The following is a 57,359-nucleotide window of genomic DNA, read 5'->3' as shown; positions in this document are numbered from 1 at the left end:
TTTCTCCAACGATGCCAAGCGCCAGGTGGTCAGCACCATGGCCATCCCCGAGGGCTGGGAGGGCATGGACATCGGTCCCGACACCATCAAGGTGTTCTGCGATGCCGTGAAGGGCGCGGGCACCGTGGTGTGGAACGGACCCATGGGCGTGTTTGAGTTCGACAACTTCGCCGCCGGCACCCGCGCCATGGCCCAGGCCCTGGCCGACAGCGGCGCTATCACCATCGTGGGCGGCGGCGACAGCGCCGCAGCGGTGGAGCAGATGGGCTTCGCCGATAAGATCACCCACATCAGCACCGGCGGCGGCGCGTCTCTGGAGTTCCTGGAGGGGCTGGAGCTGCCCGGCGTGGCCTGCCTGCTGGACAAGTAAAGCCCCTTGACGGGGGAGGCGCTCCCCCTTTACATGGATCGTATCAAAGCAAAATTTGTATCGATAGAATAGTTTAAAGAAGACAGAGGAGTAAACAAGTTATGAATCGCAGATACCGTAAGACCATTATCGCCGGCAACTGGAAGATGAACAAGACCGCCAGCGAGACGAAAAAATTCGCCGAGGAGCTGAAGGCTCTGCTGCCCAAGGCCAAGTGGTGCGACGTAGTGGTGTGTGTCCCCGCTGTGAACATCTCCACCGCCATCAAGGCCTTCAAGGACGCACGGGTGTCCGTGGGCGCACAGAACGTGTTCTTTGAGAAGTCCGGCGCCTACACTGGTGAGGTCTCCGCCGACATGCTGAAGGATCTGGGCGTGAAGTACGTCATCATCGGCCACTCCGAGCGCCGCCAGTACTTCGGCGAGACGGATCTTATCGTCAACAAGAAGGTGCTGGCCGCTCTGGAGGCCGGTCTGCATCCCATCATCTGCGTGGGTGAGACGCTGGAGCAGCGGGAGCTGGGCATCACCATGGAGCTCATCGCCCTGCAGGTGAAGTCCGCGCTGGCCGGCGTACCCGCCGAGAAGCTGCGCAAGTGCGTCATCGCCTATGAGCCCGTGTGGGCCATCGGTACCGGCAAGACCGCCACCGCTGAGCAGGCCGCCGAGGTCTGCACCTTTATCCGCACCACCGTGCGTCACCTGTACGGCGCCCGCATCGCCCGTTCCATCACCATCCAGTACGGCGGCTCCATGAAGCCCGCCAACGCCGCGGAGCTGCTGGGCCAGCCCGATATCGACGGCGGGCTCATCGGCGGCGCCGCTCTGAACGCAGCGGACTTCGTGGAGATCATCAACGCCGCCAATCAGGACTAAAGAACAAAAGGAGGCAGGCATGAACAAAACTCCGACGACCCTTATCATCATGGACGGCTTCGGCATCGCGCCGCCGGCGGACGACAACGCCGTCACCCTGGCCAAGACGCCGGTGCTGGACCGGCTGTTCCAGGAATACGCCCACACCACCCTGTCCGCCAGCGGATTGGACGTGGGTCTGCCCGCAGGGCAGATGGGCAACAGCGAGGTGGGCCACACCAACATCGGCGGCGGCCGCGTGGTGTTTCAGGATCTGCCCCGCATCAGCCGCGCCATTGAGGATGGCAGCTTCTTCCGGAACGAGGCCTACAACAAGGCCATGGACGACTGCCTGAAAAACGGTACCGCCCTGCATCTGTACGGTCTGCTGTCCAACGGCGGCGTACACTCCCATATCGACCACCTGTACGCGCTGATGCGGATGGCCAAGGACAAGGGCCTCCAGCGCGTGTATCTCCACTGCTTCCTGGACGGGCGCGATGTGTCCCCCACCAGCGGCAAGGGCTTCGTCCAGGCGCTGGCGGACAAGTGCGCGGAGCTGGGCGTGGGCAAGATCGCCACGGTCATGGGCCGCTACTACGCCATGGACCGTGACAAGCGCTGGGAGCGGGTGCAGATGGCCTACGACGCCATGGTGTACGGCGAGGGAAACCACAACCCCGATCCCGTGGACGCCGTGGCACAGAGCTACGCCGCCAACGTCACCGATGAGTTCATGGAGCCGGTGGTGTGCGACAGCGAGGGCACCATCAGCGACAACGACAGCGTCATCTTCTTCAACTACCGCCCCGACCGCGCCCGTGAGATCACCCGCGCCATCGTGGACCCTGACTTCGACGGGTTCCAGCGGGAATTCTTCCCCACCACCTACGTGTGCAACACGGAGTACGACGCCACCATGCCCAACGTGCTGGTGGCGTGGCCCCGCATCGCCGTGAAGAACGGGCTGGGTGAGTATCTCAGCAGTCTGGGGCTGACCCAGCTGCGCATCGCCGAGACCGAGAAGTACGCCCATGTGACGTTCTTTTTCAACGGCGGCGTGGAGAAGCAGTACCCCGGCGAGGACCGTGTGCTGGTGGCCTCTCCCAAGGTAGCCACCTACGATCTCCAGCCGGAGATGAGCGCTGTGGAGGTGTGCGACAAGTGCGTGGAGCGCATCGAGTCCGGTGCGTATGACGTCATCATCCTGAACTTCGCCAACTGTGACATGGTAGGCCACACCGGTGTACTGGAGGCCGCCGTCAAGGCGGTGGAGACCGTGGACACCTGCGTGGGCCGCGTGGTGGAGGCCACCCTGAAGATGGGCGGCATCGCCATGGTCACGGCTGACCACGGCAACGCCGAGGACATGAAGCAGCCCGACGGCAGCCCCATGACCTCCCACACCACCAATCTGGTGCCCTTCATCCTCTGCGGCGCCGGTACGGAGCTGCGCACCGGCCGTCTGGCCGACATCGCCCCCACCATTCTGGATGTAATGGGGCTGGCCTGCCCGCCGGAGATGGACGGCAAGACGCTGATCGTCAAGTAACCAACATCGTCATGTACGGCAGGTCCCGAAGCCATGCTTCGGGACCTGTTTATAAGGAGACATATCCATGAACATTACAGTCATCGGCTGCGGGCGGTGGGGCTCCCTCATCACGTGGTATCTGGATCACATCGGCCACCGCGTCACCCTGTATGGCCGCGCGGCATCGCCCCGCATGCAGGCGTTTCTCACCACGCGGCAGAACGACCTGCTGACGCTGCCGGAGTCCGTGGCGCTGTCCACGGCGCTGGACGCGGCGCTGGAGAGCGCGGAGACGGTCATCATCTCCATTGGCTCCCAGAGCCTGCGGAGCCTGCTGGGGCAGTCGGAATTGCAGGCACTGAGGAGCCGCACGGTGGTCTTATGCATGAAGGGTCTGGAGATGGGGACCGGCGCTCGGCTCAGTCAGATCGCGGCGGAGCTGCTGCACCCGTCCAACACCGTGGCCGTGTGGCTGGGGCCGGGCCACGTGCAGGAGTTCTACCGCGGCATCCCCAACTGCATGGTCATCGACAGCGAAAACGAGGACGTGAAGCGCCGTCTGGTGCAGGCGTTTTCCAGCGACCTCATCCGCTTTTATTACGGCGGGGATATGATCGGCAATGAGGTGGGCGCCGCCGCCAAGAACGTGGTGGGTATCGCCGCCGGTTTTCTGGATGGCTTCGAGATGTCCAGTCTCAAGGGCGCTCTCATGAGCCGCGGCACCCGCGAGGTGGCCCGTCTCATCAAGGCCATGGGCGGCAGCGAGCTGTCGGCCTACGGTCTGTGCCACCTGGGGGACTACGAGGCCACGGTGTTCTCGCCGTACAGCCACAACCGGCAGTTCGGTGAGTCCTTCGTCCGCGGGCAGGATTACCACCAGCTGGCGGAGGGGTATTACACCGTGAAGGCCCTGATGCTGCTGGGACAGCGATACGGTGTGGAGCTGCCCATCTGCAAGGCGGTGCATGACATCCTCTATGAGCAAGCGGTGCCCAGAGACGTGCTGGCCGGTCTGCTGCGGCGGGGCCTGACGGAGGAATTCTACGACTGACACAGCCGCGCCGGAAAAAAAGTGCATAAAAAAGTCTCTGTCTGGTCACAATGCAGGCAGAGACTTTTTTATCACGGCGGGCCGCAGGCCGGAAACAGGCGGCGGTGGGTGCGTCCCACCCGAAAGGCGCGTATGAGCAGATTCGACAACTCCAAGATCAAGGCCATGTTCGGCGGCAAGGGCTTTTACATAGCCCTTGCTCTGTGCCTGCTGGCCGCCGGAACGATTGGCTATATCACCCTGTTTTCCGCCGACTCCCCCGCAAAGGAGCCGGACCCCGTCATCGAGATCAAGCCCACTCCCGTCACCCCCGTGCCTGCGGCGCCCACCAAGCCGGTGATCCAGTCGGAGCCCGTTGAGGTACCGGTGCAGGAGACGGAGACGGTCATCGAGGAACCGGTGGAGCTGCTGCCGGAGGTCATCTCCCCGCTGGACGGCACCACCGTGACGGTATTCAGCATGACGGAGCTGCTGTATGACCAGACCATGGCGGACTGGCGCACCCACAACGGCATCGATGTGCAGGCCGAGGAGGGCGCGGCCGTCAAGACCGCGGCGGACGGCACGGTGCTGTCCGTCACCAGCGATGAGCTGATGGGTACCACCGTGGTCATCCAGCACAGCGGCGGCTACACCACCCAGTACAGCAGTCTGCAATCGGACGTGCCGGTGGCGGAGGGGCAGTCCGTCCGCGCCGGTGACATCATCGGCCGCGTGGGCTCCACCAGCGCGGCGGAAAGTGAGATGGGCCCCCACCTCCACTTCTCCGTCAGTCAGGACGGCAGCGTCATCGACCCCCACGCCTATATCGAGGACTGAGGAAAAAGCCATCCCCCTGCGGTGCAGGGGGATGGCTTTTTCAGCTTATCGGATCAGGACTTCTCCGCCCGCGATCCCTGGACATGGCGGTAGATGAGGCGGAACACCGTGGATACCAGCAGGATGCCCACCGCCAGAGAACCGGCGATGCCCACCGTCTCCAGTCCCTTGGCCACGGCGTCCATACGATTGCCCTCCAGTCCCAGGCTCATGGTGTAGTACACGCCGGCGCCGGGCAGCAGGGGCAGTATGGCGATGACCAGATAGGGCATGGCAGGGCACTTGCGGACCCGGGCCATCACCTCGGCATACGCCGCCGCGAACAGGGATGCGAACAGGTTGGCGACATACACATCGCAGCCCAGCGCGCCGCCCAGCAGGTACAGCATCCACGTCACCACGCCGCCGATGATGCACAAGACGCTGCCGCGGCCGTGGACGTTGAACAGGATGCAGAAGCCCAGACAGCCCACGAACACGGCCACAGCCTGTGCCAGCGGCTGCCACGTCACCGTGGCGGAGCCGGTGACACCGTAGACCCCTGATGTCAGGTGCCACGCGGCAGCGGTGCCCAACGCGATGGCCAGCGCCGTGAACACCACCTGCACCAGCCGGAAGATGCCGGAGTTGGTGTCGCCGTAGATGATGTCCCGCATGGCGTTGGTGATGGGCAGGCCCGGGACCAGCATCATCAGCGTGCCGATGATGGCGGCGTCCGGGCTGTCCATCAGCCCCAGTCCCGCGGCGATATAGGCCGGAAGCGCCATGCAGCAGGCGGCCAGCAGGGTACTGAAAAACGGGTTGGCCTCCTGCTTGTCCATAAAGCGGGTAACAAGGCCGATGATAAGGCCCATGAGTCCCGCCCACAGGCAGTCCAGCAGCGTGCCGCCGAACACCAGACAGAAGCCCAGGCCCACCAGAACGCCGCCCAGATAGATCACGCCGGTGCGGTAGGTGCGGCAGGCGGCCAGCGTCTCGTGAAGCCATGTCATGGCCTCGTCCACCTCCGGACGCTCCGTGCAGATGCGGCGGCTCAGGGCGTTGAGCTTCTCCATGGTCTCCAGATCGTTGCCGTGGAAGTCGATACGTTTCATGAGCATCAGGGGCTTGCCGTTGGCCGCCTCCAGACTGACCGAGATGCTGTTGGGGATGGCGAACACCTCACACTCCACACCATAGGCCCGCAGGATGCGGTGGACGGTGTCCTCCACGCGGAACGTCTCCGCGCCGGACATGGCCAGATGATACCCCATGGTGACCGCCAGATCGGTCAGCAGATAATAGTCCATACAAACAGATCTCCTGTATCAGTTTGCCGGATGCGGCCTTCGCTGCATCCGGCAAACTGACAGTATAGGCGCTTCGCAGGCAAATGTCAACCGTTCATTTGGGTCACGGTCCCCAAAAACAGCGGCAGGTTGGCGTGGGTGTCCACGATCATGTACACGAAGGGGCGATCCAGCACCACGCGATGCACCTCCGGCGGCTCAGCGGAGGCGGTGTCAGCCACCACCGCCGTGACGGCGGCGGCCTTGGTGCCGTTCTCGTCCAGGGACAGGTACGTCTTGTGCAGCACGGCGCTGACGTACAGCTGGTCATTGGGCGCGCTGCCCATGGCCCGCAGGTCGGCGTGGGAGGCGTCGAAGGCGTCGGTGACGCCCATGGCCTTCAGCGCGTCGCTCAGCTCCAGCGAGGAGGACGCCGTGAAGCGGGGGATGGCGGCCTCCACCGTACCGTAACGGTGTTCGTTGAGCAGGGCGTGGAGCTTACCGCCGGTGAGTCCGGCCACATAGTCCGCTATGGGGACACCCTCACCGGGCAGCAGCCCCACAAAGGCGTAGCGGCCGCCGTCGTAGTACTTCATGAAGCCGGTGGTGTTGTCGTCGGACAGGTAAACGCTCTCCTTGGACCACAGCAGGTCCGCCGTCTGTCGTGTGCCGTCGGCGGCGGTGAAGGCGGCGCCCGTCTCAATGTCGGACTTCTCGTAGGGCTCCCGCCACTTGGCGTCGAAGCAGACGGCGTTCACCAGATACAGCATGGTGCGGTCCGTGGGCGGCTGATCCAGCAGGCTGGAGATCATGCCGTCGGTCTTGTTGTCCACCCAGCGGTTCAGGTCCGTCACCAGAGAGTCGTCGAAGGCGGAGCGGTAGGCCTCCGCGCCGTAGTAGTTGGCACAGGTATCCAGAAAAGCATCGTCCACGCGGAAGATATCCCGCAGCCACAGGGAGTTGGACAGCGACAGCTTACACTTTTTGGTGTTCTCCGGCAGGCTCATGCGGTAGGTGTAGAGGTAATCGTTGAGGGCAGTCAGGTCCATGCCCATGGCCTGCTCCAGCTGGGTCAGGGTGTCGCCGGAGGCGCCGTTGGCGGTCATGCCCAGGGCGTACAGCACCGATACCGGCGAGAGCAGCACGCCCTCCGACTCGGCCGTCTGCCGCAGCAGGGCGGCGGCAAAGTCCATGACGGCGGTGCTGTCGCCCGTCAGGTCGGTGTGGGTATCGATGGTGCGGGCGGTGATGCCCTCCGTCAGGCTTTGGGCCTTCAGCTTGCCGCCGCAGCCGAACAGCGGCAGCGCCATACAAACGGCCAGCGCCAGCGCGGCCATACGCTTTCCCATGGGATCAGCTCCTTTCCATGTTCTCTATCCCTTAGACGGGGCGGAGTGGAAAAAGGTTTCCCTCCGCACAAAATAAATGCACCGGCAGGGACAACTGCCGGTGCGGTTCTGTCATTTTTGCAGCTTTTTCAGGGCGCTGCGGGCGGCGGACTGCTCCGCCTCTTTCTTGCTGCGGCCCTCGCCGGCGCCGATGGGCTCGCCGTTCAGCGTGACACGGAAGGCGAACAGGCGGGCGTGGTCGGGACCGGCGGAGCCGGTCATCTCGTAGCGCAGAGTCTGGTCGGGCTTGCGCTGTACCAGCTCCTGCAGCTCCGTCTTATAGTCGCGGCGGCGCTCCTCCACCTGCTCCTCCTGCTCCTTGTCCAGCAGGACGCGGTGGATCAGGTCGCGGGCGGCGTCTACCCCACCGTCCAGATAGACGGCGGCGAACACGGACTCCGTGGCGTCTGCCAGAATGGACGGGCGCTGACGTCCGCCGCCCAGCTCCTCACCGTGGCCCAGCTTCAGGTACTGGCCCAGCTCCAGATACTGGGCCACCTCGTGCAGGCTCTCCTCGCACACCAGTGCGGCGCGGATGCGGGTCAGATCGCCCTCCGGCAGGTCGGGGTGCTTGGCGTACAGGTACTCCGCCGTCACGAAGCCCAGCACCGCATCGCCCAGAAACTCCAGACGCTCGTTGCTGGTGATGCCGCCGGCGCGGTGCTCGTTGGCGTAGGAGCTGTGGTACAGGGCGTTTTCCAGCAGCGCGGGGCGGCGGAAGGTATAGCCCAGCTTTGTCTCCAATGCCTGCATAGGCAACTCTCCTTTCCAAAAAGACGACCCCGCACAGGCGGGGTCGGGTCTCGTCTTTTCTATGTCAGATCAACCGAGCTTTCCGTTGATATAGCGGACGCAGTCGCCGACGGTCTTGAGAGACGTCAGGTCCTCCTCATCGATCTCGCCGATGTCGAATTCTTCCTCCATGGCCATGACCAACTCGACCAGGTCCACGGAATCGGCACCCAGATCGTCCACGAAAGAACTCTCCATGCTGATCTCATCGGCGTCAATGGCAAACTGCTCGGCGATGAGGTCCTGCATCGTTTTGAAGATCTCCTCCATTGTCACGGGGTATTCCTCCTTCTTTTTTTCTTCGAATAGAATACGGCAATCCTCTGGGACTGTCAATACCCTTTTTTCCTTTTTTATTCGGACATCAGCTGCATCTTGTCTATGTTCTTCTGAATATCCTCCACAATGCCGCTGCGGGCCACCTGAATGGCCTGTCCGACGGCGTTCTCGATGGCCTCGGCATTGGACGCGCCGTGGGCCTTGATGACGGGCTTTGAGATGCCGATGAAGGCGGTGCCGCCCACCTTGTTGGGGTCCAGCCTGTCCTTGAAGGCGTTGAGCCCGGGCATCACCAGCAGCGCCGCCAGCTTTGTCAGCAGGTTCTTCTTGAACATGGTCTTCAGCGCGGAGCCGGCGAAGGAGCCCACTCCCTCGATGCTCTTGAGCATGATGTTGCCGGAGAAGCCGTCGGTGACGATGACGTCGCAGCCGCCCTTGATGGCCTCCTTGGCCTCGATGTTGCCGATGAAGTGCAGGTCGCCCCGCTTGCCGGCCTGACGCAGCAGGGCCAGCGTCTGCTTCTGGAGGTCGGTGCCCTTGCTGTCCTCGGTTCCGATGTTGAGAAGCGCCACCCGGGGCCTGTCCACGCCCAGCACCCGCTGGGCATAGAAATTGCCCAGAAAGGCGAACTGCACCAGATACTCCGGCGTACACTCGGCGTTGGCGCCGCAGTCGATGAGGACGGCGCTGCCGGTGGCGGTGGGGATCACGGGGGCCATGGCGGCGCGGCGGATGCCGTGGATGCGCTTGGTGATGAGGGTGGCGCCGGTGAGCAGCGCGCCGGTGGAGCCGGCGGACACCATGGCGTCGCCGCCGCCGTTTTTCAACAGCGTCAGGCCTACGCCCATGGACGTGTCCTTTTTCCGGCGGAATACGGTGGCCGGGTCGTCGCACATCTCCACCGTCTCCGTTGTGGGGATAACGGCCGTGCCGTCCGGCAAAGCCGTCAGGCCGCAGGCCTTGACAGCGTCCAGAATGGCGGCCTCGTCGCCGGTGAACACGATGTCCGCGCCGAAGCGCTTCTGCGCCTGCAGCGCGCCCTTGACGATCTCCAGCGGGGCGTTGTCGCCGCCCATGGCGTCTACAATGATCTTCATGTGTACAGTACCTCCTGCTCGATGGTCTGGCTCAGGATGTCCAGAGAGCGCCGACTCAGCTCCGCGTTCTTGTTGCGCTTGCCCTTGACGCGGTGGTCCAGCGGCGGGATGATGCCGAAGTTGATGTTCATGGGCTGGAAGTCACCCACGGAACCGTTGCTGACGTAGAGTCCCAGCGCGCCGATGGCCGTCTCCGCGGGGAAGTCGACAGGGGTCTGTCCGTTGAGACGGCGGGCCAGCTCCACACCTGCCAGAAAACCGCTGGCACAGGATTCCACATAGCCCTCCACGCCGGTCATCTGCCCGGCAAAGACGATGCGGGGGTCGGACTTCAGCCGGTAGTAGCGGTCCAGCAGGCGGGGGGAATCCAGATAGGTGTTGCGGTGCATCACGCCGTAGCGCAGGAACTGGGCGTCGCGGAGCGCGGGGATCATGGTGAACACCCGCCGCTGCTCCGGCCATTTCAGGTGGGTCTGGAAGCCCACCAGATTGTAGATGCTGCCATCGGCGTTGTCACGGCGGAGCTGCACCACGGCGTAGGGCTCCTTCCCGGTCCTGGGGTCGATGAGCCCCCGGGGCTTCAGGGGGCCGAAGCGCAGGGTGTCCTCGCCCCGCCGCGCCATGACCTCCACGGGCATACAGCCCTCGAACACGTTCTTATCCTCGAAGCCGTGGACCTCCGCCTCCTGAGCGGTGGTCAGAGCCTGCCAGAAGGCCAGATACTCCTCCCTTGTCATGGGGCAGTTGATGTAGTCCGGCGTGCCCTTGTCGTAGCGGCTGGCGAAATACGCGCTGTTCATGTCCACGCTGTCGAAGGACACCAGCGGCGCGGCGGCGTCGAAAAAGTTCAGGGTATTGCTGCCGCCCAGTCTGGCGGCGATGGCATCCGCCAGCGGGTCGGAGGTCAGGGGGCCGGAGGCGATGACCACGTCCCCCTCCGGGATGGACGTGACCTCGCCGGGGATCATGGTGATATTGGGATGGCTCAGCACGGCCTCGGTGACTTTGCGGGCGAAGCCCTCGCGGTCCACCGCCAGCGCACCGCCGGCAGGCACCGCCGTGGCGTCGGCGCAGCGCATGATGAGGCTGTGCAGCCGCCGCAGCTCCTCCTTCAGGAGGCCCACGGCGTTTTCCAGCCCTGCGCCGCGCAGGGAGTTGGAGCAGCACAGCTCCGCGAAATAATCGGTGACATGGGCAGGGGTCCTTTTCTCCGGCTTCATCTCCCGCAGCGTCACAGCCACGCCCCGCTGGGCCAGCTGCCACGCGCACTCGGAGCCGGCCAGTCCCGCGCCGATGACGGTCACATGGTTCATGTTTTACTCCGTTTTCTCCGCAGCCTTCTTTGTGGTCTTTTTGGCGGCGGTGGTCTTAGCCGCCGTTTTTTTTGCGGCGGGCTTCTTCGCGGCAGGCTTTTTGGCCGCCGCAGTCTTGGTGGTCCTGGTGGTCTTGGCCGCCTTCGTGGTCTTGGCCGCCTTCGTGGTCTTGGTGGTCTTGGCAGGCTTCTCGGCGGCCGTCTCGGCGGGCTGAGCGCCTTCCGCCGGCTTCTCGGCGGCGTTTTCGCCGTCCTCGGCGGGCTTGCGGCGGCGATAGCCGCGCTTATCCTCCGGCAGGAAGTTGCTGCACGCGGGATTGGCGCAGAAGGGCTTATTGAAGCCGCGGCCCGCCTTTTTGAACATGGTCTGTCCGCAGACGGGGCAGTCGTCCTTCACCGGCACGTCCCACGTCATAAAGTCGCAGGTGGGGAACTTGTCGCAGCCGTAGTAGGTGTAGCCGTTGCGGCTGGTCTTTTTCAGGATGCGTCCGCCGCACTTGGGGCAGCGGCCGGGCATCTCCACCACCAGCGGCTTGGTGAACTTGCACTCCGGATAGCCGGGGCAGGCCAGAAACCGGCCAAAACGCCCGGACTTGATGACCATGTTGCGGCCGCACAGGTCGCACTTCTCCTCCGTCACCTCGTCGGGCACCTTCAGGTACACGCCCTCCATGTCCTTTTCCACCTTTTCCAGATTCTCGTGGAACGGTACGTAGAACTGGCGGATCAGGTCCTTCCACCGGACATCGCCGGACTCCACATCATCCAGCTTTTTCTCCATGCGGGCGGTGAACTTCACGTCCACGATATCGGGGAAGCGCTGGCACATCAGGTCGTTGACCACCTGCCCCAGCGGGGTGATGCGCAGGTATTTGCCCTCCTTGATGACGTACTCACGGTCCAGAATGGTGGACACGGTGGGGGCGTAGGTGGAGGGACGGCCGATGCCGTTTTCCTCCATGGTACGGATGAGGGTGGCGTCGGTGTACCGCGCGGGAGGCTGGGTGAAATGCTGGGACGGCGCGAAGCTCTCCAGCGTCACGGTCTCGCCCTCGGCCAGCTCCGGCAGCGGGGACTCCTTCTCCTCCTTCTCATCGTCGCGGCTCTCCTCGTACACGGCGGTGTAGCCGGCGAACTTCAGATTACTGGCGGAGCAGCGGAAGCTGTGGGCGCCCGCGCCGATCTCCACGCTGATGCTGTCGTAGACGGCATTGGCCATCTGGCTGGACAGGAAGCGGCTCCAGATCAGGCGGTACAGCCGGTACTGCTCGCCGGTGAGGTCGCCCTTTACCTGCTCCGGCGTCAGGGACGGATCGGAGGGGCGGATGGCCTCGTGGGCGTCCTGCGCTCCGGCCTTGGTCTTATAGACGCGGGGGGATGCGGGGTAATAGCTCTGGCCGTAGCGGGAGCAGATGACATCCCTGGCCTGGGTCTGGGCCTCCGCAGAGATGCGGAGGGAGTCGGTACGCATGTAGGTGATGAGGCCCACGGTGCCCTCGCCGGTGATGTCCACGCCTTCGTACAGCTGCTGGGCGATGGCCATGGTGCGGCGGGGGGTCATGTTCAGCTTGCGTGACGCCTCCTGCTGTAAAGTAGAGGTGGTGAACGGCGGCGCGGGAGAGCGCTGCTTGTCCGCCCGCTTTACGGACTTCACCGCAAAGGGCAGGCTCTTCAGCTCGTCCATCACCGTCTGGGTATCGGCCTGACTGGCGGGCTCGTATTTCTTGCCGTCCTTGCCGTAGTAGTGGGCGGTGAACAGGGCGCCGGCGTGGTTTTTCAGGCTGGCGTCCAGCGTCCAATACTCCTGAGGTACGAAATCCGCGATCTCCTTTTCCCGCTGGGCCACCAGACGCATGGCCACGGACTGGACACGGCCTGCCGACAGGCCGCGGCGGATCTTCTTCCACAGCAGCGGCGACAGCTGGTAGCCTACGATGCGGTCCAGCACGCGGCGGGCCTGCTGGGCGTCCACCAGATCCTGATCGATGTCGCGGGGGTGGCGGATGCTGTCCGTCACCACCTTTTTGGTGATCTCATTGAACGTGACCCGCCGCGCCTTCTCGTCCGGCAGGTCCAGAAGATGCTTCAGATGCCAGCTGATGGCCTCGCCCTCGCGGTCCGGGTCGGTGGCGAGGTAGACGGTCTGGCTCCCCTTTGCCGCCGTCTTGAGCTCCTTGATGATATCCTCTTTGCCCTTGATGGGCCGGTAATTGGGGGTGAAATCCCCGTCCACGTCCACGCCCAGCGTGCTCTTGGGCAGGTCCCGCAGGTGGCCCATACTGGCCTTCACCTGATAATCGGGGCCCAGATACTTGCCGATGGTCTTGGCTTTGGCGGGGGACTCCACGATCACCAGATTCTTTGCTTTTGCCATAACTTGATTTACTCCTCCTTGAGTTCCACTGTCCGCAGGAAGCTCCCTGCTCCCTGACGGCAGACATATCCGTCGATCTCCAGCATGGTCAGGGCCGACAGCACCCGCCGCACCGGCAGGTCTGTGGCCACGGCGGCCTCGTCCGCCAGTAGCGGGCGGTCCGTAGGCAGCATGCGCAGGATGCGCTGCTGGTCGTCAGTCAGCGCCGCGCCCTCCCTGGCCATGTTCAATATAGGCAGCGCCGGCGCCTTTTCCGGCTGCCGCACCGGCTGCGCCGATGCAGACGCAGGCTCCGCCTCCGCGCTTCCGGGCGTCTCCGGCAGCACCGCACGGATGGGGCGCAGCTTCTGGGGGAAGCGCTGCTGGTACGTGCCCAGCACGTCCCACGCCTCCATGACCAGCCCCGCGCCGTCGCGGATCAGCTGGTTGCAGCCGCGGCTGGAGGCGGCATTGATGGGGCCCGGGACGGCGAACACGTCCCTGCCCTGCTCCAGCGCGGTATTGGCGGTGATAAGCGCGCCGCTTTTCTCCGGCGCTTCCACCACGACCACCGCCAGACTCAGGCCGCTGATGATGCGGTTGCGCACGGGAAAGTGGCCCCCGCGCGGCTCCGTGCCCGGCGGGTACTCCGACAACAGTACGCCGGTGGCGGCGATGTCCTCGTAGAGACGGCGGTTCTCCGGCGGATAGACCACGTCCGCGCCGCCGCCCAATACCGCCGCAGTGAACCCGCCGGCCCGCAGCGCGCCCTGATGGGCCGCGCCGTCGATGCCTTTGGCAAGGCCCGAGATCACCAGACCACCCTGCCGTGCCAGCTCATAGCCCAGCTGGGAGGCGGCACGGGTGCCGTAGGGCGAGCACTTCCGCGTGCCCACCACCGCCACGGCGGCCTCCTCATCGAAAAGCGGCATGGAGCCCTTGCCGTACAGCAGCACCGGCGGGTCGTACATGTCCCGCAGACGGGCGGGATAGGCCGCGTCGTCCATGGTGACGATGAATTGCCCGTCCCGGACGCAGTCGGCCAGCACCTTTTCGGCGCGGGCCAGCGATTTGTCCGACAGACTCTCCGCCTGCTGTCTGGTAATGCCCTCCACCAGACACAGCTGGTCCGGCTGGGCATAGTATACGTCCTCGGGCGAGGAAAAATGCTCCAACAGCAGCAGCTTCGCCCGATTGCTCAGCGCCGGCGCCGTGGTCAGCCACAGCCAGTATTTCAGCGCCGCCATCCCCCTCATCTCCCTTTTTCAGCGATAGGCCTCCCACAGCAGCACCGCCGCCGCCATGGCCGCGTTCAGTGACTCGCAGTGCGCCTGCATGGGGATACGTACCGTTTTGTCGCACATGGCCAGCACCTGCTCCGTCAATCCCCTGCCCTCGCTGCCGATGGCGATGGCGCAGCGGCGCAGGTCCAGCGCCCGCACGTCCTCGGTATCGTCCCGCAGGGCCGCGCCGTACAGCGGCAGCCCCGCCGCGGTGAGCCGCTGCCGCATGGCCGCGGCGTCGGTACACCACACCGGCATGCGGAACACCGCGCCCATGGACGAGCGCAGCGTCTTGACGCTGTACGGATCGGCGCAGCCGGTGAGCAGCAGCACGCCGTCGCAGCCGAAGGCGTCCGCCGTCCGCAGCACCGTGCCCACGTTGCCCGGGTCCTGTACGCCGTCCAGCACCACGTAGCGGCTGCCCGGCAGCATCTCCGGCAGGGCGGTGTCCGGCAGGCGGCACACCGCCAGCATGCCCTGGGGCGTGCGCATGGGCGAGATGGAGGCCATCACATCCGGCGGCACGGCCGCGCACCGCACCGACGCATCCAGCCCCTCCGGCGGCTCTACGCCGTCGCTGACGGCCACGGCCAGCACCCGCGCCCCGTGGCGCAGGGCTTCCTCCACCAGCTTGGGACTGTCGCAGAGGAACTCCCCCTGCTGCCGCCGGAAGGCAGCGCTGTCCAGCCGGCGCATATGCTCCAGCAGCGGATTTTTACGACTGGTGATGCGCTCCATACGCCCTCCCCATTTTGGCGCGCCGCCGGTAAGGCGGTGTGCCCGAATATTCTTTATAATATAGGTGTGTTTTCCCGTTGTCAACATAAAATCAGGGAACGCCGGTGGGCGCTCCCTGATTTTTGTCTGATTTTTATGGTTTTCCGGTTACACGCAGTGGCCGTTCCGCCGGATCACGTCCACCACGCGGTCCACGCACTGGCGGCAGATAGCGTCCTCCGGCGCTTCCACCATGACCCGCAGCACCGGCTCTGTGCCGGATTCCCGCACCAGCACGCGGCCGGTGTCCCCCAGCTCCGCAGCCACGGCATCCACCGCGGCCTGCACATCGGGGTCCTCCCGCGCCGTCTTTTTGTCCTGGACACGGACGTTCTCCAGCACCTGGGGATAGATGGTGAGGCCCTCGGTCAGCTTGCTGAGGGGCTTCTTCTGCTCCAGCATCACCTCCATCAGCTTCAGGCTGGTGAGCACGCCGTCGCCGGTGGAGGCGTACTTGGAAAAGATAATGTGGCCCGACTGCTCGCCGCCCAGAGCGCAGCCGTTCCTGGCCATGTACTCGTAGACGTACTTATCGCCCACGGCGGTCTTGGCGTAGGAAATCCCCTCGCGGTCAAAGGCGCGGTACAGGCCGAAGTTGGACATGATGGTGGTCACCACCGTGTTGCGGGGCAGCTCGCCCTGCTGCTTCAGGTGCCGCCCGCAGACGTAGAGGATATGGTCGCCGGTGATGATGCCGCCCTGCTCATCCACGGCAAGGCAGCGGTCGGCATCGCCATCGTAGGCGAAGCCCACATCCAGCTCGTTGGCCAGCACAAAGCGGCGCAGGGCTTCGATATGGGTGGAGCCCACGCCGTTGTTGATGTTGAAGCCGTCGGGCTCATCGCCCATGACGTAGGTCTTGGCGCCCAGTGCGTCAAAAACGCTCTTGGCAATGGTCCAGGCGCTGCCGTTGGCGCAGTCCAATCCCACGCGCTTGCCCTTAAAGGAGAACAGCCCCAGAGAGATGAGGTAGCCCACATAGCGGTTGCGGCCCGCCACATAGTCCACCGTGCGGCCGATGTGGTCCCGCCGGGCCAGAGGGATCTGCTGCCAGCGCTGGCCGAACACCTCCAGCTTGCCGTCCAGATAGTCCTCGATGAAGGCGATGGTGCCCTCGTCCATCTTCTCGCCGCTGCCGCTGATGAGCTTGATGCCGTTGTCGTAGTAGGGGTTGTGGCTGGCGGAGATCATGATGCCGCAGTCGAACCCGTCCGTCCGCGCCACAAAGGACACGGAGGGCGTGGTGGTCACATGCAGCAGATAGGCATCCGCGCCGGAGGCCACCAATCCCGAGGCCAGCGCGTACTCAAACATGTAGCTGCTGCGGCGGGTGTCCTTGCCGATAACCACCCGCACCGGCGTGGTGTCGCCGCTGCGGCGCTTGGTCTCACCGTAATACCAGCCCAGAAAACGTCCCACCTGATAGGCGTGGTCCGCCGTCAGGTCCACATTGGCCTCACCACGGAAGCCGTCTGTTCCGAAATATCTCCCCATAGTCGCTCCTTACTCCTCCCGCTGGGCGGCGATATCGCCGCCGCGCTTATAGATGCTGTCCGCCGGTACCGTCCCCCGCACGGAGGACAGCGGGTAGACACGGCTGCTCCGGCCCACCACCGTGCCGGGGTTCAGCACGCTGTTGCAGCCGATCTCCACGTGGTCGCCCAGCATGGCGCCCACCTTCTTGCGTCCCGTCTCCGCACGCTCTGCGCCGCAGCGAACCACCACCAGCGTCTTGTCAGACTTGACGTTGGAGGTGATGGAGCCCGCGCCCATATGGGCCTTATAGCCCAGGATGCTGTCGCCCACGTAGTTGTAGTGAGGCGTCTGCACGCCGTCGAACAGGATGACGTTCTTCAGCTCCACGGAGTTGCCCACCACGCAGTTGTCGCCCACCAGGGCGCTGCCGCGGATGAACGCGCCGTGGCGCACCTCCGTGCCTGCGCCGATGATGCAGGGTGCGCCCAGATAGGCGGTGGGCGCCACCACGGCGGTCTTGTGTACCCAAACCTCCGGCGCACGCTGTGCAAAGTCCGGCTCCAGCGTGGGCCCCAGCTGCCGGATCAGGTCACCGATGCCGGCCAGCGCCTCCCAGGGATAGGTGAAGCCCGCCAGATACGCCGCTGCACGGGTATGGGACAGGTCGAACAGGTCTTGAATGGTATACATGACAATAGCCCCCTTGTCTCCGCGCCTTCTGCTCTATGATACGCTCTGACGGCGCGGTTAGAAGCATTATACTATTCCGCCGCCCCCTCTGGCAAGAGTTTCTGCGGAAAAAGCGGAAAACAGGCGGCCCAAAATGGGCCGCCTGTTTTGCGTATTTACTTGTCCAACGGCTTCATGGTGGGGAACACCCCTCCGGTCTCTTCATCCGGTTTCATCACGCCTTGCAGAGCTTGAAAAGTGGCATTCTCACATGGTTTTTCTAACTTTTTGGATTCCATAGGATGTCCTCCTGTGCCGTCTGGTTTGAGGCAAAAGTTGTAGAAAAGTTGTAGAAAGTTGTATTGGCACAAAATCGGCTTGAAATTGGCACAGCAATAGGCTTCATCGGCCTACAAGCGACCACAATATAAAATTGCTCGGCTGTAATAAGGTCTGTATAAACTCTACATATTATTTCAAGCAGATCCATACAGAAACAAGTATAGCATAAGCTTTGTAGATGTTCAAGTCAACGATTTTTTAACCCTGATACCGAATTTCATACCTTATATATAAAAAGGAGTACACCATGCCAGAATATCAATTACAAATCAAACAGGTCGTGGATTACCCACGATGCCGGATTTATCGACAATTCGTCCATCGGCTGATGGCAGACCGGAGCATTCGCACAAGCGGGGGCTCCGGCCTTTTTTATTTTACCGTACTTTGCAGCTACGCAAACTTCCGCACCTCATATCGCCGCATTGATGGGATTAGCTATACTATCTACCCGGGCGAATGGGTCTGCACACTCAAGGAAGTATCCCAGTGGTTTCGCACCCGGTTTCAATGCCAGGCGTTCACAGTGCTGGAACAACTGCAGAAGCAGCACCTTATCACTTTTCAGAGGCTGGACCGCGGAAATGTGATCCGCTATAAAATTTGCGACTGGGCGCGGCATAACACGGTGCTTGAATATAATGCTCCCTGCCAGAAGGATACCGGCTTTTTCTTCCTGCCCGTTTCCATTGTCACAGATCTCATCAGCACAAGCCGATGCTCCGAAATGGATATTATTCTGGATCTCTGGGTTTCAGCCGTCTACAACGATAATCAGGTACAGGGATCAGACTTGGGGCCAGTGGTCTATTTCCGCAACGGCACCGGCAATCCTCTTGTTGCCTACACTGAACTGGCTGTCCGCTGGGGACTGTCCCGGGCGACAGTCGGCCGTGTCCTCAAAAAGCTGGCCGTGCTGGACTATATCTCCCTTATGTCCTTCCCGGGCCGACACGGCAGCGTAATCTATTTGAAAAATTACCTGTCCACCATGTTTGAAATATCGGATGTTATGGTGGACAAAGAGGAGGTCGCTATGACGCTCAACATCCGTTTGGAACTCCCCGATGAATCAGGCTCCAGTCAAAACACGCCAATTATTGAGCATGAGATTATCGTTTCAAACGAACTCAATAGCGTTTCAAAATCGCACATTGAAATTATCATCCAAAAGATGGCTCAAATTCTGATGGCACAAGGGATTTCGTGCTTTGGTTGTCCCCTCTCCCGCTATAAGTTATATCCCTTATCGGGCGACTGCCGGGAAGATTTACTACCCCGCGTGCGGGAACAGTCAACGCTCTGTTTTGGCCTGTCTATTCTGTGCGGAAACAGGCAGGTCGCCACTTTTGAACTTACACTTTCTCCCGTCGCGGAGAATTGAACAAGGAGGTCTTACCATGAAAAAATTTGTTGAAAAAGATGTCGCAGAAAATCCTCTGTACCATGATACCTGGAAACTGCTGAAAAAATACCGCGATGTGGTGTGGAGCTTGGAAATTTCTGTCCAGCATGTGCGGTCCAAGTTTGAGATCGAATACGGAACATCCATTGAGGAATTTCTGGATTCCATCTATCTGGCCGGCGCCGATCTGAACGGGAGCGATATTGAACACCATGCCAAGTGCATTGAGCGCAGCCACAAGATGCTGAAGCTCCTGGATTCGGCTGTCGAATTGCTTCGCACCCGCCATAAGAATGGCGAGGCTTATTACTGGCTGCTTTACTACTCCTTCCTCTCCCCGCAGCAGCTCAAAAATGTGGAGGAGATCATCGAGAATTTGCGTCCGCATATCCGGGACATCTCATTCCGCACTTACTACCGCAGACGCAGGGAAGCCATTGACGCACTCAGTTCCGTACTATGGGGGTACACCTCCAAAGACAGTCTGGATATGCTGGAACAGTTTTTCCCAGCACCAAAACCAGATGAAAAAGCCAAGGGCAAATAATTGGCAGAATACAGGAATGAAATTGGCGCATTCCTGCCCTTGAGCCGCAAATCCTGGTGTGCTAAACTGAATATGCTCAAACTTGCACCCAAAACTGAATGCAGGCAGTGAACGGCACCTTTTTCAAGGTGCTTTTTTGCTGCCCTAATGACCGGCTGATTGGGGAGGGAGCCCGCATCTATTACAAGAGCTGCGGGCTCCTCTTTTGTTTGAGTCCCGCATATTACATTTGGATTGGAGGTCCGAAAATTGAAAAAACGCAAGATTCCTCACCAAAAGCGAAACGGCGATACCAGCCCTCCGTGCCGTTTTTCCATTGGCAGAATCGCTTATATGGCGTTTCTGTGTCCCACCGTCTCATTGATGTTCAGCCAGCCGGCCTTTGCCGCAACCGATGTTTGGACAAAGGCTACAGAAATCATGCAGGATGTCTACACGCAGATCCTCGCTATCTCCACGATTGCGGCCATTGTGACCGCTTCGGTAGCATTGCTGCTCATGAATTTCTCCCGTTCTGGTAAAACGGTGGATGAAAGCAGAGCTTGGCTCAAACGAATTGTTATCACCTGGGCCATCTTAAACAGTCTGGGCTTTATCATGTCCTATATCGTCCCCTTCTTTGAGGGTGGTCAGTGGGCAGGTTGATCGGCGTCACATTGATACCCGACGAAAGGAGGCATGGCCTATGGGTATTCTGGACGGCATTGTTGAATGGATCGCAGAGCAGGTCATGGCGGGCCTTGACTTGATAACCACCTCGGTTTTGGGGGCACTGGGCTGCGATATGGCGGTATTTCTGCGCTACTTTCCCGCAGCCGAAACGATGTACAGCGTTTTTGTGGCACTGGGCATCGGTATCATTCTCCTAAACTGGGTGTGGCAGTTGTTCAAAAACTTTGGTCTGGGAGCCGGCATTGAAGCGGAAGACCCGCTCAAATTGAGCATTCGGTCCGTCATTTTTATTCTTTTGGCGTTCTTCTCCAATGAGATTGTCAGCATGATCCTGACCATCGGCGGTACGCCGTACAACTGGATTATGGATTCGGAACTGCCGGCACTCAGTTTTGCAGATTTCAACTCTGTAATGCTGGTCATCATCGGGGTGTGCGCCAATGGGGCTGTGGCCCTTATTACTCTGATTTTAGTCATCATTTTGGCGTGGAACTACCTGAAATTGCTGCTGGAAGCGGCAGAACGATATGTTCTGCTCGGTGTGCTGGTCTATACGGCTCCATTAGCCTTTTCCATGGGTGCAAGCCAGACAACATCAAACATTTGGAAATCCTGGTGCCGGATGCTGGGCGGTCAGATTTTTCTTCTGCTGATGAACGCCTGGTGCCTGCGCCTGTTCACGAGTATGGTTGGTTCGTTTATCTCCAACCCGCTCTCTTTGTAAGGAGGGGCCATTTTGAAAAGACTCAAGAAAATTTTGCTCCTTGCGCTGATGGTCACAGCTCTCTCCTGCCTGTTCTGCCAGCCTGCTTTCGCTATTTCGGAGGAAGAAGTTCAGGCACAAGTGGATGCCGTAGGCAAGGAGGCCGTTTCGGGGAATGTGCTGATCTGGTTTATGTGCGCAATCGGATTCCTTAAAGTATCACAGAAGATCGATTCTTTTATGGCAAGTCTGGGCGTCAATGTCGGCCATACCGGAGGCAGTATGCTGGCGGAGGCTATGATTGCGGCCAGGGGATTCAGCGGATTTAAGAGCTTTGCCAGCAATCACTTTGCGGGAGGCCGCAGCAGTCATTCCTCCCATGTCCGTGCAAACGGTGGCGGAAAAGGCGGTGCTGGATTCGGCGCTGGTTTTGCCAGCGGTGGCTTGGCCGGCGTGATTAAAAGGAATGTTACCAACAATGCGGTCAAAACGGCCACAACGCCCCCGGATGCCAAGCCCTCCGGATTAAGTGGGCTGGTCGGCGGCGCTGCAGGCGGCATCGGTGGACATATCTACGCCTCCTCCGTAAGCAAAGGAGGCAATTTTGCCAACAATGTCATAGGATCGGTTGCTACCGGGAGTATCACCCAGATGGGAACTATGACCGGGGATAAAGCTGTAGAAGCTCTGCATTCCTACATGGGTCATGCGGCATTGGAGCCCGGGGCCGAGAATATTCCCACTTATCAGAATGTGGAGATTGGCGGTGGCCGCATTACCGGCACAGAAGTCACTCCGGAACATCCAGAAGGCATCGCTTTTGGTATGTATCATGCAGACCAGTATGTGGCGCCGGAAGGCCAGTACACAACTGTTCACGCCGTAGATGGTACCGCCTGGTATAAGCAGTATGCCGTGGATGCGGTTGAAAAATCTCCCTATATGGCACCGGACGGCTCGATTGCCTATCACGAATCCATCGTAAAGAAACTGCCGCCTACTCCCAAAAGAAAGGACAAACTCTAATGGCTGAAGAACAAAAAAACAGCTCCGCCGAAACAGTAGATGCTGCAGCCTCTGCCGCACATACGGTCAAAGGCGCTATCAAAGCTGGCAAGGCCATCTCTGGAGCAGCGAAAGGCGCTGCCGCCGGCGGCCCCTATGGGGCTGTGGCTGGGGCCGTCTGGGCCGGCCGAAAGCACATCGGCAAAATCATTGCCATCATTGCCATTCTGCTTTTGCTGCCTGTCCTTTTCCTCCTGATGTTGCCCGGCCTGATTTTTGGAGGGCTGGTCAATGCCTTTTCACCAGCTGATCCTGACACGCCTATCCTCAACAGCGAAACCGCCATCGTAGAAAACGCCAACGACATTACCTTTGCCATCAACGCCATTCTGGGTGAGGCGCTGGATGATGTGATGGCCCGTATCGAAGTGGACTTTGCCTCTTCTGGCGCCGACAAAATGGAGGTCAAAAACCCCTATTCTTCCGGCCTGGTCTACAACGCCAACCTCATCGTTTCACAGTATTGCGCTGCCCGGGATGAAGACTTTGAGAGCATTTCGCTGGATGACCTGTCCACTGTCCTGCGGGAGAATAAAGAGCATCTATACTCTTATACCAGTGTGCGGGAGAGCCGTGAGGTCACATCCGAAGATCCGGAGACCGGGGAGGAAACCACCTCCACCGAGATCTGGATGGTCTATACCATTCGCTACAACGGCGAGTCTTATCTTGCCGACCATGTTTTCGCGCTTACGGATGAGCAGAAAGAACTGGCGTCCGATTATGCCTCTAACCTAAGTCTCTTTTTAGGCGACGGCCTGCTGCAAAATGTGGACGAGTGGACGGGGAACAGCATCCCCTCCCTTGGAGATGTAACCTTTACCGACGGCGGGACCCCGGTTGTTTATTACAATCAGCTGGATGAACGCTATGCCAGTCAACCCTATGGCACCGATAACATCGGCGGCTATGGGTGCGGGCCCACCGCCATGGCAATCGTGGTTTCCTCCCTCACAGACGATATGGTAAACCCGGTGGAAATGGCAAAGTGGTCATATGACAATGGCTATTGGTGCAAAAGCAGCGGCTCTTATCACGCATTGATCCCTGCTGCTGCAGAGGAATGGGGCCTTCCGGTATCCGGCTGCACGACTTCCGAGCCCCAGCGGATTCTAGACGCTCTCGCAGATGGCAAGCTGGTCGTGGCAATTATGTCCGAAGGCCATTTTACCTCATCCGGCCACTTCATTGTTCTCCGTGGCGTAAAAGACGGCCAGATCATGGTGGCTGACCCGGCCAGTTACAAGCGAAGCGGGCAGTTGTGGGATCTGTCCATCATCTTAAATGAAGCAAGCCGCCGTGCGGCAGCAGGCGGTCCTTTCTGGATTATTGGCTGACCGCACCGCACCCCGGCATCAGAAACGAGGTAATACATGAGCAACAAGAATGACCATGATATTTATATCATACCGCCGAACTTCATAGAAACAGGCACTTTTTTTGGCGGTATGTTCCGTGCGCGGAATGTGATTGAAGCCGGCATCCTGGCATTTGCCATTGGGACGCCGGTTTTTTTATGCCTTCCATTTGGGCTGACCGCCCGCATTATTGCTTTATGCCTGACTGCGCTCCCGGTGGCATTGGTTGCCCTCATTGGCATTTCAGGGGAAAGTCTCTCGCAGTTTCTGATCACTTTTCTGAAATACCTGCGGAATCGCCGCGTTGTCGGCGGTGACGGTGAACAGCTCGGCGAAAAAACAGTGCCCTCCAAATCAGCCGGCAAGCATCTCAAACAGAAGCCTCCAAAGGAGAGAAAGCCCAAGGCACCGAAGCGCCGGCGGTCTGGTGAAGCAGATTTCCCAGCTGAGTTTGATGAAGTCCGCGGATATGAGATCCGTGAAAAGCTCCGGCCCAAGAAAAATGCCAAGAAGGAACGGCCTGCCAAGGCCAGTAAAGCGAAAAAGAAAGCAAAAAGGCGGCCTGAAAAAGAGCGGATGCCTAAACGCCCAGCCCATATCAAGGAGGAGAAGCCTCCCTGCGTCAATCCGGTGGCAGACTATCTGCCCATTGAGAAGATCTCCAACGGCATTATCTACACGAAAGACCACCGATTTGTCAAGGTGGTTGAGGTGGTCCCCATCAACTTCATGCTGCGGAGCGCCCGGGAGCAGAGAAATATTATCTACTCTTTCGTCTCATACCTAAAAATCAGTCCTATTAAATTGCAGATCAAAGTGCTTACCCGGCGTGCCGACATTAACCGCCACCTGGACACAGTACGCCGTGAAATGGCGCAGGAGGACAATGAACAGTGCCGCTTGATGCAAGAGGACTACTTGGATTTTGTTCAGCAGGTCGGCTCCCATGAGGCGGTTACACGACGCTTCTTTTTGATTTTTGAGTATGAGCCTTGGAACAACACACGGCGCTCCGAACAGGAAGATGAAGCGATCCAATCTCTCCAAAGTGCTGTCCACACGGCATCCAATTACCTGCGTCAATGCGGCAACGAGGTTGTTGTCCACGAAAACGAGGACGAATTTACCGTAGATGTTTTCTATAATTTGTTGTGCCGAAATGAAAGTGCGGTCAAGCCCCTGTCGGTACGGGCGCAGGAAATTGTGGCACAGTATCTCGACAAGGGGCGGGAGGGCGAGATTGACCGCATCCCGGCGGCTGAATTTGCTGCTCCCAAATGCATCGACTTCACCCATGGACGGTATCTCTGCATAGACGGGCTGTACTATACTTATCTGCTCGTCCCATCAGATGGTTACAAAACCCAGGTGCCCGCAGGCTGGCTGAGTTTGATCGTCAATGCCGGTGATGGCATTGACCTCGATATGTTTCTTTCGCGTCAACCCAAAGAACGCATTATTCAGCGGGTCGGCCAGCAGCTCCGCATCAACCGGTCAAAAATCAAGGATGCCAGCGACACGAACACGGACTTCGATGATATAGACGGCGCTACCGCACTACCTACCAGACCATCCAGGAGATGAATCTGTGCAGGGTAAGCTATCTCATCGTCACGAAGTCTGCACTTCCCGCTGCCCCGGAGTATTTAGAGATCTTGGACAAGGAACTGGCCCATATTCAAATTACCGTGACCTGCCTGGACGATGCACAAACCGCCCAATTTGAAAAGGCCAGTCCTCCCAGCCAGCGCATCCGCGCAATTCAGGCTCTGCAAGCGGAAGGGTATGATGTAGCAATCCGATTAAGTCCCATCATCGAGGAATACATGGATTTCGACAAGCTGAATGATTTGGGAATTGAGCGGTGTGTGGTTGAATTTCTGCGCGTCAATTCGTGGATTAAGCAGTGGTTTCGGGGTGTTGATTTCTCTAAATATACCGTGCGGCAAGGAGGCTACTATCATCTTCCTTTGGAAGAAAAGCAGCGGATCGTGGAAAAAATCCATATTCCGCAGAAGACAATCTGTGAAGATGTAACGGAACACTATCAATTCTGGAGGGATTTTGTAAATCCCAATAAAGAGGATTGCTGTAATCTCCGGAAAACGCATCATTGACAGTTGCAATACGCCTATAAGACGCCTTTTTTCCTACTATTCTCGAAAAACGCCGGATTGACGCTCTAATGGCGTCTTTCCACAATTCCTATTTAACAATGCGCTTTGAAGGCGTCTGATTGGCGCCTTTAATAAAGGAGGTGAGCCCCATGAAGACCAGGGCTGAAATCTATGGGAACGAGGCTGCGGACTTGCTGCGGATTGTAACAATGTACCCCGGCCTCTGTGAACATCAGCTTCTTTGTTTTCACCCTGGCAAAGAAGATACTGCAAAGGCCCTGCTCTCTCATTTGGAGAGGCAGGGCCGCATTTTTCAAACAGACGGCGGCGGTTATTTCCTGGCAGGGCAAACACCAAAAACCGACCATGTGCTTGTCCGGGCAGTGTGGGTCCTGCTGGACTTCATCCGGCGGGTAGATTACCACGCTCCGGCTGATTTTCCCGTTAAACTTGTGTTTTTTGCCGATGGTGAATTGTATGAGATCGCTTATATTGCCGCCGGGCAAGAGGCGCTTGTCTGCCATGCTCTGCGGGGCAACAAAGGGGGAAGCCGCCGTATCATGCTGGTCGATGCTCCGGCGCAAATCGCCAAAATTGACTGTCCGGGCATATCCGGATTTTGTACTGTAGACGAGGAAGGCCGGACAAATTATTTCAAGAAAGCAGGAGGCACATGATTGGATCGAAAACTAATATCCCACCGCATTGGAAGCATTCTCGACGATATATCCCGTCTGAGTAATGCGCTGTACGCGCTGGACACCACTGACATCCAGCGTTACCCCGACAACTATGAAACACTTTCCATAGATGCCGCTTTGCGGGCAGAGCGGATTGCCTGCCGGCTGCGGCATCTGATTTATTCCAGCACGACCATCCGCAAAGGAGACTATCTCAAATCCGCCGGTGTAATGCACGGCATCACCGTCAACTGCGAGGACAGGGTGCTGGAGGTGACACTGCCCTGTTTGCTGCCGAAGCGCAGACAGCGGCAAAGCGATGAGTTCCTGCTGGACCCGCTCTATTTTGTCCTTGATCAATACACAAGGGAACATCCTCTTCCGCACTACCGCGATTGCGTTGTCTGTTTCACCCAGGTCTATGACCGGACACTTCCCGACAGGCGGATACGGGATTACGATAATTTGTCGGAAAAGCAATTACTGGATCTTCTGTCTTCCTTTGTGATGGCTGATGATACGGGCCTGTTGTGCGATGCCTATAACACGGCTGAACTGGGCGACCAGGATTGCACAAAAATCTACATCATGGAGAAGCAGCGTTTTCCACAATGGCTGACGGAGCATAAAACAAGTCTAAAATCCATCTCGGATTTTTGACCATTTTGGGCCTTCTCCGGCCCGACATTCAGCGAAGCGGCTGAAACGCCCGATTTTCCGGGCTTTTTTCACTCATGGGAAGGGTCGTTTTTACCGAAGTCCTCAGTCATTTGGGTAAAAATCCTGTACTTTCAAGGGAGGTGACTACTTGGGAAAAGCACCAACTATTTTCCACAGCCGGATACGCTTCCGTTCCGGCTTTTATCGCTGACCGCTATTTCGGGAGAGTTCCCCACCAGCCAACTCAACCGCCTTCCTGCCAGCCCTTACTACTTGGAGGCGGTCGTGACCGCGCTCAAAAAGGCCGGACTGCTGCGCACCTACTACCGGGACCGGCTCCGGGGCTATCGGCTGGGGACCAAAGCCAAGTCAGCTCTGCTGGGCGGATGGCCCGAGCGTTTTACATTCTGCCTTACAGGTGACGCAGAAACCAACCGGCTCAAAAGCGAAGCAAACCGGAGGTTTCGGCTCCACCGCCTCGCGGAAACCTATATTACTATGGGCAACGCCGGGGTACTGCTCTACCCGGATGAAAAGCCGAAGGTCTTTGCCCAGACCGGTTTTGGCGGCGAAGCTGTAACATATCCCGCGTTTTACAGTTCACGCGAAGTCAAGGAGCTGGGGGCTGATGCCACCCAGATCCGAAGCTCCCGCTTCGCAGGGGTGCTGTTAGCCCCCACCGGCATCTTTGTGACCTACAATAGCGGGGGCGCTCTGATGAAGTGGCGCTACAAGTCCGAGCTGCGGGTAAAAACGCTTCTCTGGAACATTCTATGCCAGCAGCGTCTGGCCCAGCAGTACCGTGTCGAACAGGTACATGGGCTGGTATTGGGGGACAGTATGGATCTGGCCTACCAGATACTCACCAGCACCGGCGGGGCCAAACATGACTATTTCATGCTGGACGGCAGTTACGACCACTTCTATTTCTTAATCAATGACCATCAGGGGGAGGTGATACTGGCGTTACTGTGTGACCCTGTAAAAACTGCGGAACTCAACCGTATTCTGTCACAGGGCCTCACCGCCGGCAATCCCGGCAGAGCCACGGAGCAGGATGCCGCAGAGCCGGATGGAACGCCGGTGCTGTTCGGTTACTTCTGCGATCTGCCCCGAATCGTGCGCTTTAACACCTCCCTCGAACTGATGGAACGCCCCGGTACACTGATCTGCTTTGATTTTCAAGCAGATGTGCTGCGCCGCTACTGCGGTGACCGGGTACACCTGCAAACCATTGACTTTACAAAATTCGAGGGGAGGTTGTTCCCATAAAGGCGTTGTACTGGGAATGCTGGACAACAAGGCTGTCTGTATTCCCGAAAATCCCCATATCAACGGCAACCTGGCCGTGTACGGCTCCAGCGGCAGCATGAAAACCCGGTCCTTTTGCGTGAATCGTATCCTTCAGGCGGCGGTACGCGGAGAATCCCTGATTATTTCAGATCCTAAAAGTGAGCTCTACGAAAAATCCAGCGAGTATCTGCGGGATCAGGGATACTGTGTCAAGGTGTTCAATTTAGTCAATCCGGAAAACTCGGACAGCTGGAACTGCCTTTCCGAAGTGGAGGGGCAGGAACTGATGGCGCAGCTTTTTGTAGATGTCATCATTAAGAACACCATCAACAACGGCAAGGGCGACCATTTCTGGGATTCCTGCGAGATGAACTTGCTGAAAGCCCTCGTCCTCTATGTGGACCAGAGTTATGCAGAGCAAAACCGAAACATCGGAGAGGTGTACCGGCTGCTGACTTTAAGCGGCGAGTCCGATTTGGACAGCCTGTTTGAGAACTTGCCGCCCACCCATCCGGCCAAAGCGCCATACAGCCTGTATAAACAGGCCAGCGATACAGTCCGCAGCGGCGTCATCATCGGCCTTGGCTCCCGGCTGCAGGTGTTCCAGTCGGAGCTGATTAAGAAGATCACCACCCGGGATGAAATTGATTTGGAGCTGCCCGGCCAGGAGCGGTGCGCCTATTTCCTCGTCACCAGCGACCAGGACAGCACCTTTGATTTTCTGGCAAGCCTGTTCCTATCGTTCTGTTTCATTAAGTTGGTACGCTATGCCGACAAAAATTGTGAGGGCGGCAAGCTGCCGGTGCCGGTGCATGTCCTGGGTGAAGAATTAACAGCCTGCGGCACCATTCCAGACCTCTCCCGCCGGTTAAGCGTCATTCGCTCAAGAAATATCTCTATGAGCTGTGTGTTTCAGAACTTGGCGGGCTTGCAGAATCGGTATCCTCTCAATCTCTGGCAGGAAATTCTGGGCAACTGCGACGCGCAGTTGTTTCTGGGCTGCACGGATGAATTGACGGCGGAGTTTATTTCTTCCCGCACGGGACTGGCTTCTGTGTCGGTATCCAGCAAATCCAAGCAGCTGGGTACCTGGCGTATCTCCAACTACACGCCTGAATACCGGGAAACCTCTGGTGTCGGCAAGCGTCCTGTCCTCACCCCGGACGAAGTTCTGCGGCTGCCTATCAAGCAGGCGCTGGTCATCATCCGGGGGCAAAAAGTTCTCAAGGTAGACAAAATGGACTATTCCAAACATCCGGAGGCATCCAAGCTCCGTTCCTGCAAGGCATCCGCCCATATCCCCGAATGGCGCAGGCTGGAACAGGAGCAACCGAAGCCCTCTGCGGCACAGCCAAAACCGCAGGCCCCCGCGCCCAAAAAGCCAGTGAAGAAAAAGGCGAAAGCGGCCAGCACATCTACCGGCACCAAACAGACCGCAGCCGTTCCAGCTGCAGAGGCTCCGAATGGCATTATCACAACAGACAAGGACTCGATCCTTTCTTAATACAAAACATAGGAGGTTTTTAATTTTATGGCAACCAAGAAAAAAGTATTGCTGGAGCAGGAAACCCCTGTTCCCGAAAACACCGCCCCCGCGGACGGTGCCATTTCTTTCGACGGTACCCCGGTTGATGCGGCGGCGCCGCCTGACAGTGACGATTTGAATGCGCTGCTGGCCTCTATGGACCAGCCCAATGACAGCACCGCTACGGAGCAGCCTGATGGCGACGCCACTTTGGAAGGCTCTGCCCCTCCCCTTGAGTTCATGGAAACGGAGGCGTCTGATGAAGCTGCCCCCGAGGATGGCGGCGAGGCCTCTGGCGCTCCTTCCGATTTGGATGAGCCTGCCGGATCGGCACCCGGTGAGGCTGGTGACGGTGAGGAAGAGACTCCTTCCAATCTGTCTGCTGAAAGTGCAGATGGCCCCCCGGCGGAGATGGTCTCCGAAACTGCTGGGGAGCCGGCTCCCCCCAAGCCCAAGCGGGCACCCCGGCGGAAAAAGGCGGCGCCTGTGGAAGATCCCGCACATGGCGAGAATGAGGACTCTGCGGAGGCTCTGGCCGCTGAAGAGCGGGCTGTAGATTCTTCTGTTCCTGTTGAAAATACGGCGCCGCCTGATGAGGGGGAAACACCCATTTCAGAAGATGCCACTCCCCAAGAGGAAACGCCGGCAGAGGCTGCGTCCGCTCCCGCTCCGCGCCAGGCCGCTGTAACACACCGCAGTGACGCCTCTATCCTGACCATCCGCAGCCGTGAAGAGGTGGAAACTCAGGAAGACCGTGAGGATGTTATTTGGCATGAGATCCACAACGCCTACCGCACCCGCCGCATCCTCACAGGTCAGCTGGGCGGCATTGAGCAGCTGGACAACCGTAAAACTGTGGCCGTAGTGGATTACAAGGGCTTCCGAATCATTATCCCCATCAAGGAGATGATGATCAATCTGGGCCGCAGCCCTTCCGGCCAGGAGTACGCCGACCTGATGCTGCGTCAAAACAAGATTTTGGGGAATATGCTGGGGGCGGACATCGACTTTGTGGTGCGCGGCATCGACTCCAAGACCCGCAGCGTTGTCGCAAGCCGCCGTGAGGCCATGATGCGGAAGCGCCAGACCTTTTATTTCGATTTGGACGCCGAGGGGAAGTACCGCATCTACGAGGGGCGTATTGTTCAGGCCCGGGTTATCGCTGTTGCAGAGAAGGTCATCCGTGTCGAGGTGTTCGGCGTTGAAACCTCAATTCTGGCCCGTGATTTGGCTTGGGACTGGATCGGCGATGCCCACGAGCGTTTCTCCGTGGGCGATGAAGTGCTGGTCCGCATTCTCAATGTGCGGCGCAACAGCCTTGAGGACCTCGGAATCCGTGCCGACATCAAGAGTACATCAGAAAATACCGACCGGGACAACCTGCAGAAGTGCCGAATCCAGGGCAAATACGCCGGAAAAGTGACCGATGTGCATAAGGGCGTGGTCTATGTCCGGCTCGCCAACGGCGTCAATGCGGTGGCTCATTCCTGCTATGACTACCGGATGCCCGGAAAGAAGGATGATGTATCCTTTGCCGTCACCCATTTGGATGTGGAGCGCGGCATCGCTCTTGGAATCATCACCCGGATCATCCGGCAGAACCTGTAAACCGAAAACCGCCTGGGAGGTATCAAATAACTGCTTCTCAGGCGGTTATTTTATTATTTCAGCTGCTTCATAGCCATGCAGCCAATCCTGCCCCGGCATCCGCTATGTTTTGCAATCACTTCTGTAAATTGGCACAGGATTGTCCCTACATTGGCACAGCCTTGCCCTTGAGCCGCAAATCCATATCTGTTATACTTGGTACAGTCAAAAATTTGTAATGTAGCCGCTCCGGCCGGGAGCGGCTGTTTTTATTTCTGAGTAAAGGTGGTGGTTTTTATCCATAGCATACTGCAAAAGCTCCGCAGGACATTGAAGAGCGAACGGGGCGAGGCCAACTATTTCTCCACGGTGGTGTTCATCTTCATCGCCGTCATCCTGCTGGCCTTTATCATCGACCTGTTCAGTGTCATCTCCACAAAGCAGGAGTTAGACCATGCGGCCGATCAGATGGTCAAGCAGATCCAGTTGTCCGGCGGCATCAACAGCGAGACGGATGCCCTCTTTGATTTCCTCTGTTCGGAGATCGAGGGAGCCGACAATATCACCTATTCGATTGACGCCACATATAAATCTCCCACACCTTCCGGGATGTCTCGGGCCATCCAGCTGGGGACACCTTTCTATATCACCATTGAGGGGGATGCCAAGCTGGGCGGCTTCTGGAATCTGGATCTGGTCAACATCACGGTGGTGGCCCGCGGCTCCGGCGTCAGCGAACATTACTGGAAGTGAGGTGGCCTATGAAGCGTTTTTTCTCACAGCTGCACCGGCCGCTTCGCAACGAGCGGGGGGAGATCACCTTCTTCGCCTGCTTCTTTGTGGTTGGAGTCGTCATGCTCATCTCTTTCCTGCTACTGTATGCCTCGGTGAGAATTACTTGCATCAACATCCGCAACGGGGCTAAAATGGAGCTGAACAATCTGAGCGCCACCATCTACGCAGATACCTACCGCTCCCAACGGGAAACCAATTTTGAAGAGTATTTACGCACCCTCTACTCCAGCCGGGACTACACAGAAATGCTGGAGGCCACAGTTGCCGGCGGCCTTGCCGAAAAGGTCCCTCTCTCTACCGATGACTACACGGTTTCCGACATCAGCCTTGAATTCAATGTGGTGGGTGATCGTGTGGAGTACATCTTTTACTGTGATGTTGACTTTTATGTGCGGATGTTTGGACATAGTTATCCTACCATCACCCAGCGGGTAGAGCTGACCGGGTACCACAATACCAAATTTTAGCTGTGCTGTTGAAAATTCAGTCAGAACTACAGTATAGGCTTTATATAACAGCAAAAAAGGAGTGTAGCACACATGAAGAAGTTTTTTCAATCCAAAGGCTTTATCGTTACTTCGCTGGCTGTCCTCTGTGTTGCCATCCTGGGCGTCTGCTGGTTTGCCAGCCGGGACCGCACAGAAGATTTCAAGCCGGAAGAATCCCCGCCCAGCAGCACGACCAGCGATTGGTCGGATGGCGGTACACAGACAGATGGTGAGAGCGGAGCCGGAGCCTATACGCCCGGCCAGTCCTCCAGTCCTGAAGAGGAGTACCCCAAGGTGACCTCTGAAACTGAGGATGAAGTCGTGATCGACTTCACGGACACGGAGAAACCGGAAACAACGCCCCCGCCCGCGCCAGAAGGGAAAACCGAGCGGGAAGACCCCGGTGAAGATCATCCGGTCAATCCTGACCCGGAAGTACCCAAGGTCACCACTCCACCTGCTGAAAAGGAGCCGGCCAATAATGAGCCGGCCCCCGGGGCCAGCAATGGCAACGGCGCTGTGTATGATCCAGTGTTTGGGTGGGTAGTTCCCGGCGATGTTCAACAGTCTGTTGGTGATAGTGATGGTGACATCAACAAGCAAGTCGGCAATATGGGCTGACCCATCTACAACTGAATATAACCTTGATTGGCCGTCACAGAGCTGTGGCGGCCTTTCTATTTTAAGAAGAACGGAGTGTGATGTATTTGAAGCGACTTCTCGCCCTCCTGTGCAGCCTTGCCCTGGTATTTTGTTTGCTTCCTTCCACCGCGTTTGCAGAGGGCGGTAACGGAAATATTGACGGCGGTGGCGGCAGCATGGGCCAAGGCACATCCTCTAATTTCTGGAATCCTGGAAATGATGGTGTGCGGATCACCGTTGTGGATGCCGATAGCGGTACAGCAATATCTTCCCCCGTAGACTTCTCCAACCGGGTACAAAAAAACAGCGTCCTGCACTTTGGGAAAGTCAACAAGTTACAGTATCTGGGCGGCACCGCACTCTCCCTCCAGTCTGGTGTGGCATACTCCTGCATCAAACCAGCGCAGTCTATGCCCACCATCGTCAGCAGCAAGGGACAGAGCAATATTGAGGCCATCAAGCGGTATTTTTGTTCGGAGTATGCCTGCCAGATGGTTGCCCAAGCGGCCGGTGTGGACTATGAGCGGATGATCGCTGGCGACTATAAGCTGCTGATCGAGCCCATTGCATACTTTACGCATAACGGCCAGTATTACTGTATGACCGCTACAGAGGCGGCGCTGTATGACCAAAAATCCGGCGGGGCGCTTCGGAAAACCATGACTTCCCTCACCCATAAGAATCTGCCCCTGTCGATGTTTTTGGAATTTAGCGATCTCGGCCTGCCCGCATGGACAGGCAGCACCACAAGCAAGCAGAGCAACGCTGACATCATCAGCAGTCTGGGTGTCGGCATCGTCTGGTTTGATGAGCGCCCGCCCGAAGGGGAAATTGAAGCGCCCGATGTAGAATATCGGGTAGACACGGATGTGATCACATCCGTCACTCTGCGGACGGATACGGATTTAACACCGGACAATCCGGCCTCGGTGACCTTCCATATTCTCGGCACCACCTACCGGGTCAATGATATAGTCATCCCGGCAGGCGACAGCCAGGTGGTCTGGGTCAAGTGGCACACGCCCTCCACTCCACAGTCAGTAACCATCACGGTTTCCGTCAGCGGGGCCTACACCGCACAAGATACATTTGTTGCGGAGATCGTGGATTTGAACGAACATATCCCTCCAGACCCGACAGCAACGGATACCAACCCCAACTACACCGTTCCATCACTCCCCAATGAGCCGCAGAAGCTCACTGCCAACTGGGGTATATGGAGCTGCTACTGGGTACCGGTTTGGGTTTGGTGTGACCACGATGACTGGGGGCACTGGGTCGATGAAGGCTATTGGGAGTACGAGTACACCGGTTATTCTGCCTCCATCAGCGGTGTGATGTCCCTGATGCCGGATGATATTGTGCCCACGGCCTCCGGGAAGTCAATGAAGAGCGGGTATGGCGTCAAGCAGGATGTGACAGCCACCCTTTCCACCGACGCGCCCACCAGCCATATCACCCATCCGCAGACGGCATTTTCCGTGTTTCCCGAGTTCCAGTACGAAACATACTTACGCCTTCTGCAGCGGGTGTCCAGCGGCCGGAGTGCAAAATTCACTTTCCAGCCCAACGAGTTCTCTACCTATAACCGGGCTGTGCATTTCAGTCCGCTATGGTTCCCGGATTCCACAGATTATACCGTCTTCACCCAGGTCTGGGACACCTGGACCCCTGATGGAATGTTGAGCATCAACCTGAACGACTATGTTTCAATCGATGGGAGCCTTTATGATGATTGGTACACCAACCGCGAGTAGCCTGTGGCCGGCATACCTGCTCACCGTTTTCTCTGTTGTGGCTGGTTTTGCTGTTTACGATATTCTATATAGGCGGGTGCCGGATCGGGCGCTCGCCTTTTTTATGCCCTTCGCCGCTCTGGCTCCGCTGCTCAAGGTCTGCCTTGCCGGGGACGGTGGGCAGCTCTGGCCCACCGTTGCCGAGGCTTTGGCGGGGGCATTGCTTGGCTTTTGTATCCCTCTGGCTGCTGCCATGGCAACGGGTGGAACTGGGCTTGGAGGAGGCGACATTAAATTCTGTGGGATACTTGGTCTGATTTACGGCCCTTCCGGGATGGCTCTGGTTTTCTTTGTGGCCGCAGTCTTTGCCATGCCGATGGTCCTTCTGTTCCGAAGGCTTTCCCGGCTCCGCCAGCCCATCGCCATCCCGTTCTTACCTTTTCTTGCCTGCGGCTGCTCTGTTGCAACGCTGGCTGAACTATTTTTATGACAGGAGAATGTGCTTATGAAACTCAACAACCGATTTATTTTCGGTATTTTGTCCCTGGTATTGGCAGCAGTCATTGCTTTTGTGGCTCTGCCCACCATTGCCCGGCAGACCAACGGGAAAACGGAAATTGTCCGCATCACCCGGCCTGTGCTCAAAGGCGAACAGGTCACCAAAGAAAACGCCGAGGTTGTGGAGGTAGGCGGCTATAACCTTCCCAGCAATGTGGCTCACAGCCTTGAGGATGTGGAGGGGCTGTATGTGACGGCAGACCTGGCTGCGGGCGACTATATTCTCACCAGTAAGGTGAGCAGCGTCCCGGTTTCCTCCGATGCGGCGCTCAACGACATCCCCTCCGGCAAGGTTGCCATATCTCTGACTGTAAAAACACTGGCCTCCGGGCTGTCGGATAAGCTCCAGCCCAATGATATTGTCCGCATCTATCACTTCCTGGAGACTGCGGAAGAGGTACCAGAGCTGCGTTTTGTCAAGGTCCTTTCCGTCACGGATTCTGATGGCATCAATGTGGACAATACCAAGGAGCCCACAGAGGATGAGGAGCCGCAGCAGTCTGCCACCATCACAGTATTGGCAAGCCCGGAGCAGGCCCGCATCATCACTGAGTTGGAGAACGACGGCGTAGCTCATGTGGCCCTGATCTCCCGCAACAATGACCAGCTGGCTGAAGAACTGCTGGCCGAACAGGACAAGACGCTCCAGGAGATCTATTTCCCCGAAACGCTGGTGGAGGAAAACGCTGATGCGCAAAGCAGCGAGCCTGCCGCCGAGGGAGGCGCCGAAAACACCGAAGGGAACGAGCCTGAAACCGTCTCCCCTGAAAGCGGCCAGGAGGATAGCAAATAACCAGGGCGGTGAAGCGATTCACCGCCCTGGTTTTACCATCAGGTATTTGTTTGGATGAGTTTGTCCTCGTTGATCAGGAACAGGCTGGGATTCTGTCCGGCCATGTCAAGCAGCCGTGGAGTAAAGCCGCTCTTGGAAAACACCCCGTAGAGGAACTGATAGCCTTTGAACGCCGATTGGATTTCTGCGGACGCCTGCACTTTGTCCCGCAGGGCAAAGAAAACCGGCGCATCCACTGGCTTGACATGGAACTTGCATTCGCCGGCAAAGACCTGTCGATTCTGATGGTCTACCGCCATCACATCAATCTCGGTATCACTGTCGAGGTCATTCAGCCAATAGGCACCTATACGGGATGGCGTAAATGGAATTTCCCTGTTTCTGCACAAGTCCGCAAAAACGGCCCTGCAGACATCCTCATAAGCAAAGGCTACAAACTTCTGCTCAAAATCTTTTTCAATCTCGTCCATGACGAGCCGGGTGTTATCCAATTCCAGCTCTCCCTTATACGGGTAGACATACCGAAACCAGAAGCGCACAAAGTTATCTTGTATGAAGTAAAGCCCTTTGCGGGACTTCTCCGGATTTTTCTCCGTCACAGGCGTGTCCTTGACGATAAAGCCCAAATCGCTGAGGGTAGAGAGATAAGGCGTCAGGCCGGAAGTCTCGATCCCCATAGCGCCGGCGATTTTACCCAGCTTATGATTGCCCTCCGCTATCACTCGGATAATGGAAAAATAGTTTACGGCCGAGGTCACTTCATCTTTCAGCAGGAAGTTGGGCTCCTCATATAAAAAGCCGTTTTTCGAGAGGATAACAGATTCCACTTGCTGCAGCAAATCGTCCCGCTCATTAAAGAACTCCAGATACTTGGGTACACCGCCTGTGATTGAGTATTGCTTCACCGCATCTTCAAACGAAAGGCTCTGTGCCGCATACACATCCGGGAATGGCAGCGGAGCAAGGCGGATCTGCGCGGTCCGGCGCCCATACAGCGGGCTGTCATATGAGAGGGCATACTTTTGCATCATTCCGATCAGTGAGCCACAGAGGATCAACATCACATTACTGTCCTTGAGGATCTCGTCCCATGCGTTTTGGAGAATGGAGGGGAACGCCGGATTCGATTTGACCAGATACGGGAACTCATCGATCACGAGCACCTTTTTCTCCTCCGGACGGTATTCCGAAATCACACGGAACAAATCCAGCCAATCGGAAAATGCGACTCTCTGCAGCATAGGATTTTTCGTGATCCGTGCAGCAACACTGGCAAGCCGCTTCATGCTCTGGGATTCTACTTCCTCTGTTGCGAGAAAGTAAAAAGCGAGCTTGTCTTTGATGAACTCTTTGATAAGTGTCGTTTTTCCCACGCGCCGTCTGCCATAGATAACGACAAAGCCGCCGTCTGTTTGATACGCGGTTTCAAGGGATTCCAACTCCCTGCGTCTGCCGATAAATTTCATATTGCTACCTCCTTTATCATAATCCATTTTATGATAATTTCATTTATATTATACAACTGACAATGAAAAAGTCAAGGGGTATCCCACCTCTTTGGAAAGGAGCCTTCGACTATGGGAAAAGTTATTACTGTCTGGGGCAGCCCAGGGAGCGGAAAAAGTATGTTTTCCTGCATTCTGGCAAAAGCCCTGACCCGCGACAAGCGGAAAGCGGTCATCATCAATGCGGAAATCAGTGTTCCTATGCTTCCGGTGTGGCTGCCGGAGCAGATCATTCAGACCAATGCCTCTGTGGGGCAGGTACTGAGCAGCGTGGAAATTGATACCTCTTTGGTGGCAGGGCATGTTACCGTGCTCAAAAGTTATCCCTTCATTGGCGTGATGGGCTATGCTGCCGGTGAAAATCCGTTGAGCTACCCGGAAGTCAAGTACGCCATGGTACTCCAGCTGGTCAACGCCGCCGCAAGGCTTGTGGATTTCGTCATTCTGGACTGTAGTTCCAATATGACGAATGTGTTCACGCCTGCCGCCATTGAGTCAGGGGATCTGGTCATTCGCATCCTGACGCCTGATCTCAAGGGCGTTAACTACTTAAAGGCCCATCAGCCCTTGTTGGGAGACGGGCGTTTCCACTACGATCAGCACATGACCTTTGCTGGTATGGCCCGCCCCTTCCACGCGCTGGATGAGATGGGCCATATCATCGGCGGGTGGGATGGCCTTCTGCCTTATGGCAAGGAGATCGACCGCTGCGCCACCGAAGGCGGGATGTTCCAGGCCATCAAATACTGCAATCCCAAAAACACAGCTTCGCTCAACAAAGTTTTGGATGCTCTGGAACAAATGGAGCTGGCCGACCATGCCGCAGAGGATGATGAAAACGAAACCGAGCATTTTGAGGAGGAAACTGCCGATGAATAATCTCAATGACATTTTCTTCGCTCCTGCGGCCAACCAAGACCTTACCTATGAACAGATTCTGGAAGATGTACAGCGGTATTTTGCGGAAAACCACGCCGCCACGATTGCAGAGGCCGGCGATGGAAATACCGACCGCGCCTCCTCCCTTTTGAAAGAACTGATGGTGCAGTACATCGTCAAGCGAAAATACGCCATCGAGGGGCTGACCACGGAGGAACTGTGCGAGAAGCTCTATGAGGACATGGCCGGGTACTCCTTCCTGAAAAAGTGGATCTACAAACCCGGTATTGAGGAGGTCAACATCAATGCCTACAACGACATTGAGGTGATTGAAGCCGGCGGGCGCAGCGTTAAAATCCCGGACAAGTTTTCCTCTCCACAGCACGCTATTGATGTGGTCCGGCGTATGCTCAACGCCTGCGGCATGGTCATAGACGATACCATGCCCAGCGTGATCGGGTTTCTGGATAAGAATGTGCGTATCTCTGTGGATAAGACGCCGATTGTTGACCCGGAGGTGGGGATCAACGCTTCCATCCGTATCGTAAATCAACAGACGGTTTCTGCACAGAAGCTGCTGGACTCCGGCAGCGCAACAGCGGAAATGCTTCATTTTCTGACCGCCTGCATCCGCTATGGCGTATCCGTCTGCATTGCCGGGGCCACCGGCTCCGGCAAAACTACCATCATGGCATGGCTGTTGTCCCAGGTCCCTGACAACCGGCGCCTCATCACGATTGAGGAGGGCAGCCGCGAATTTGATCTGGTCAAGCGGGACGAACATGGAAACATTCTGAATTCCGTAGTCCATCTGCTCACCCGGCCCAGCGAAAATCCTTCCTTGAACATCAACCAGGACTTCCTGCTGGAGCGGGTCCTTCGTAAGCACCCGGATGTGATCGGCGTCGGTGAGATGCGGTCTGCAGCAGAAAGCCTGTCCGCTGCAGAAAGCTCCCGTACCGGCCATACTGTCTGCACCACAATCCACTCCAACAGCTGCGCTTCTACTTACCGGCGCATGATGACGCTCGCAAAGCGAAAATATATGATGGGCGATGATGTTTTGATGCAGATCATGGTCGAAGCCTATCCAATCATCGTGTTCACAAAGCAGCTGGAAGACCGAAGCCGTAAAATCATGGAGATCATCGAGGGGGAAGGCTGTGAGGGCGAACGGCTGATTTACCGCACCCTCTACTCTTATAGTCTATAAATTTCTCAACGACAACCATCTGCCGGAGAACGAGTTCTATGATGTAGTTATTTTTCCATATTTGAAGGCTGTCAAAGATTACTTTTCTGATGAATCGGCGCAGCACTATTCATTTGCTGCTATTGCTATGCATCGAATGCGTTTATGTATCTGCGACTATTTTCGCTCCCAAGCACGCCGCAAGCGTAATGCAGAAGTCATCAGCATTCATCTGGGCCTATACCCGGATGGTGTGCCGCTGGAAGAGGTGCTGCCGGGTCAGGACAGGCTCATGCAGGAATTTGAAATGCAGCAGATGCTTCATGACCTGGCTTCCCATGTTTCCGAACAACAGATGAAAATTGTCCGCATGAAGGGTTACGGCTATGGCATCAGGGAGATTTCCAGCCACGAAAAAATACCGATGAAACGCATCCAGGAACTTCTTGATGAGGTCCATGCTGTGTTTTTGAGGTTGTGCCACGAGTAACCATCCACTTACAAACAGAATGGAGGTCGAAGTATATGACGAAATCAAAAAAATCTATTGTGATGCACGGAGTACTCCTGCGTCCGCTGGTGATTGGGCAGGGCGCCCTTCTTCACGCTGGTGGTAAGATCTATCATACCTCCCGTGTGGTTGCCATCCACGACCAGTCGGATGATATGGTGCGCTTTGAAACGCTCAACTCCAATTACTGCCTCTCAATGGCCCCTTTTCCGCTGGCGGCCTGCAACCCGCTCCCGATGATGAGCCTGGCCGCGTGCGCGTAAAGCGGTTGTAAGAAGATACGGGGACAACAGAACTTGTCCTATATGTTTTGGGCCGTGACGGATTTTCCGCCACGGCCCTTTTTCGGAGGATTGTCATGGATGATCAAAAAACAATGGTAGTGTCCGTTCATGCCAAAGACTGTGTGGACTACCAGTGCCGCAGGTGTGGACAATGTTGCCGTCATATCAAGGATAGTTTGATGGTGGAGAGCCTGGATGCCTACCGGCTGGCAAACTATTTGCGTGGCCGTGATCCCAACATCTGCACCATAGACGATGTGTTGACCCGATACTGCGAGCCTATGCCTCTGACCCAAGAGTGCTTTCCCATCTTCATGCTGAAAACCACAGGGACGGATGATTCCTGTATTTTTCTGAAGGACGGGCTGTGCAGCATCTACGAGGCGCGCCCCCGGACTTGCCGGATCTATCCCTTTTCTGTAGGGCCTGGAGAGCGGGGCCGTGATTTTGAATACTGCCTCTGCTTTGACCGCAATCAGCAGTATCATTTCACCGGTGGAAAGGTCTCCGTCAAAGACTGGTTTTACTGCAATTTCCCCAGAATGGAGAAAGAGTATTTGAAACAGGAATATACCGCTATCACGGAAATCGGTAAGCGGATGCGCTCGATCTCTCCGGAACTGTGCAAACAGATGACCTTCCAAGTGCTGTTTTACCGATATTATAACTTCAATTTGGATCAGCCGTTCCTTGAGCAATACGAGCAGAACACCCGCCTGTTGTTAGAAAAACTTCGGCAATTCGAGTTGGAAAGGTAAGGTGCTGTTATGATGTATGCCTTGGAGCACCTGACCCGTCAAGGGCCAGAGCATCAGTGGAAGCAATATGCCGTCTGTGCGAATAAAGACCTTTTAGAACGGATTCGCCACAGTCAGCCCCGTCCAGAAGAATGGCGTGTCAGGCTATCTGTACAGCAGAGGAAAGAGGAGGCCGCATAATATGAAAAACCAATATCAGGAGCTGCGGAATCGCCAGCAGGAGGAAGTCAACGCTTTTCCCATGTTTTTTGCGTTCGATAAACAGCAGTTCGCAGAGGGAATGCGCCGGCTCGGCCTGCGCCCTTCCGACATGAATCAGGTGTATGCTATTGCTGGCACCGGTGGATTTTACCGCAAAAGCGATGCGCCGAAGCTGCATGAAATGTTTGCCCGGCACCGCAAGGAGCTTGAGGAGGCCATCGCCGCTGATACAGCTGGAGACAAGTTCATTTATGAAATGTTCCTGACTGAACTTTCCAACCACGAATACGGCTATACCGGCGATGTTCAAGACACGCTTGATGCCCTGGGTATCACGCCCCAATACATGGAGGCCATGCCTCAGCTGAAAGCTGGTTTGGACTTGGCCTGCCAAAAAGTAATGCAGAATGACTGTTTTTAAGGAGGCCATGTTATGGAGCAGCAACATTATTTCCCACCGCTTCATGGCGCTGTGGATTGTGAAAAATGCGAGGCTCGGGATTGCTGGTGCCGGGGAAAATCCCAACGGAACCGGCGTGATATGACCCCTGCATCTGGAAGGTGCCCCAGGCTGCCTGACCTCTGCGGTTTTGTAGAAAAAGAAGAACGCGAGCTGTATAAAGCGACTTTTATGCTCGTTCATGCAGAGTATGGCGTCGGTGGTCTGCATTTGACACTCACGATTCCCGGTCACAAGAGACATCGGAAGGTCTACCAGACCAAAAGCGGGTACTGGTACTGCAACCTGACCAGTGAGAAGGGCTGTCCGGAACGGCAGGCGTTGAATTTGGAGGGCTACCAGTCCAAAGAAGATATTCTGCGGCACATGAAAAGCCTTCAGACCGACTACTGCATTCTTCGCTGCAGTATGGAAGGTTTCACTGTCTAAACTGTACCAAGCTATACAAATGGAGGATGTCCATGAGCAAGCTGACCAAAAGAGAAATTCAGCTCCACGATCAGGCGGTTCGTCTCCTGCAGAAAGAACACCTTTCCCACGAAGATAAGCTTTTTATCTTTGAAAATTTTCGGGAAGACGCGGAGTACATCAATAGCAAGTCCGGTGCATTTTTTACTCCTTTTGGACTTGCCAACGATTTTACTCTCCAGATTCCATGCCTATACGGAAAGACGATCAGAATTATCGACCTGTGTGCTGGAATCGGCGTACTGAGCTATGCGGCACAGCTGGAATGTAGTGACCGTGGCCGCTGCTATGCCGATATTAGTCGTCCCAGGTCAGAAGCGCGCTGCCGTAGCCTTCCACGCCGCTCGTGGTTTGAGGGACAATTTCATGCCACTGCTCCACCTGAAGCTGCATCCCATACTTTCCTTTTTTCCATTCGCCATCCAGTTCCAGCTCTACCGCGTCTGTACGGGGCAGTTCGTAGCCGGTTGCCACAAACCGAATCAGATGGTCCTTGTGCCGGCGGGTAGACCTGGCTTCTTGGGGCACATCCTTGTCCGTGGTTTTTACACTGATGATGCAGAACTTATTTGCAGGATTATGGTAAATTGTCCCATCATAAGTTCCTCTATGGATCAAATCATTTTCCTCCTTTCTCATGCCGCCTTGGTATCAATTTTCACACTGAACCTTCGGGATTCTGAAACGGTTACATACTGCTCGTAAATATCAGGGTGGTCCAGCTTCAGCCGCATCAGATTGTCTTTGTCAATGCTGGACTTTCTCACCGGATTGTAAGTAACGATATAGTTCACCCCATCCTGTTGGCAAACGGCCTTGCAGCTCTTGCCCATTTCCGCAACCAGCGCCGCCTTCAGCCTCTTCATATCCGCCTCAATCTCCTTGCTACCCGCTTCCGTGAGTTTCTCCTGCTCCTGAAGCTGGAGATAGCGCATCAATTTGGCTGTCAGGCTCAAATCAAGCGTTACAACGGGGGCATCCTGATCCGCAGAGCCCGTATGCCGGCGCACGCTTTCAAGCACCAGATCACCATCCTCGGTATAGGGCGGAGGTGTCCTGGTAAGAACATGGTTTTCCCAGAAATACTGTTCCAGAAAAATCATCTCCTCCTCATAGGACTCGTCCCGCCGGATTTCACGAATAATGGTTTCGTCCTCATTGTTGCCATACAGGCAGCAGAAGAAGCAGCGGTCCAAATTCATGACGGCCATATAGTGCCGCCCTTGGGCTTCATAATAGACGGGAACGGTTTCTTCACCGTTTAGCCACCAGTTATCCCTTGCGTTGTAGTTTGTGGTTTTGATCTCCAGAATTGCGGTACTGCCATCCGGCAATTCCACAAAATAGTCCACATCGGCCAGCATCCACGAATACTGCGGGTGCTGGAACATTTTTTTGATCTGATAGATCTTGTACCTTGTGCGGTGTTGGAATATCTTCGCCACCAACGGCTCCAACAGGTGCCCCATTTCCAGGGCAACCCAGTTGTCCTCATTGTCTTCGACCGCTACGATATTCAGCTTGTCAAAGTAGAGGTCTCTTGCTGTCCGCCAAGGTGAAATTCCCAGCAGAGCCGCCACATCACTGCCGCCAATCCCTTTCCGGCGGTATGCAAGCCATTCCTCTTCGGACAGGCCCGCCGTTTCCACCAAAATTTGGGGTTGACTTCGTTTTTCGGCAGCCGCATTGCTCGCCGGCATCTTTAGCACCCCCTCCGTGTGCGGCGGGGAATAGCGTGTACTCGAATCATTGGACTATGGACTTGGCTGGATTTGGGCACCTTCTGATGCTGCCAGTTCTCCAAAGGCCATTTCCTTTTTGCCATAGGCTCCTGCCTTCGCTTTTTTACATTCATGCGTGATACCTGCCTTTCTGTAGTTTGATATATCCTCAAAGCCGTTTCCGGCATTTGGGCGACAAAAAAGCGAGCATGACAAAGGGCAAAACGCCTGTCGTTCATAGTTGCCTATGAACCAATGTCATCCTCGCTGATGGGGAAACCCCGAAAAATAAAAAAAGCCAGTAATATACTGGCCCAAATGGGCACAGCAATACTACTGGCACAAATACAATCTTAACTGCGTGTGCAATGCAAGGCTCTTGGTCTTGCGGTACAGATTTTCATCTGTATCCCAATGGGGAACGCACAAAAATCAATTACAAAGACAGGATAGCACAATATATTGATTTAGTCAAGAACAAATGTCTATATATAGTCTAACAGAAGAATTTTTTTACAAAAAATAGGCTGTGCAGAAAAACAGCCTTCTTGCCCTATTTATAGGGTGTACAGACATGGTGCCGGATTCCGTAGCCAGTCTGCACGCTCTTTTTGTACCTTGACAATTCTCATAACCTCTTTTATCGGAGTTATACAGGAGATGCGGATAGTGTGTTTGTGCGCGCCCACAACTTAAATGTCGCATAGCGGCAGCCTGAAAATACGCGGCGGAAAGCCCCGGCGCAGGAAATGGACGATGGAAGAGCCTTCACACTTCCCGATGAATTTAAGTGACTTCATTGTTTTTGTTGAAAACCTTTTCCTACAAATCGTAGGGGATATATGTAATTGCAAATAAAGGAGGGCAATTATGGAAAAAAGAAAACCCAATGACCTTTCACCAGATCAGTGCTTGGCGGTCGATACAGAATCGCTTTGCAAACTGCTCGACTGCGGGCGGCACACGGCCGTCCAGATCGGCGACCTGGCCCACGCCCGCATCACCATGAATTCTCGTGTCCTTTGGAGCGTTCAGCGAGTAAAGGAATACTTGTACGAGATCTCATGCTAACAGAGCCCTGCCCATTCCGGGCGCAGCAACACACAAAACATCGGGAGGTATCAGCCTATGCCAAAAGTTAGAAAAGACAACAAAGGCCGTAACCTGCGGCCAGGAGAGACACAACGCTCAGACGGCAGCTATATGTTTGTCTATAAGCTGGGCAAAAAGAAAAAGTACATCTATGATTTTGACCTTGCCAGTTTGCGAGCCAAAGAAAAAGTGCTCAACCGTGACAGCGATGACGGTATTCGTACCCAGGAGGCTATGAAAATTACCCTAAATGATATGTTCAAAGTCCTCATGGATACGAAAATTCAGTTAAAGGCTTCTACACGGGCGAATTACGAATATCTTTGGAACAACTATGTGAAGGACGAGCCGTTTGCTAACATCCCTCTGCCTAATATCCGAAAGAGCGACATCCTGACCTTTTACACGAAGCTTTTGAAAAAAGGCTTTGCAATCAATTCTCTGGAAAGCATCAATAACCTGATCCATCCCACGCTGGAATTGGCGGTCGATGATGATTACATCCGAAAAAATCCCAGCAAGGGCGTCTATCGCTCTCTCAAAACAGAGGGGGCCGGGGCACCCCCGAAGAAAAGAATCGCGCTGACTATGACACAGCAGAAGAACTTTCTTCGTTTCATTTCCAAGTCACCGATGTATAGCCACTGGCTGCCTGTCATGGTCGTGCTGCTCGGTACAGGAATGCGTGTTGCGGAATGTACTGGCTTAACTAAAAATGATGTGGATCTGGAGAGCAACACCATCTCTGTCAATCATAATTTGATTTACCGTGTGATTGATGGGAAAGCAGGTTTTCACATCAACACCCCTAAAACAACCAACGGCACCCGTACCATCCCGATCCTGTATCCGCAGGTTGCTGAACAGCTCCGCACATTGATTGAAGTCATGGACACCCTCTATCCGGAAGACCTTGTGATGAATGGGTATCACGGTTTCCTTTTTAGGAATCGGGAAGGTTACTTTCTCAGTGCCCATAATATCAACCGGGCCATCCAGCGTATTTCCATCGCCTACAACGCCGAAGAAATGGATCAGGCTGAACTGGAAGATCGTGAGCCGGAACTGCTGCCGCATTTTAGCGTACATAACATGAGACACACATTCTGCACGCGGCTCTGTGAAAGCACGAACGACATCAAGTTTATCCAGCAAGTGATGGGCCACGCTGATTTTTCCACAACTATGGATATTTATACGCATATTACGCAAGAAAACATGAGAGAAAAAGCAGAGGCAATCAAGGGCAATTTGGTGCTAATGTGAAAATTGCAAAAAAGGGCAAATCCGCATAAAAAACACGGATTTGCCCTTCATTTTGGCCCGTCTGAAGCCGTCTGATTTCAAGCAAAAGTTGTAGAAAAGTTGTAGTTGTAAGCCCTTTTTACTACATCTTGTGCCGTCCCACTTCATCAGGCACTATATATTGTGGAATTTTAGTCCAACGGCTTCATCGTGGGGAACAGGATGACATCGCGGATGGAATCCGTACCGCACAGCATCATGCTGCAGCGGTCGATGCCGAAGCCCAAACCGCCGGTGGGCGGCATGCCGTACTCCAATGCCATGACGAAGTCCTCGTCCATCATGTCGGCCTCCTCGTCGCCGTTGGCGCGCTTCTCCGCCTGCGCCTTGAAGCGCTCGTACTGGTCGATGGGGTCGTTCAGCTCGCTGAAGGCGTTGCCCATCTCGCAGCCGCAGATGAACATCTCGTACCGCTCGGTGAGGGCGGGCTGCTCGGGGCTGCGCTTGGCCAGCGGGCTGACCTCCACGGGGTACATGGTGATGAAGGTGGGCTGGATCAACGTCTCCTCCACCTTCTGGTCAAAGGTCTCGTACAGGGCGTTGCCCCAGGTATGGGGCACGCCTTCCATGTCCACGCCCACGCTCTTGGCCAGCTCCACGCCCTTGTCGGCGTCGCCGACACAGGCCATGAAGTCGGCGCCGGTGACGTTCTTCACGGCGTCCGCCATGGTCACGCGCTGCCAGCTGGGGGTCAGGTCGATCTCGTGGCCCAGCCACTGGACATGATAGGTACCCAGAATTTCCTTGGCGGCGCCGGAGAGGATGCCCTCCAGAATGTCCATCATGCCGTCCAGATTGGTGAATGCCTGATACAGCTCGCAGGTGGTGAACTCCGGATTGTGCTTGGTGTCCATGCCCTCGTTGCGGAAGATGCGGCCCACCTCGTAGACGCGCTCCATGCCGCCCACGATCAGGCGCTTCAGGTGCAGCTCCGTGGCGATGCGCATGTACATGTCGATGTCCTGGGCGTTGTGGTGCGTGATGAAGGGACGGGCGTTGGCGCCGCCGGCGATGGGGCTCAGCACCGGCGTCTCCACCTCCATGAAGCCCAGACCATCCAGATAGCGGCGCAGATAGGCCACGAACTTGCTGCGGATCTCGAAGTTACGCTTGCTCTCGGGGTTCATGATAAGATCCACGTACCGCTGACGGTAGCGGATCTCCTTGTCGGTAAGGCCATGGAACTTCTCGGGCAGGGGGCGCAGAGACTTGCTCAGCAGCGTGATCTCCCTGGCGCGGACGGACATCTCGCCCCGCTGGGTGCGGAACACCTCGCCCTTGACGCCCACAATATCGCCGATGTCGTATTTCTTGAAGCGGTTATAGTTGTCCTCATCCATCTCGTCCTTGCGGGCGTAGATCTGGATGCGGCCGGTCTTATCCTGCAGATCGCAGAAGGATACCTTGCCCATGCCGCGCTTGCTCATGAGGCGGCCGGCCACGGATACCTCGGTGCCCTCCATGGCGTCGAAGTTGTCTTTGATGTCCTGGGTGTGGTGCGTCACGTCGAATTTTGTGATCTGGAAGGGGTCGCGGCCCTCATCCTGCAGGGCCTTGAGCTTCTCACGGCGGATGCGCAGCAGTTCACCCAGGTCCTGCTGCTGTGTCTCGTTGCGGTTGGTTTCGTCTGCCATCTTGCAGCCCTCCTTTGTATATTGCCAATGCGGACGCACTGTGCGCCCTGCGTTCAGCGTTCGATCTTGTCGATGCGGTAGCGGATCACGCCGCGGGGCGCCTCTACCGCTACCTCCTCGCCGGCCTTGTGGCCCATCAGGGCCTTGCCGAAGGGGGAGTCCTCGCTGACAGCGCGGGACATGACGTCCGCCTCCTGGGAGCCCACGATGCGGTACACCGGCAGCTGCTTGCCGCCGGCCAGCTCCGTCACGGTAACGACACTGCCGATGGTGATCTTGTCGGACTCCTCCGTCTCATCCACGATCACCGCGTGCAGCAGAATGTCCTCCAGCTCCGCGATGCGGGAATACAGCTTGCCCTGCTCGTTTTTCGCCTCGTCATACTCGCTGTTCTCGCTGAGGTCGCCGAAGCCGCGGGCCTCCTTGATGAGCTCCGCCACCTCATCGGCGCGGGTGGTCTTGCTGTAATCCAGCTCCTGCTTCAGCTCGTCGTAGCGGGCCTGACTCATTTTGAATTCTTTTGCCATGCTGCACATTCCTTTCTATTGGTAAGATGCCCCTTTACAGACAAAATACGCACAATATATCACGTTGCATTATAGTAAGTTTCCCCCCGCCTGTCAAGCGCGGGAAGTCACCGAAACCACATGAATTTCTGATGGCTCCCATTGCTCCGCTGCGGTCAGCGCCGCCAGCAGCTGCTCCGTCACCGGCCACGGTCCCAGCCCCGGCGCCGCGTAAGTCACCTGCTGGCGCGCGGCGCAGTCCGGTCCCAGGTACACTGCCGCATCCTGCTTCTCCGGTGCGGGGCCCAGATGCACCGTCACCGCCGGCGTATGGCCGCAGCACCCTGCCGCCAGACCGTACTGCGCCAGCAGCCATCGCTCCAGTCCCGTCTGGCCGGAGGGCTCCAGCGCCACGTACCGCGCCCGCCGGGCCAGCACCTGCGCGGCGCGCCGGGCCGCCGCGCCGTCCTCCCCTGTGTGCAATCGCACCGCCTGGCCCCGCAACCCCCGGGGGCATACGCAGTCCAGCAGCTCCCCCAGCTTGCAAAGCCGCAGGGCCTGCACCGGCGGCGGCCGGATGCCGTATTTTGCCGCCGCGGCCTGCCACGCATCGTCCTCGAATACCGCCGTTTTCACGCCGCACTGCGCCATCCGCCGCAGCAGGCGGCGGACGCCCCGGCGCCGCAGCAGGCCCTGCCCCGCCGTCAGCACCCAGAACGGCACGCCGCCGATGGTCTCCCGCGTCAGCGCCGTGCGCCGTCCCTGCCGGATATAGCCGTACATATCCCGCCTCCACGCAAAAAAACTCTGCATCATGGTATGATGCAGAGTTTTTGCATATGTCTTTCTTACCAGCGGGCGATGTACCCGGGCAGGTAGTCCAGCGGGTTCTGGTTGACGCCGTTGATCATCACCTCGTAGTGCAGATGGGGGCCGGTGGAGTTGCCGGTGGAGCCGGTGATGCCCACCGTATCGCCCTGCGTCACCATGTCGCCCACGCTGACGGACACGGAGCTGAGGTGGGCGTACAGCGTGGTGTAGCCGCCGCCGTGGTCCAGCACTACGTAGTTGCCATAGCCGCTGCCGCCGTAGGAGCCGTACACCACGGTCTTGGCGATGATGACCTTGCCGCTCTTGGTGGCCAGAGCCGCGCTGGTGGTGCCCACGCCGCCGATGTCCACGCCGCGGTGGTTGGTGCTGCCGATGCCGCCGGGGGACACACGTCCGCCCATGGGGGACGTAATGATCTTACTGGTGGTAACGGGCCAGATGAAGCCGCCGGGGCTGGGGGGCACGTCCGACGTCTCCAGCAGCTTTTTGATCTGGGCCTCGATCTCCTGGGCCTCCTTCTCCTCGGCGGCGGCCAGCTCCTCGTAGCCCTTCTGGGTGGCGGCGTACTCGGCGATCAGCGCCGCGGCCTCGTCCACCTTCTTCTGCAGCTCATCCTGCTGCTGGGCCAGCAGCTGCTCCTGCTCCTCCATGGCGGCCTTCTCCGTCTTGATGTTCTCACGGGTCTGGCGGATGGCTTCCATCAGGCTGCGGTCGTACTCCGCCACCTCGTTGACAAATTCCAGCCGGCTCAGCAGGTCGGAGATGCTGGTGGCCTTGAACAGTACCGACCAGTAGGACAGGCTGCCCCGCTCCTCCTCGCTGCGCACCTGCTGGCAGAAGAGGGCGTACTGCTCCTCCTCCATCTCCTGATAGACCTGGATCTGCTCCGCGTACAGGTCGATCTGAGCCTTGGTGTCATCGATCTCCTCCATCAGCAGTTGATTCCGCTGGTCCAGGAGGGTCTTGGTGCCCATGACGTCCTCTTTCTTGGACTTGGCGTCGGCGATCTGCTTCTGGAGCTCGGCGATACGATCCTTCTTCTCCTGCTTCTTCCGCTCCAGCTCGTCCATCTCGGCCTGACGCTGGGCCGCTTCCTCCGCCTTCTTCTGCTCCTCGGCGGCCTGATCCTCCTCGCTCTTGGTGGCATAAGCCCGCTGCACGGTACCCACCGCCGTCAGCGACAGCACCAGCAGCAGGGCCAGCGCGCCGCATAGAAGGCGTTTTCCTTTTTTCATAGCTCTCCCTCCGTTCATCAGACCCGCAGGAACCGCCGGATGGCTGTCAGGCTGCCGCCCACGCCCACCAGGATGCCCGCGCCCAGGAATACCAGCGCCACCGGCTGCCATATCTGCTCAAAGGGGATCACCGTCAGGATCTGCAGGCTGTCGGAGGTGCCGATGCCCCGGGCCACGGCGGTATACAGCAGCCACTGAAGGCCGAAGGCGATGACGGCGCTGAACAGGCCCAGCAGCAGCCCCTCGAACACGAAGGGCCAGCGGATGAACCCGTTGGTGGCGCCAACCATCTTCATGATGGCGATCTCGTCACGCCGGTCGAATGTGGTCAGTTTAATGGTGTTGGAGATGATGAACACCGACACCAGCAGCAGAATGGCGATGAGGGCGATGCTGATGATGCTCGCCACGTTGCGGGCCGTGGTGAAGCCCTCGGCCACCGCCTGATCGGCGCGGGCCTTGGCGATGCCCGTCACCTGCTCCACCGCCGTCTTGGTCTCCATGATGCGATCCGGGTCGGTGACATGGATAACATATCGGTGGCGGAACACATCTGCCGGCAGGTCGCCGTACAGCTCGTCGCCGTCGTACTTCTCGATATAGTTCTCCTTGGCCTCATCCCGCGACATGAACGTGCAGTCCGCCACGTTGTCCACCTTTTCCAGCTGGGCTTGCAGGTCCCGGGCCTGTGTCTCCGTCAGGGAGTCGTCCACGAAGGCCACCACCGCGTTCTCCTGCTGGAGATCCGATAGATTCTCGTTGGCGTTGTAGGCCACCAGTGTAAAGGTACCCATAATGAGGAGACAGGCCACACTGATGCCGATGGCGGCAAAGGACATGAACCCGTGGGAGAACATGTTCCCCGCGCCCTCCTTGATGAAAAATCGAAAATTATATTTCATGCCTTACACCTCATAGCTTCCCATACCATCGCCGATAACGCGGCCCTCATGGAGCAGGATGATCCGCTTGTTGAAGCGGTTCACCAGCCCTCGCTCGTGGGTCACCACGATGACGGTGGTACCCAGCGCGTTGATGCGCTCCAGCAGGGTCATGATCTCCAGTGAGCGGGCGGGATCCAGATTGCCGGTGGGCTCGTCGGCCACAATGGTGCTGGGGTTGTTCACCAGCGCCCGGGCGATGGCCACGCGCTGCTGCTCGCCGCCGGACAGCTCGTCGGGATAGCGGTTCTCCTTGTCCGCCAGACCTACCAGCTCCAGCACGTAGGGAATGCGCTCCCGCAGGGCTTTGGGCGATGCGCCCACGGCCCGCATGGCCAGCGCCAGATTGTCGTACACCGTCTTGTTGGCGATGAGGCGGAAATCCTGGAAGATCACGCCGATAGTCCGGCGCATGTAGGGGATCTGCCGCTCGGAGATGCGGCTCATGGAAAAGCCGTTGACCATCACGCGGCCCGAGGTGGGCACCACCTCACCGGTCAGCAGCTTGATGATGGTGGACTTGCCGGAGCCGGAGGGCCCCACGAGGAACGCGAACTCCCCATCGTCCACGGTGAAGGACACGCCGTTCAGGGCATGTGTCCCGTTGTCATATATTTTTTCAGCGTCTATCAAACGGATCATAACTCTGCTCCTGTTCGTCAAAATGCAACATCTTGTGGCTTGTTTCGAGCTTCTTTCATTATATATAAATGGTTACAAAATGGCAACAGGAAAGATATGAATATTTCCTTAAATTCCCCCACCGCTTTTTCGACGCGTTTCCCTGTCCGTGGGTTCCCGCAGGGGGATATTTCCGGTGAAAAAACAGCACCTGCGGGGCCCGCAGGTGCTGTTTTTTATGTAAACTTATTGGCGTTACGCGTCAATGCCGCGGCTGGTCAGGTACTTCTTGACCATCAGCGCCACCTTGAAGGTAATGGCATCGTCGAATTCCCGCAGATCCAGACCCGTCAGCTTCTTGATCTTCTCCAGACGGTACACCAGGGTGTTGCGGTGGACGAACAGCTTCCGCGCCGTCTCAGACACGTTCAGGTTGTTCTCGAAGAACTTGTAAATGGTGAACAGCGTCTCCTGATCCAGCGCGTCGATGGGGTTCTTCTTGAACACCTCCTGCAGGAACATCTCGCACAGGGTGGTGGGCAGCTGGTAGATCAGGCGGCCGATGCCCAGATTCTCGTAGTTGATGACGTAGCGTTCGGTGTCGAACACCTTGCCCACCTCGATGGCGATCTGGGCCTCCTTATAGCTCTTGGCCAGGTCCCGCAGGTGCAGAGCCAGCGTGCCGATGCCCACAAAGACGCAGCTCTCGCCGTCGATGCGCAGAGCCTCCTCAATGCGCTGGGCCACGGCCTCCAGATCCTTGGCGGTGGCGTTCTCGTCCATCTGGTGGATCAGGGCCACATCCTGCTCGCCCACACTGATGACGAAATCGTTCTGGCGGTCCGGGTACAGGCCCTGGATCACGTCCACAGGCACCGTCTCCAATCGCTCGTCCACCGGTCGGACCACGAAGACGCCACGGGCCGTCTCCGCCGCCACGTGCAGCTCCTTGGCCCGCATGTAAATATCACTGATCAGAATGTTGTCGGAGATGATGTTCTTGATGAAGGAACCCTTGTCGTGCTTCTCCTCATAATAGCTCTTGGCCGCGTTCAGGGACACCGCCGCCATGGAACATACCGTCCGGCTCATGCTGTCGTCGCCGCTGGCAAACACCGCGTAGTCAAAGTGACTGCTCCAGCTGGGCAGTGCCTTGAACGTCCGGCCCTCCAGCGTGATGCAGGCGCCCTCGGCGGCGGCGATGGGCTCCACGTATTTGGTCCACTTTTTGCCGATGCCCGTCAGTTCGCTGCATGCAATAACGGTACCCTCCGCGTCAAGGACGCCGATGGTGCGGTCCGTTGTCTCCTTGAACTGCAATACAACATTCTGAAAAATTCTTCCCGACATAACGACTCCTCCTGCGAGCCTCGCGTAGGTATTTTGTGCAATCTGTCAAGCCGATGCCCCTATTATATCGTCATAGTGACGATTTTGCAAGTGTTTTTTTCTCTTTTTAACAAAATATCTATCGATATTTTTACAGTTCTGTCTAAAAAATCACAATCCGGCGGTACACCGCAGTGATGCCGTCTCCTCCGCCGTCAGTTCTCTCCAACCTCCGATGGGCAGCGCCGCATCCAGCGTCAGCGGCCCCATAGACAGCCGCTTCAGGTACAGCACCGGTGCGCCCCTGGCCGCCAGCATCCGCTTCACCTGGTGGAACTTGCCCTCCCGCAGGGTCACAATGCACGTTCCCTCCGCCAGCGGCTCCAGTCCCGCCGGCAGGCACATCAGTCCATCGCCCAGGGTCATCCCCGCGGCAAAGGCGTCCACATCCGCCTGATCCAGCGGGCCATCCACGCGGGCGAAATAGCGTTTGTCCACGTGGTATTTGGGGCTCAGCAGCCGGTGGGCCAGCTCTCCATCGTCCGTCAGGAGCAGCAGGCCCTCCGTGTCCTTGTCCAGCCGCCCTACCGGCGACAGTCCCCGTTTCCGCAGTTCCGGCGGAAGCAGATCCAGCACCGTCCGCTGCCGGCTGTCCTCGGTGGCGGTCAGCACGCCGGCAGGCTTGTGCAGCATCACGTAGGTATATTTTTGCAGCCGCACCGGCTCGCCGCCTACGGTAATGACCGCTGTCTCCGGCTCTACCTTCTCCTCGGCGGAGGTCGCGGCAGCGCCGTTGACCCGCACCTGCCCCTGCCGCACCAGCTGCTTGACCTCCCGCCGCGACCAGCGGCCCGTAGCCGCCAGCACCTTGTCCAAACGTTCCATGCCGCCCTCCTGTGGTCATTTTTCCGATTATATCATATCCGTGCCCAACCGCCAATATAAATTAGCGAGAGGTGATGAGCTTGTACGTCATTCATATGCGCTTTACACGCCGAAAAATTCTGCTGGCCGCGGCGGCGCTGGTACTTGTCACCGGCATGGCCCTGCTGCTGGCCGGCTGCTTCCGCAGCGCCGCGCCCCGTGAAGCGGTGACGCTTGCCACCAACGAGCAGCGGGTAGCCTATCTGGAAAGTCTGGGCTGGCAGGTGCTGCCGGAGCCGGTGGCCACCATGGACCTCCAGCTGCCGGAGGACCTGAAGGCGCAATGGGGCGACTACCTGAAGCTCCAGACACAGCAGGGCATGCCCATGGCTGACTGCGCCGGTCAGGTAGTGCGCCGCTTCACCTACACTGTTACCAACTACCCTGATGTACCGGACGGGGTGCAGGTGAATCTGTTCACCTGTGGAGACCGGCTGGTGGGCGGCGACATCATCGCCACCGGTGAAAACGGCTTCCAGACCGGGCTGACCTTCCCTGAGAAGTAGGTACTTCCCAGCGGACGCGGGGCGGCACGGCGCAAACGCGGGCGGGGTACACAACGCGGATACGATGCGCGAAATGCAGATGCTGCGGCCGGCGCAAGCCTCCCCGTCCAAAGCGGGCCTCCTGCGTCCCAGATGCGAAAAGAGAGACACGCTTGCGCGTGTCTCTCTTCTTTAGATCATCTGATCCGTGACCTTCGGCGGGAAATTACTCCTCGATGGCGATGACGACGCCGGAACCGACGGTACGGCCACCCTCACGGATAGCGAAACGCAGACCGTTCTCGATAGCGATGGGGGTGATCAGCTCAACCTTCATGTCGACGTTATCGCCGGGCATGCACATCTCAACGCCCTCGGGCAGAGTGATGACGCCGGTCACGTCGGTGGTACGGAAGTAGAACTGGGGACGATAGTTGTTGAAGAAGGGGGTATGACGGCCACCCTCGTCCTTGGTCAGAACGTACACCTGACCGGTGAACTTGGTGTGGGGATGGATGGAACCGGGCTTAGACAGAACCTGGCCGCGCTCGATCTCGGTCTTCGCAACACCACGCAGCAGGGCGCCGATGTTGTCGCCGGCCTCAGCGTAGTCCAGCAGCTTGTGGAACATCTCGATACCGGTAACGGTGGTCTCACGCTTCTCATCGGACAGACCGACGATCTCGACCTTCTCGTTCAGGTTCAGAATGCCACGCTCCACACGGCCGGTAGCAACGGTACCACGGCCGGAGATGGTGAACACGTCCTCAACGGGCATCAGGAAGGGCATATCCTCCTTGCGGTCGGGGGTGGGGATCCAAGTGTCAACAGCGTCCATCAGCTCCTTGATGCACTGATACTCGGGAGCGTTGGGATCGGTGGACTCGGAAACCAGAGCGTTCAGAGCGGAACCACGGATGATGGGGGTCTCGTCGCCGGGGAAGCCGTAGAAGTCCAGCAGCTCGCGGACTTCCATCTCCACCAGCTCCAGCAGCTCCTCGTCGTCGACCTGATCGCACTTGTTCAGGAAGACCAGCACGGAGGGCACGTTCACCTGACGAGCCAGCAGCAGGTGCTCACGAGTCTGAGCCATGGGGCCGTCGGAGGCGGCGATGACCAGGATGGCGCCGTCCATCTGAGCAGCACCGGTGATCATGTTCTTGATATAGTCGGCGTGGCCCGGGCAGTCAACGTGGGCATAGTGACGCTTGGCGGTCTCGTACTCAACGTGAGCGGTGTTGATGGTGATACCACGCTCGCGCTCTTCGGGAGCCTTATCGATGGAAGAGTAATCGGTGTACTCAGCGCCGCCCTGCATCGCCAGATACTTGGTGATCGCAGCGGTCAGAGTGGTCTTACCATGGTCGATATGACCGATGGTACCGATGTTAACATGGGGCTTTGTTCTTTCAAATTTCTGCTTAGCCATTTGAAATGATCCTCCTTAACAGTTTTGTATCATGTGTTGGGCAGCACTAACAATCTAACACTGCCATTTTACAGTATTCACGCGGGAAAATCAATTGTAAATTACGGTTTTATAAATTTTCCCGGCCGGTGCGCTTGCTGATCAGCTTTTCCTGCAGGCTCTTGGGCAGCTCGATGTAGTGGCTGGGCTCCATGGTGTACTGGCCGCGGCCCTGAGTACGGGAGCGCAGGTCAGTGGCGTAGCCGAACATCTCTGCCAGAGGCACGAAGGCGTCGATCTGCTGTGCGCCGGAGCGCATCTCGTAGCCCTGGATCTGTCCGCGGCGGGAGTTGATATCGCCGATGACATCGCCCATATACTCGTCAGGCACGATGACGCAGACTTTCATGATGGGCTCCAGCAGCGTGGGATCGGCCTTGCGCATGGCCTCCTTGAAGGCCATGGAGCCGGCGATCTTAAACGCCATTTCGGAGGAGTCCACCTCGTGGTAGGAGCCGTCGAACAGCGTGACCTTCACGTCCACGACGGGATAGCCCGCCACGACACCGGCCAGCATGGCGCCCTGAATACCGGCATCGATGGCCGGAATATACTCCTTGGGAATGGCGCCGCCCACCACAGCGTTGACAAATTCGTAGCCCTTGCCGGACTCGTTGGGCTCCACATGGATCTTGACGTGACCATACTGGCCCTTACCGCCGGACTGGCGGGCATACTTGGTGTCCTGATCCACGGCCTTGCGGATGGTCTCCTTGTAGGC

General features: G+C 57.5%; 58 protein-coding genes and 1 pseudogene (2 of these 59 only partly in view). 34 read left to right on the top strand and 25 right to left on the bottom strand.

Annotated features, from left to right (window positions below):
• The 5 genes from ACZM22_RS02680 to ACZM22_RS02660 form a co-directional block, all read left to right on the top strand.
• Positions 1–370, top strand: partial view of a phosphoglycerate kinase gene (locus ACZM22_RS02680; RefSeq protein WP_489542998.1) — the 3' portion only. It extends 824 nt beyond the left edge of the window; the window shows 370 of its 1,194 coding nt (coding positions 825–1,194); its start codon lies beyond the left edge, outside the window; its stop codon occupies positions 368–370.
• Positions 371–471: 101 nt separating this feature from the next.
• Positions 472–1,245: a triose-phosphate isomerase gene (gene tpiA / locus ACZM22_RS02675; protein ID WP_482680761.1), complete on the top strand. Its 774-nt coding sequence runs from the start codon at positions 472–474 to the stop codon at positions 1,243–1,245.
• 19 nt (positions 1,246–1,264) lie between these two features.
• On the top strand, positions 1,265–2,776 hold the full coding sequence (gene gpmI, locus ACZM22_RS02670) for a 2,3-bisphosphoglycerate-independent phosphoglycerate mutase (protein ID WP_489542997.1): 1,512 nt from the start codon (positions 1,265–1,267) through the stop codon (positions 2,774–2,776).
• Positions 2,777–2,843: 67 nt separating this feature from the next.
• Entirely contained in the window at positions 2,844–3,809 is a 966-nt protein-coding gene (locus ACZM22_RS02665) for an NAD(P)H-dependent glycerol-3-phosphate dehydrogenase (RefSeq protein ID WP_489542996.1), read from the top strand.
• A gap of 132 nt (positions 3,810–3,941) precedes the next feature.
• Positions 3,942–4,628, top strand: coding sequence for a peptidoglycan DD-metalloendopeptidase family protein (locus ACZM22_RS02660; RefSeq protein ID WP_489542995.1), 687 nt, complete (start codon positions 3,942–3,944; stop codon positions 4,626–4,628).
• 53 nt (positions 4,629–4,681) lie between these two features.
• Here the strand turns inward: ACZM22_RS02660 and ACZM22_RS02655 are convergent, their stop codons facing one another.
• The 12 genes from ACZM22_RS02655 to ACZM22_RS02600 form a co-directional block, all read right to left on the bottom strand.
• Complete coding sequence (locus ACZM22_RS02655; protein ID WP_489542994.1) at positions 4,682–5,917, bottom strand: threonine/serine exporter family protein; 1,236 nt, start codon at positions 5,915–5,917, stop codon at positions 4,682–4,684.
• A gap of 86 nt (positions 5,918–6,003) precedes the next feature.
• Complete coding sequence (locus tag ACZM22_RS02650) at positions 6,004–7,245, bottom strand: serpin family protein (RefSeq protein ID WP_489542993.1); 1,242 nt, start codon at positions 7,243–7,245, stop codon at positions 6,004–6,006.
• A gap of 111 nt (positions 7,246–7,356) precedes the next feature.
• Positions 7,357–8,037, bottom strand: coding sequence for a ribonuclease III (gene rnc / locus ACZM22_RS02645; protein ID WP_484424817.1), 681 nt, complete (start codon positions 8,035–8,037; stop codon positions 7,357–7,359).
• A gap of 69 nt (positions 8,038–8,106) precedes the next feature.
• On the bottom strand, positions 8,107–8,346 hold the full coding sequence (acpP, locus tag ACZM22_RS02640) for an acyl carrier protein (protein ID WP_484424823.1): 240 nt from the start codon (positions 8,344–8,346) through the stop codon (positions 8,107–8,109).
• 83 nt (positions 8,347–8,429) lie between these two features.
• Positions 8,430–9,452, bottom strand: a complete 1,023-nt coding sequence (plsX, locus tag ACZM22_RS02635) for a phosphate acyltransferase PlsX (protein WP_489542992.1) — start codon at positions 9,450–9,452, stop codon at positions 8,430–8,432.
• Complete coding sequence (gene trmFO, locus ACZM22_RS02630; protein ID WP_489542991.1) at positions 9,449–10,765, bottom strand: methylenetetrahydrofolate--tRNA-(uracil(54)-C(5))-methyltransferase (FADH(2)-oxidizing) TrmFO; 1,317 nt, start codon at positions 10,763–10,765, stop codon at positions 9,449–9,451. The genes plsX and trmFO overlap by 4 nt, the downstream gene beginning before the upstream one ends.
• Positions 10,766–10,768: 3 nt before the next feature.
• On the bottom strand, positions 10,769–13,138 hold the full coding sequence (gene topA, locus ACZM22_RS02625; RefSeq protein ID WP_489542990.1) for a type I DNA topoisomerase: 2,370 nt from the start codon (positions 13,136–13,138) through the stop codon (positions 10,769–10,771).
• An 8-nt stretch (positions 13,139–13,146) separates the two neighbouring features.
• On the bottom strand, positions 13,147–14,364 hold the full coding sequence (dprA, locus tag ACZM22_RS02620) for a DNA-processing protein DprA (protein WP_489542989.1): 1,218 nt from the start codon (positions 14,362–14,364) through the stop codon (positions 13,147–13,149).
• Between the two features lie 18 nt (positions 14,365–14,382).
• Positions 14,383–15,138 carry a TrmH family RNA methyltransferase gene (locus ACZM22_RS02615; protein WP_489542988.1) on the bottom strand — a complete coding sequence of 252 codons (756 nt, stop codon included), beginning with the start codon at positions 15,136–15,138 and terminating at the stop codon, positions 14,383–14,385.
• A gap of 147 nt (positions 15,139–15,285) precedes the next feature.
• Positions 15,286–16,671, bottom strand: coding sequence for a phosphoglucosamine mutase (gene glmM / locus ACZM22_RS02610; protein ID WP_484437734.1), 1,386 nt, complete (start codon positions 16,669–16,671; stop codon positions 15,286–15,288).
• Positions 16,672–16,680: 9 nt separating this feature from the next.
• Complete coding sequence (locus tag ACZM22_RS02605; RefSeq protein ID WP_483267767.1) at positions 16,681–17,343, bottom strand: acyltransferase; 663 nt, start codon at positions 17,341–17,343, stop codon at positions 16,681–16,683.
• A 155-nt stretch (positions 17,344–17,498) separates the two neighbouring features.
• A complete protein-coding gene (locus ACZM22_RS02600; protein WP_489542987.1) occupies positions 17,499–17,621 on the bottom strand; it encodes a hypothetical protein in 123 nt (40 codons plus the stop codon).
• 290 nt (positions 17,622–17,911) lie between these two features.
• Here ACZM22_RS02600 and ACZM22_RS02595 point away from each other — a divergent pair, with 290 nt between their 5' ends.
• From ACZM22_RS02595 to cpaB, 19 genes and pseudogenes are all read left to right on the top strand, one after another.
• Positions 17,912–19,048, top strand: coding sequence for a MarR family transcriptional regulator (locus tag ACZM22_RS02595; protein ID WP_489542986.1), 1,137 nt, complete (start codon positions 17,912–17,914; stop codon positions 19,046–19,048).
• 16 nt (positions 19,049–19,064) lie between these two features.
• Entirely contained in the window at positions 19,065–19,616 is a 552-nt protein-coding gene (locus ACZM22_RS02590; protein ID WP_009258068.1) for a hypothetical protein, read from the top strand.
• A 249-nt stretch (positions 19,617–19,865) separates the two neighbouring features.
• Complete coding sequence (locus ACZM22_RS02585) at positions 19,866–20,261, top strand: fimbrial protein (protein ID WP_227144075.1); 396 nt, start codon at positions 19,866–19,868, stop codon at positions 20,259–20,261.
• Between the two features lie 40 nt (positions 20,262–20,301).
• Positions 20,302–21,012, top strand: coding sequence for a hypothetical protein (locus ACZM22_RS02580; protein ID WP_489542985.1), 711 nt, complete (start codon positions 20,302–20,304; stop codon positions 21,010–21,012).
• A gap of 12 nt (positions 21,013–21,024) precedes the next feature.
• The gene (locus ACZM22_RS02575; RefSeq protein ID WP_302818242.1) at positions 21,025–22,017 is read left to right on the top strand and encodes a hypothetical protein; all 993 of its coding nucleotides are present in this window, start codon (positions 21,025–21,027) and stop codon (positions 22,015–22,017) included.
• Positions 22,017–23,393, top strand: a complete 1,377-nt coding sequence (locus ACZM22_RS02570; RefSeq protein WP_489542984.1) for a C39 family peptidase — start codon at positions 22,017–22,019, stop codon at positions 23,391–23,393. Before ACZM22_RS02575 ends, ACZM22_RS02570 begins: the two co-directional genes overlap by 1 nt.
• 36 nt (positions 23,394–23,429) lie before the next feature.
• Positions 23,430–24,998, top strand: coding sequence for a TraC-like domain-containing protein (locus ACZM22_RS02565; protein ID WP_489542983.1), 1,569 nt, complete (start codon positions 23,430–23,432; stop codon positions 24,996–24,998).
• A 71-nt stretch (positions 24,999–25,069) separates the two neighbouring features.
• Entirely contained in the window at positions 25,070–25,531 is a 462-nt protein-coding gene (locus ACZM22_RS02560) for a hypothetical protein (protein ID WP_489542982.1), read from the top strand.
• 149 nt (positions 25,532–25,680) lie between these two features.
• Positions 25,681–26,208, top strand: a complete 528-nt coding sequence (locus ACZM22_RS02555) for a DUF5697 family protein (RefSeq protein WP_044941046.1) — start codon at positions 25,681–25,683, stop codon at positions 26,206–26,208.
• Positions 26,209–26,871, top strand: a complete 663-nt coding sequence (locus ACZM22_RS02550) for a DUF6100 family protein (protein WP_244052636.1) — start codon at positions 26,209–26,211, stop codon at positions 26,869–26,871. It abuts the gene before it with no gap.
• Between the two features lie 285 nt (positions 26,872–27,156).
• On the top strand, positions 27,157–28,143 hold the full coding sequence (locus tag ACZM22_RS02545; RefSeq protein ID WP_244052635.1) for a hypothetical protein: 987 nt from the start codon (positions 27,157–27,159) through the stop codon (positions 28,141–28,143).
• Positions 28,139–29,668 (top strand): annotated as a pseudogene (locus ACZM22_RS02540) (VirD4-like conjugal transfer protein, CD1115 family); the annotation flags it as partial. The gene ACZM22_RS02545 and the pseudogene ACZM22_RS02540, both read left to right, overlap by 5 nt.
• A gap of 27 nt (positions 29,669–29,695) precedes the next feature.
• Positions 29,696–31,297: a S1 RNA-binding domain-containing protein gene (locus ACZM22_RS02535; RefSeq protein ID WP_489542981.1), complete on the top strand. Its 1,602-nt coding sequence runs from the start codon at positions 29,696–29,698 to the stop codon at positions 31,295–31,297.
• A 309-nt stretch (positions 31,298–31,606) separates the two neighbouring features.
• A complete protein-coding gene (locus tag ACZM22_RS02530; protein ID WP_349145419.1) occupies positions 31,607–32,029 on the top strand; it encodes a DUF4320 family protein in 423 nt (140 codons plus the stop codon).
• A gap of 8 nt (positions 32,030–32,037) precedes the next feature.
• Positions 32,038–32,538 (top strand): hypothetical protein, encoded by a 501-nt coding sequence (locus ACZM22_RS02525; RefSeq protein ID WP_489542980.1) that lies wholly within the window; start codon positions 32,038–32,040, stop codon positions 32,536–32,538.
• 72 nt (positions 32,539–32,610) lie between these two features.
• Positions 32,611–33,180 (top strand): DUF6550 family protein, encoded by a 570-nt coding sequence (locus ACZM22_RS02520; protein WP_205504974.1) that lies wholly within the window; start codon positions 32,611–32,613, stop codon positions 33,178–33,180.
• A gap of 80 nt (positions 33,181–33,260) precedes the next feature.
• Positions 33,261–34,958, top strand: a complete 1,698-nt coding sequence (locus ACZM22_RS02515; RefSeq protein WP_489543044.1) for a DUF8193 domain-containing protein — start codon at positions 33,261–33,263, stop codon at positions 34,956–34,958.
• The gene (locus ACZM22_RS02510) at positions 34,930–35,427 is read left to right on the top strand and encodes a prepilin peptidase (RefSeq protein ID WP_009258050.1); all 498 of its coding nucleotides are present in this window, start codon (positions 34,930–34,932) and stop codon (positions 35,425–35,427) included. Before ACZM22_RS02515 ends, ACZM22_RS02510 begins: the two co-directional genes overlap by 29 nt.
• A gap of 15 nt (positions 35,428–35,442) precedes the next feature.
• Positions 35,443–36,288, top strand: coding sequence for a Flp pilus assembly protein CpaB (gene cpaB, locus ACZM22_RS02505; RefSeq protein ID WP_489542979.1), 846 nt, complete (start codon positions 35,443–35,445; stop codon positions 36,286–36,288).
• 38 nt (positions 36,289–36,326) lie between these two features.
• Here cpaB and ACZM22_RS02500 read toward each other — a convergent pair whose 3' ends face one another.
• Positions 36,327–37,754: an ATP-binding protein gene (locus ACZM22_RS02500; RefSeq protein WP_205504972.1), complete on the bottom strand. Its 1,428-nt coding sequence runs from the start codon at positions 37,752–37,754 to the stop codon at positions 36,327–36,329.
• Between the two features lie 111 nt (positions 37,755–37,865).
• Here ACZM22_RS02500 and ACZM22_RS02495 point away from each other — a divergent pair, with 111 nt between their 5' ends.
• The 7 genes from ACZM22_RS02495 (at position 37,866) to ACZM22_RS02465 (ending at position 42,507) form a co-directional block, all read left to right on the top strand.
• Positions 37,866–38,672, top strand: coding sequence for a CpaE/TadZ family protein (locus tag ACZM22_RS02495; RefSeq protein ID WP_489542978.1), 807 nt, complete (start codon positions 37,866–37,868; stop codon positions 38,670–38,672).
• A complete protein-coding gene (locus ACZM22_RS02490) occupies positions 38,665–39,885 on the top strand; it encodes an ATPase, T2SS/T4P/T4SS family (protein ID WP_489542977.1) in 1,221 nt (406 codons plus the stop codon). The genes ACZM22_RS02495 and ACZM22_RS02490 overlap by 8 nt, the downstream gene beginning before the upstream one ends.
• Before the next feature lie 61 nt (positions 39,886–39,946).
• Positions 39,947–40,354 carry a sigma-70 family RNA polymerase sigma factor gene (locus ACZM22_RS02485; protein WP_489542976.1) on the top strand — a complete coding sequence of 136 codons (408 nt, stop codon included), beginning with the start codon at positions 39,947–39,949 and terminating at the stop codon, positions 40,352–40,354.
• Between the two features lie 35 nt (positions 40,355–40,389).
• Positions 40,390–40,638, top strand: coding sequence for a hypothetical protein (locus tag ACZM22_RS02480; protein WP_244052615.1), 249 nt, complete (start codon positions 40,390–40,392; stop codon positions 40,636–40,638).
• 95 nt (positions 40,639–40,733) lie between these two features.
• On the top strand, positions 40,734–41,417 hold the full coding sequence (locus ACZM22_RS02475; RefSeq protein WP_244052614.1) for a YkgJ family cysteine cluster protein: 684 nt from the start codon (positions 40,734–40,736) through the stop codon (positions 41,415–41,417).
• Between the two features lie 181 nt (positions 41,418–41,598).
• Positions 41,599–42,039, top strand: coding sequence for a DUF7659 family protein (locus tag ACZM22_RS02470; protein WP_244052613.1), 441 nt, complete (start codon positions 41,599–41,601; stop codon positions 42,037–42,039).
• A gap of 12 nt (positions 42,040–42,051) precedes the next feature.
• Entirely contained in the window at positions 42,052–42,507 is a 456-nt protein-coding gene (locus ACZM22_RS02465) for a hypothetical protein (protein ID WP_244052612.1), read from the top strand.
• Between the two features lie 336 nt (positions 42,508–42,843).
• Here ACZM22_RS02465 and ACZM22_RS02460 read toward each other — a convergent pair whose 3' ends face one another.
• On the bottom strand, positions 42,844–43,164 hold the full coding sequence (locus ACZM22_RS02460) for a YrrC family ATP-dependent DNA helicase (RefSeq protein WP_489542975.1): 321 nt from the start codon (positions 43,162–43,164) through the stop codon (positions 42,844–42,846).
• Between the two features lie 17 nt (positions 43,165–43,181).
• The gene (locus tag ACZM22_RS02455) at positions 43,182–44,246 is read right to left on the bottom strand and encodes a YqaJ viral recombinase family nuclease (RefSeq protein ID WP_489542974.1); all 1,065 of its coding nucleotides are present in this window, start codon (positions 44,244–44,246) and stop codon (positions 43,182–43,184) included.
• Between the two features lie 891 nt (positions 44,247–45,137).
• On the opposite strand from ACZM22_RS02455, the gene ACZM22_RS02450 reads away from it, so the two are divergent.
• A complete protein-coding gene (locus tag ACZM22_RS02450; protein WP_006573960.1) occupies positions 45,138–45,338 on the top strand; it encodes a hypothetical protein in 201 nt (66 codons plus the stop codon).
• Between the two features lie 57 nt (positions 45,339–45,395).
• Positions 45,396–46,625: a site-specific integrase gene (locus tag ACZM22_RS02445; RefSeq protein WP_244052526.1), complete on the top strand. Its 1,230-nt coding sequence runs from the start codon at positions 45,396–45,398 to the stop codon at positions 46,623–46,625.
• A gap of 170 nt (positions 46,626–46,795) precedes the next feature.
• Here the strand turns inward: ACZM22_RS02445 and lysS are convergent, their stop codons facing one another.
• From lysS to ACZM22_RS02405, 8 genes are all read right to left on the bottom strand, one after another.
• On the bottom strand, positions 46,796–48,298 hold the full coding sequence (gene lysS, locus ACZM22_RS02440) for a lysine--tRNA ligase (protein WP_489542973.1): 1,503 nt from the start codon (positions 48,296–48,298) through the stop codon (positions 46,796–46,798).
• A 53-nt stretch (positions 48,299–48,351) separates the two neighbouring features.
• A complete protein-coding gene (gene greA / locus ACZM22_RS02435) occupies positions 48,352–48,825 on the bottom strand; it encodes a transcription elongation factor GreA (protein ID WP_483267769.1) in 474 nt (157 codons plus the stop codon).
• 93 nt (positions 48,826–48,918) lie between these two features.
• Positions 48,919–49,587: a hypothetical protein gene (locus ACZM22_RS02430; protein WP_489542972.1), complete on the bottom strand. Its 669-nt coding sequence runs from the start codon at positions 49,585–49,587 to the stop codon at positions 48,919–48,921.
• 65 nt (positions 49,588–49,652) lie between these two features.
• A complete protein-coding gene (locus ACZM22_RS02425; protein WP_489542971.1) occupies positions 49,653–50,870 on the bottom strand; it encodes a murein hydrolase activator EnvC family protein in 1,218 nt (405 codons plus the stop codon).
• A gap of 17 nt (positions 50,871–50,887) precedes the next feature.
• Positions 50,888–51,772, bottom strand: a complete 885-nt coding sequence (ftsX, locus tag ACZM22_RS02420; protein WP_489542970.1) for a permease-like cell division protein FtsX — start codon at positions 51,770–51,772, stop codon at positions 50,888–50,890.
• Positions 51,773–51,775: 3 nt separating this feature from the next.
• A complete protein-coding gene (gene ftsE, locus ACZM22_RS02415; protein ID WP_489542969.1) occupies positions 51,776–52,453 on the bottom strand; it encodes a cell division ATP-binding protein FtsE in 678 nt (225 codons plus the stop codon).
• A 234-nt stretch (positions 52,454–52,687) separates the two neighbouring features.
• Positions 52,688–53,782, bottom strand: a complete 1,095-nt coding sequence (locus tag ACZM22_RS02410) for a PucR family transcriptional regulator (protein ID WP_483267774.1) — start codon at positions 53,780–53,782, stop codon at positions 52,688–52,690.
• A gap of 150 nt (positions 53,783–53,932) precedes the next feature.
• Positions 53,933–54,646: a pseudouridine synthase gene (locus ACZM22_RS02405; protein ID WP_489542968.1), complete on the bottom strand. Its 714-nt coding sequence runs from the start codon at positions 54,644–54,646 to the stop codon at positions 53,933–53,935.
• A gap of 80 nt (positions 54,647–54,726) precedes the next feature.
• Between ACZM22_RS02405 and ACZM22_RS02400 the strand changes: the two genes are divergently transcribed.
• Complete coding sequence (locus ACZM22_RS02400; protein WP_489542967.1) at positions 54,727–55,191, top strand: DUF4830 domain-containing protein; 465 nt, start codon at positions 54,727–54,729, stop codon at positions 55,189–55,191.
• 205 nt (positions 55,192–55,396) lie between these two features.
• Here ACZM22_RS02400 and tuf read toward each other — a convergent pair whose 3' ends face one another.
• Positions 55,397–56,599, bottom strand: coding sequence for an elongation factor Tu (gene tuf, locus ACZM22_RS02395; RefSeq protein WP_484424804.1), 1,203 nt, complete (start codon positions 56,597–56,599; stop codon positions 55,397–55,399).
• 109 nt (positions 56,600–56,708) lie between these two features.
• Positions 56,709–57,359: the 3' portion of an elongation factor G gene (fusA, locus tag ACZM22_RS02390; RefSeq protein WP_483267778.1), read on the bottom strand. It continues 1,458 nt past the right edge of the window; only the last 651 of its 2,109 coding nucleotides appear in the window; its start codon lies off the right edge, out of view — the gene reads right to left on this strand; its stop codon occupies positions 56,709–56,711.

It is taken from the genome of Vescimonas sp. (genome assembly GCF_057856985.1).
Note: the sequence above shows the minus strand (reverse complement) of the source record. Positions and strands in the feature narration are given on the sequence as shown.

Bases quoted from the DNA above. Each gene is read 5' to 3' on its own strand.
- tpiA (WP_482680761.1), top strand. From the start codon at position 472: ATGAATCGCAGATACCGTAAGACCATTATCGCCGGCAACTGGAAGATG.
- gpmI (WP_489542997.1), top strand. From the start codon at position 1,265: ATGAACAAAACTCCGACGACCCTTATCATCATGGACGGCTTCGGCATC.
- ACZM22_RS02665 (WP_489542996.1), top strand. From the start codon at position 2,844: ATGAACATTACAGTCATCGGCTGCGGGCGGTGGGGCTCCCTCATCACG.
- ACZM22_RS02660 (WP_489542995.1), top strand. From the start codon at position 3,942: ATGAGCAGATTCGACAACTCCAAGATCAAGGCCATGTTCGGCGGCAAG.
- ACZM22_RS02655 (WP_489542994.1), bottom strand. From the start codon at position 5,917: ATGGACTATTATCTGCTGACCGATCTGGCGGTCACCATGGGGTATCAT.
- ACZM22_RS02650 (WP_489542993.1), bottom strand. From the start codon at position 7,245: ATGGGAAAGCGTATGGCCGCGCTGGCGCTGGCCGTTTGTATGGCGCTG.
- rnc (WP_484424817.1), bottom strand. From the start codon at position 8,037: ATGCAGGCATTGGAGACAAAGCTGGGCTATACCTTCCGCCGCCCCGCG.
- acpP (WP_484424823.1), bottom strand. From the start codon at position 8,346: ATGGAGGAGATCTTCAAAACGATGCAGGACCTCATCGCCGAGCAGTTT.
- plsX (WP_489542992.1), bottom strand. From the start codon at position 9,452: ATGAAGATCATTGTAGACGCCATGGGCGGCGACAACGCCCCGCTGGAG.
- trmFO (WP_489542991.1), bottom strand. From the start codon at position 10,765: ATGAACCATGTGACCGTCATCGGCGCGGGACTGGCCGGCTCCGAGTGC.
- topA (WP_489542990.1), bottom strand. From the start codon at position 13,138: ATGGCAAAAGCAAAGAATCTGGTGATCGTGGAGTCCCCCGCCAAAGCC.
- dprA (WP_489542989.1), bottom strand. From the start codon at position 14,364: ATGGCGGCGCTGAAATACTGGCTGTGGCTGACCACGGCGCCGGCGCTG.
- ACZM22_RS02615 (WP_489542988.1), bottom strand. From the start codon at position 15,138: ATGGAGCGCATCACCAGTCGTAAAAATCCGCTGCTGGAGCATATGCGC.
- glmM (WP_484437734.1), bottom strand. From the start codon at position 16,671: ATGGGGAGATATTTCGGAACAGACGGCTTCCGTGGTGAGGCCAATGTG.
- ACZM22_RS02605 (WP_483267767.1), bottom strand. From the start codon at position 17,343: ATGTATACCATTCAAGACCTGTTCGACCTGTCCCATACCCGTGCAGCG.
- ACZM22_RS02600 (WP_489542987.1), bottom strand. From the start codon at position 17,621: ATGGAATCCAAAAAGTTAGAAAAACCATGTGAGAATGCCACTTTTCAA.
- ACZM22_RS02595 (WP_489542986.1), top strand. From the start codon at position 17,912: ATGCCAGAATATCAATTACAAATCAAACAGGTCGTGGATTACCCACGA.
- ACZM22_RS02590 (WP_009258068.1), top strand. From the start codon at position 19,065: ATGAAAAAATTTGTTGAAAAAGATGTCGCAGAAAATCCTCTGTACCAT.
- ACZM22_RS02580 (WP_489542985.1), top strand. From the start codon at position 20,302: ATGGGTATTCTGGACGGCATTGTTGAATGGATCGCAGAGCAGGTCATG.
- ACZM22_RS02570 (WP_489542984.1), top strand. From the start codon at position 22,017: ATGGCTGAAGAACAAAAAAACAGCTCCGCCGAAACAGTAGATGCTGCA.
- ACZM22_RS02565 (WP_489542983.1), top strand. From the start codon at position 23,430: ATGAGCAACAAGAATGACCATGATATTTATATCATACCGCCGAACTTC.
- ACZM22_RS02555 (WP_044941046.1), top strand. From the start codon at position 25,681: ATGAAGACCAGGGCTGAAATCTATGGGAACGAGGCTGCGGACTTGCTG.
- ACZM22_RS02535 (WP_489542981.1), top strand. From the start codon at position 29,696: ATGGCAACCAAGAAAAAAGTATTGCTGGAGCAGGAAACCCCTGTTCCC.
- ACZM22_RS02525 (WP_489542980.1), top strand. From the start codon at position 32,038: ATGAAGCGTTTTTTCTCACAGCTGCACCGGCCGCTTCGCAACGAGCGG.
- ACZM22_RS02520 (WP_205504974.1), top strand. From the start codon at position 32,611: ATGAAGAAGTTTTTTCAATCCAAAGGCTTTATCGTTACTTCGCTGGCT.
- ACZM22_RS02515 (WP_489543044.1), top strand. From the start codon at position 33,261: ATGTATTTGAAGCGACTTCTCGCCCTCCTGTGCAGCCTTGCCCTGGTA.
- ACZM22_RS02510 (WP_009258050.1), top strand. From the start codon at position 34,930: ATGATGATTGGTACACCAACCGCGAGTAGCCTGTGGCCGGCATACCTG.
- cpaB (WP_489542979.1), top strand. From the start codon at position 35,443: ATGAAACTCAACAACCGATTTATTTTCGGTATTTTGTCCCTGGTATTG.
- ACZM22_RS02500 (WP_205504972.1), bottom strand. From the start codon at position 37,754: ATGAAATTTATCGGCAGACGCAGGGAGTTGGAATCCCTTGAAACCGCG.
- ACZM22_RS02495 (WP_489542978.1), top strand. From the start codon at position 37,866: ATGGGAAAAGTTATTACTGTCTGGGGCAGCCCAGGGAGCGGAAAAAGT.
- ACZM22_RS02490 (WP_489542977.1), top strand. From the start codon at position 38,665: ATGAATAATCTCAATGACATTTTCTTCGCTCCTGCGGCCAACCAAGAC.
- ACZM22_RS02480 (WP_244052615.1), top strand. From the start codon at position 40,390: ATGACGAAATCAAAAAAATCTATTGTGATGCACGGAGTACTCCTGCGT.
- ACZM22_RS02475 (WP_244052614.1), top strand. From the start codon at position 40,734: ATGGATGATCAAAAAACAATGGTAGTGTCCGTTCATGCCAAAGACTGT.
- ACZM22_RS02470 (WP_244052613.1), top strand. From the start codon at position 41,599: ATGAAAAACCAATATCAGGAGCTGCGGAATCGCCAGCAGGAGGAAGTC.
- ACZM22_RS02465 (WP_244052612.1), top strand. From the start codon at position 42,052: ATGGAGCAGCAACATTATTTCCCACCGCTTCATGGCGCTGTGGATTGT.
- ACZM22_RS02455 (WP_489542974.1), bottom strand. From the start codon at position 44,246: ATGCCGGCGAGCAATGCGGCTGCCGAAAAACGAAGTCAACCCCAAATT.
- ACZM22_RS02450 (WP_006573960.1), top strand. From the start codon at position 45,138: ATGGAAAAAAGAAAACCCAATGACCTTTCACCAGATCAGTGCTTGGCG.
- ACZM22_RS02445 (WP_244052526.1), top strand. From the start codon at position 45,396: ATGCCAAAAGTTAGAAAAGACAACAAAGGCCGTAACCTGCGGCCAGGA.
- lysS (WP_489542973.1), bottom strand. From the start codon at position 48,298: ATGGCAGACGAAACCAACCGCAACGAGACACAGCAGCAGGACCTGGGT.
- greA (WP_483267769.1), bottom strand. From the start codon at position 48,825: ATGGCAAAAGAATTCAAAATGAGTCAGGCCCGCTACGACGAGCTGAAG.
- ACZM22_RS02430 (WP_489542972.1), bottom strand. From the start codon at position 49,587: ATGTACGGCTATATCCGGCAGGGACGGCGCACGGCGCTGACGCGGGAG.
- ACZM22_RS02425 (WP_489542971.1), bottom strand. From the start codon at position 50,870: ATGAAAAAAGGAAAACGCCTTCTATGCGGCGCGCTGGCCCTGCTGCTG.
- ftsX (WP_489542970.1), bottom strand. From the start codon at position 51,772: ATGAAATATAATTTTCGATTTTTCATCAAGGAGGGCGCGGGGAACATG.
- ftsE (WP_489542969.1), bottom strand. From the start codon at position 52,453: ATGATCCGTTTGATAGACGCTGAAAAAATATATGACAACGGGACACAT.
- ACZM22_RS02410 (WP_483267774.1), bottom strand. From the start codon at position 53,782: ATGTCGGGAAGAATTTTTCAGAATGTTGTATTGCAGTTCAAGGAGACA.
- ACZM22_RS02405 (WP_489542968.1), bottom strand. From the start codon at position 54,646: ATGGAACGTTTGGACAAGGTGCTGGCGGCTACGGGCCGCTGGTCGCGG.
- tuf (WP_484424804.1), bottom strand. From the start codon at position 56,599: ATGGCTAAGCAGAAATTTGAAAGAACAAAGCCCCATGTTAACATCGGT.